The organism is Alkalihalobacillus pseudalcaliphilus (assembly GCF_028610675.1).
GTDB classification, from domain to species: domain Bacteria; phylum Bacillota; class Bacilli; order Bacillales; family Bacillaceae_D; genus Alkalihalobacillus; species Alkalihalobacillus pseudalcaliphilus.
The window spans coordinates 106,164-163,834 of record NZ_JAQQWS010000002.1 but is presented as its reverse complement, the minus strand read 5'-3'; the positions used below and the strand labels follow the sequence as shown (position 1 = coordinate 163,834).

General features: G+C 37.5%; 57 protein-coding genes and 1 riboswitch (2 of these 58 cut by a window edge). Of the genes, 43 read left to right on the top strand and 14 right to left on the bottom strand.

Annotated elements, in window-relative coordinates; translation table 11 throughout:
* On the bottom strand, positions 1-481 hold the 5' portion of the coding sequence (locus PQ479_RS07470) for a Cof-type HAD-IIB family hydrolase (RefSeq protein WP_053070263.1). It extends 374 nt beyond the left edge of the window; 481 of the gene's 855 nt are visible here — the first part of the coding sequence; the start codon lies at positions 479-481; the stop codon falls past the left edge of the window.
* 534 nt (positions 482-1,015) lie between these two features.
* Here PQ479_RS07470 and ytvA point away from each other — a divergent pair.
* From ytvA to PQ479_RS07455, 3 genes are all read left to right on the top strand, one after another.
* Entirely contained in the window at positions 1,016-1,810 is a 795-nt protein-coding gene (gene ytvA, locus PQ479_RS07465; protein ID WP_047986826.1) for a YtvA family blue-light photoreceptor, read from the top strand.
* Positions 1,803-2,690 carry a DMT family transporter gene (locus tag PQ479_RS07460; protein WP_047986827.1) on the top strand — a complete coding sequence of 296 codons (888 nt, stop codon included), beginning with the start codon at positions 1,803-1,805 and terminating at the stop codon, positions 2,688-2,690. The genes ytvA and PQ479_RS07460 overlap by 8 nt, the downstream gene beginning before the upstream one ends.
* Before the next feature lie 276 nt (positions 2,691-2,966).
* Complete coding sequence (locus PQ479_RS07455) at positions 2,967-3,992, top strand: PTS sugar transporter subunit IIC (RefSeq protein WP_047986828.1); 1,026 nt, start codon at positions 2,967-2,969, stop codon at positions 3,990-3,992.
* 334 nt (positions 3,993-4,326) lie between these two features.
* Here PQ479_RS07455 and PQ479_RS07450 read toward each other — a convergent pair whose 3' ends face one another.
* Positions 4,327-5,100, bottom strand: coding sequence for an AraC family transcriptional regulator (locus PQ479_RS07450; RefSeq protein ID WP_047986829.1), 774 nt, complete (start codon positions 5,098-5,100; stop codon positions 4,327-4,329).
* A gap of 166 nt (positions 5,101-5,266) precedes the next feature.
* On the opposite strand from PQ479_RS07450, the gene PQ479_RS07445 reads away from it, so the two are divergent.
* From PQ479_RS07445 to PQ479_RS07420, 6 genes are all read left to right on the top strand, one after another.
* A complete protein-coding gene (locus PQ479_RS07445) occupies positions 5,267-6,013 on the top strand; it encodes a sugar phosphate isomerase/epimerase family protein (RefSeq protein WP_047986830.1) in 747 nt (248 codons plus the stop codon).
* Between the two features lie 11 nt (positions 6,014-6,024).
* Positions 6,025-6,744 carry a ThuA domain-containing protein gene (locus PQ479_RS07440; protein ID WP_047986831.1) on the top strand — a complete coding sequence of 240 codons (720 nt, stop codon included), beginning with the start codon at positions 6,025-6,027 and terminating at the stop codon, positions 6,742-6,744.
* 25 nt (positions 6,745-6,769) lie between these two features.
* The gene (locus PQ479_RS07435) at positions 6,770-7,798 is read left to right on the top strand and encodes a Gfo/Idh/MocA family protein (protein ID WP_047986832.1); all 1,029 of its coding nucleotides are present in this window, start codon (positions 6,770-6,772) and stop codon (positions 7,796-7,798) included.
* Positions 7,799-7,819: 21 nt separating this feature from the next.
* A complete protein-coding gene (locus PQ479_RS07430) occupies positions 7,820-8,857 on the top strand; it encodes a Gfo/Idh/MocA family protein (protein ID WP_047986833.1) in 1,038 nt (345 codons plus the stop codon).
* A 15-nt stretch (positions 8,858-8,872) separates the two neighbouring features.
* The gene (locus tag PQ479_RS07425) at positions 8,873-9,841 is read left to right on the top strand and encodes a sugar phosphate isomerase/epimerase family protein (protein ID WP_047986834.1); all 969 of its coding nucleotides are present in this window, start codon (positions 8,873-8,875) and stop codon (positions 9,839-9,841) included.
* Positions 9,842-10,096: 255 nt separating this feature from the next.
* The gene (locus PQ479_RS07420) at positions 10,097-10,366 is read left to right on the top strand and encodes a hypothetical protein (protein WP_047986835.1); all 270 of its coding nucleotides are present in this window, start codon (positions 10,097-10,099) and stop codon (positions 10,364-10,366) included.
* Positions 10,367-10,661: 295 nt separating this feature from the next.
* Here the strand turns inward: PQ479_RS07420 and PQ479_RS07415 are convergent, their stop codons facing one another.
* Positions 10,662-11,519: a bifunctional 5,10-methylenetetrahydrofolate dehydrogenase/5,10-methenyltetrahydrofolate cyclohydrolase gene (locus tag PQ479_RS07415; protein WP_047986836.1), complete on the bottom strand. Its 858-nt coding sequence runs from the start codon at positions 11,517-11,519 to the stop codon at positions 10,662-10,664.
* 66 nt (positions 11,520-11,585) lie between these two features.
* Positions 11,586-11,672: riboswitch (ZMP/ZTP riboswitch) on the bottom strand.
* Positions 11,673-11,844: 172 nt separating this feature from the next.
* Between PQ479_RS07415 and PQ479_RS07410 the strand changes: the two genes are divergently transcribed.
* Together PQ479_RS07410 and PQ479_RS07405 are read left to right on the top strand one after the other, a co-directional pair.
* Positions 11,845-12,126 carry a hypothetical protein gene (locus PQ479_RS07410; protein ID WP_273716893.1) on the top strand — a complete coding sequence of 94 codons (282 nt, stop codon included), beginning with the start codon at positions 11,845-11,847 and terminating at the stop codon, positions 12,124-12,126.
* A 534-nt stretch (positions 12,127-12,660) separates the two neighbouring features.
* Positions 12,661-13,308: a spermidine synthase gene (locus PQ479_RS07405; protein WP_047986838.1), complete on the top strand. Its 648-nt coding sequence runs from the start codon at positions 12,661-12,663 to the stop codon at positions 13,306-13,308.
* Positions 13,309-13,356: 48 nt separating this feature from the next.
* Here the strand turns inward: PQ479_RS07405 and PQ479_RS07400 are convergent, their stop codons facing one another.
* From PQ479_RS07400 to PQ479_RS07390, 3 genes are all read right to left on the bottom strand, one after another.
* Entirely contained in the window at positions 13,357-13,695 is a 339-nt protein-coding gene (locus PQ479_RS07400; RefSeq protein WP_047986839.1) for a zinc ribbon domain-containing protein YjdM, read from the bottom strand.
* 354 nt (positions 13,696-14,049) lie between these two features.
* Complete coding sequence (locus tag PQ479_RS07395) at positions 14,050-15,573, bottom strand: solute symporter family protein (protein WP_047987049.1); 1,524 nt, start codon at positions 15,571-15,573, stop codon at positions 14,050-14,052.
* A 30-nt stretch (positions 15,574-15,603) separates the two neighbouring features.
* Entirely contained in the window at positions 15,604-15,933 is a 330-nt protein-coding gene (locus PQ479_RS07390; protein ID WP_083991125.1) for a DUF485 domain-containing protein, read from the bottom strand.
* A gap of 707 nt (positions 15,934-16,640) precedes the next feature.
* Here PQ479_RS07390 and PQ479_RS07385 point away from each other — a divergent pair.
* The gene (locus PQ479_RS07385) at positions 16,641-18,371 is read left to right on the top strand and encodes a BCCT family transporter (RefSeq protein ID WP_420535542.1); all 1,731 of its coding nucleotides are present in this window, start codon (positions 16,641-16,643) and stop codon (positions 18,369-18,371) included.
* A gap of 283 nt (positions 18,372-18,654) precedes the next feature.
* On the opposite strand, the gene PQ479_RS07380 is transcribed toward PQ479_RS07385, so the two are convergent.
* Positions 18,655-18,912 carry a hypothetical protein gene (locus PQ479_RS07380; RefSeq protein ID WP_273716891.1) on the bottom strand — a complete coding sequence of 86 codons (258 nt, stop codon included), beginning with the start codon at positions 18,910-18,912 and terminating at the stop codon, positions 18,655-18,657.
* 420 nt (positions 18,913-19,332) lie between these two features.
* Between PQ479_RS07380 and PQ479_RS07375 the strand changes: the two genes are divergently transcribed.
* The 16 genes from PQ479_RS07375 to PQ479_RS07300 all read left to right on the top strand — a co-directional run bounded on the left by PQ479_RS07375 (position 19,333) and on the right by PQ479_RS07300 (position 34,866).
* Positions 19,333-19,677, top strand: coding sequence for a glyoxalase superfamily protein (locus PQ479_RS07375; protein ID WP_047986840.1), 345 nt, complete (start codon positions 19,333-19,335; stop codon positions 19,675-19,677).
* A gap of 151 nt (positions 19,678-19,828) precedes the next feature.
* Complete coding sequence (locus PQ479_RS07370; RefSeq protein WP_273716889.1) at positions 19,829-20,215, top strand: GntR family transcriptional regulator; 387 nt, start codon at positions 19,829-19,831, stop codon at positions 20,213-20,215.
* Complete coding sequence (locus PQ479_RS07365) at positions 20,196-21,083, top strand: ATP-binding cassette domain-containing protein (RefSeq protein ID WP_083991127.1); 888 nt, start codon at positions 20,196-20,198, stop codon at positions 21,081-21,083. Before PQ479_RS07370 ends, PQ479_RS07365 begins: the two co-directional genes overlap by 20 nt.
* Positions 21,080-21,766 (top strand): hypothetical protein, encoded by a 687-nt coding sequence (locus PQ479_RS07360; RefSeq protein ID WP_047986841.1) that lies wholly within the window; start codon positions 21,080-21,082, stop codon positions 21,764-21,766. Before PQ479_RS07365 ends, PQ479_RS07360 begins: the two co-directional genes overlap by 4 nt.
* Positions 21,767-22,063: 297 nt before the next feature.
* Positions 22,064-23,008 carry a metal ABC transporter solute-binding protein, Zn/Mn family gene (locus PQ479_RS07355; protein WP_047986842.1) on the top strand — a complete coding sequence of 315 codons (945 nt, stop codon included), beginning with the start codon at positions 22,064-22,066 and terminating at the stop codon, positions 23,006-23,008.
* A 1-nt stretch (position 23,009) separates the two neighbouring features.
* Entirely contained in the window at positions 23,010-23,768 is a 759-nt protein-coding gene (locus PQ479_RS07350; RefSeq protein WP_047986843.1) for a metal ABC transporter ATP-binding protein, read from the top strand.
* Entirely contained in the window at positions 23,746-24,636 is an 891-nt protein-coding gene (locus PQ479_RS07345) for a metal ABC transporter permease (RefSeq protein WP_047986844.1), read from the top strand. The genes PQ479_RS07350 and PQ479_RS07345 overlap by 23 nt, the downstream gene beginning before the upstream one ends.
* A 21-nt stretch (positions 24,637-24,657) precedes the next feature.
* Positions 24,658-25,536: a metal ABC transporter permease gene (locus PQ479_RS07340; RefSeq protein ID WP_047986845.1), complete on the top strand. Its 879-nt coding sequence runs from the start codon at positions 24,658-24,660 to the stop codon at positions 25,534-25,536.
* Between the two features lie 101 nt (positions 25,537-25,637).
* A complete protein-coding gene (locus tag PQ479_RS07335; protein ID WP_273716887.1) occupies positions 25,638-26,117 on the top strand; it encodes a hypothetical protein in 480 nt (159 codons plus the stop codon).
* A gap of 256 nt (positions 26,118-26,373) precedes the next feature.
* Complete coding sequence (locus tag PQ479_RS07330; RefSeq protein WP_273716886.1) at positions 26,374-26,946, top strand: sigma-70 family RNA polymerase sigma factor; 573 nt, start codon at positions 26,374-26,376, stop codon at positions 26,944-26,946.
* Entirely contained in the window at positions 26,943-27,344 is a 402-nt protein-coding gene (locus PQ479_RS07325; protein ID WP_047986847.1) for a PadR family transcriptional regulator, read from the top strand. Before PQ479_RS07330 ends, PQ479_RS07325 begins: the two co-directional genes overlap by 4 nt.
* A complete protein-coding gene (locus PQ479_RS07320) occupies positions 27,341-28,642 on the top strand; it encodes a permease prefix domain 1-containing protein (RefSeq protein ID WP_047986848.1) in 1,302 nt (433 codons plus the stop codon). Before PQ479_RS07325 ends, PQ479_RS07320 begins: the two co-directional genes overlap by 4 nt.
* Before the next feature lie 606 nt (positions 28,643-29,248).
* On the top strand, positions 29,249-29,956 hold the full coding sequence (locus PQ479_RS07315; RefSeq protein ID WP_047986849.1) for a response regulator transcription factor: 708 nt from the start codon (positions 29,249-29,251) through the stop codon (positions 29,954-29,956).
* Positions 29,946-30,947, top strand: coding sequence for a sensor histidine kinase (locus PQ479_RS07310; protein WP_047986850.1), 1,002 nt, complete (start codon positions 29,946-29,948; stop codon positions 30,945-30,947). Before PQ479_RS07315 ends, PQ479_RS07310 begins: the two co-directional genes overlap by 11 nt.
* 623 nt (positions 30,948-31,570) lie before the next feature.
* On the top strand, positions 31,571-32,254 hold the full coding sequence (locus PQ479_RS07305; protein ID WP_047986851.1) for an ABC transporter ATP-binding protein: 684 nt from the start codon (positions 31,571-31,573) through the stop codon (positions 32,252-32,254).
* Positions 32,251-34,866 carry an ABC transporter permease gene (locus PQ479_RS07300; protein ID WP_047986852.1) on the top strand — a complete coding sequence of 872 codons (2,616 nt, stop codon included), beginning with the start codon at positions 32,251-32,253 and terminating at the stop codon, positions 34,864-34,866. The genes PQ479_RS07305 and PQ479_RS07300 overlap by 4 nt, the downstream gene beginning before the upstream one ends.
* A gap of 58 nt (positions 34,867-34,924) precedes the next feature.
* Here PQ479_RS07300 and PQ479_RS07295 read toward each other — a convergent pair whose 3' ends face one another.
* On the bottom strand, positions 34,925-36,406 hold the full coding sequence (locus tag PQ479_RS07295) for an ankyrin repeat domain-containing protein (RefSeq protein ID WP_047986853.1): 1,482 nt from the start codon (positions 36,404-36,406) through the stop codon (positions 34,925-34,927).
* A gap of 86 nt (positions 36,407-36,492) precedes the next feature.
* Positions 36,493-37,413: a D-alanyl-D-alanine carboxypeptidase family protein gene (locus PQ479_RS07290; RefSeq protein WP_053070264.1), complete on the bottom strand. Its 921-nt coding sequence runs from the start codon at positions 37,411-37,413 to the stop codon at positions 36,493-36,495.
* A 182-nt stretch (positions 37,414-37,595) separates the two neighbouring features.
* On the opposite strand from PQ479_RS07290, the gene PQ479_RS07285 reads away from it, so the two are divergent.
* From PQ479_RS07285 to PQ479_RS07275, 3 genes are all read left to right on the top strand, one after another.
* The gene (locus PQ479_RS07285; protein ID WP_047986854.1) at positions 37,596-38,075 is read left to right on the top strand and encodes an ArsR/SmtB family transcription factor; all 480 of its coding nucleotides are present in this window, start codon (positions 37,596-37,598) and stop codon (positions 38,073-38,075) included.
* Positions 38,072-39,343, top strand: a complete 1,272-nt coding sequence (locus PQ479_RS07280) for an MFS transporter (protein ID WP_047986855.1) — start codon at positions 38,072-38,074, stop codon at positions 39,341-39,343. Before PQ479_RS07285 ends, PQ479_RS07280 begins: the two co-directional genes overlap by 4 nt.
* A gap of 68 nt (positions 39,344-39,411) precedes the next feature.
* Positions 39,412-40,134, top strand: a complete 723-nt coding sequence (locus tag PQ479_RS07275) for a nucleotidyltransferase domain-containing protein (RefSeq protein WP_273716885.1) — start codon at positions 39,412-39,414, stop codon at positions 40,132-40,134.
* Positions 40,135-40,873: 739 nt separating this feature from the next.
* Here PQ479_RS07275 and PQ479_RS07270 read toward each other — a convergent pair.
* Positions 40,874-41,533: a cupin domain-containing protein gene (locus PQ479_RS07270; protein WP_047986856.1), complete on the bottom strand. Its 660-nt coding sequence runs from the start codon at positions 41,531-41,533 to the stop codon at positions 40,874-40,876.
* A 92-nt stretch (positions 41,534-41,625) separates the two neighbouring features.
* Between PQ479_RS07270 and PQ479_RS07265 the strand changes: the two genes are divergently transcribed.
* Positions 41,626-41,856 carry a hypothetical protein gene (locus tag PQ479_RS07265; RefSeq protein WP_047986857.1) on the top strand — a complete coding sequence of 77 codons (231 nt, stop codon included), beginning with the start codon at positions 41,626-41,628 and terminating at the stop codon, positions 41,854-41,856.
* A 254-nt stretch (positions 41,857-42,110) separates the two neighbouring features.
* Here the strand turns inward: PQ479_RS07265 and PQ479_RS07260 are convergent, their stop codons facing one another.
* Positions 42,111-42,320, bottom strand: a complete 210-nt coding sequence (locus PQ479_RS07260) for a hypothetical protein (protein ID WP_047986858.1) — start codon at positions 42,318-42,320, stop codon at positions 42,111-42,113.
* A 326-nt stretch (positions 42,321-42,646) separates the two neighbouring features.
* Entirely contained in the window at positions 42,647-43,195 is a 549-nt protein-coding gene (locus tag PQ479_RS07255) for a hypothetical protein (RefSeq protein ID WP_047986859.1), read from the bottom strand.
* Between the two features lie 256 nt (positions 43,196-43,451).
* Between PQ479_RS07255 and PQ479_RS07250 the strand changes: the two genes are divergently transcribed.
* The 4 genes from PQ479_RS07250 to PQ479_RS07235 all read left to right on the top strand — a co-directional run bounded on the left by PQ479_RS07250 (position 43,452) and on the right by PQ479_RS07235 (position 47,533).
* Positions 43,452-44,657 (top strand): hypothetical protein, encoded by a 1,206-nt coding sequence (locus PQ479_RS07250; protein WP_047986860.1) that lies wholly within the window; start codon positions 43,452-43,454, stop codon positions 44,655-44,657.
* 117 nt (positions 44,658-44,774) lie between these two features.
* Complete coding sequence (locus PQ479_RS07245; RefSeq protein WP_047986861.1) at positions 44,775-45,932, top strand: hypothetical protein; 1,158 nt, start codon at positions 44,775-44,777, stop codon at positions 45,930-45,932.
* A 19-nt stretch (positions 45,933-45,951) separates the two neighbouring features.
* A complete protein-coding gene (locus PQ479_RS07240; RefSeq protein ID WP_047986862.1) occupies positions 45,952-46,851 on the top strand; it encodes an ABC transporter ATP-binding protein in 900 nt (299 codons plus the stop codon).
* Positions 46,844-47,533: a hypothetical protein gene (locus PQ479_RS07235; protein WP_047986863.1), complete on the top strand. Its 690-nt coding sequence runs from the start codon at positions 46,844-46,846 to the stop codon at positions 47,531-47,533. The genes PQ479_RS07240 and PQ479_RS07235 overlap by 8 nt, the downstream gene beginning before the upstream one ends.
* A 63-nt stretch (positions 47,534-47,596) precedes the next feature.
* Here PQ479_RS07235 and pepT read toward each other — a convergent pair whose 3' ends face one another.
* Positions 47,597-48,829, bottom strand: a complete 1,233-nt coding sequence (gene pepT / locus PQ479_RS07230; protein WP_047987058.1) for a peptidase T — start codon at positions 48,827-48,829, stop codon at positions 47,597-47,599.
* A 225-nt stretch (positions 48,830-49,054) separates the two neighbouring features.
* Between pepT and PQ479_RS07225 the strand changes: the two genes are divergently transcribed.
* Positions 49,055-49,459, top strand: a complete 405-nt coding sequence (locus tag PQ479_RS07225; protein WP_047986864.1) for a hypothetical protein — start codon at positions 49,055-49,057, stop codon at positions 49,457-49,459.
* Between the two features lie 132 nt (positions 49,460-49,591).
* Positions 49,592-50,104, top strand: coding sequence for a FixH family protein (locus tag PQ479_RS07220; RefSeq protein WP_047986865.1), 513 nt, complete (start codon positions 49,592-49,594; stop codon positions 50,102-50,104).
* Positions 50,105-50,681: 577 nt separating this feature from the next.
* On the opposite strand, the gene PQ479_RS07215 is transcribed toward PQ479_RS07220, so the two are convergent.
* On the bottom strand, positions 50,682-50,810 hold the full coding sequence (locus tag PQ479_RS07215) for a hypothetical protein (RefSeq protein WP_273716883.1): 129 nt from the start codon (positions 50,808-50,810) through the stop codon (positions 50,682-50,684).
* A 444-nt stretch (positions 50,811-51,254) separates the two neighbouring features.
* Between PQ479_RS07215 and PQ479_RS07210 the strand changes: the two genes are divergently transcribed.
* The 5 genes from PQ479_RS07210 to PQ479_RS07190 form a co-directional block, all read left to right on the top strand.
* Entirely contained in the window at positions 51,255-51,701 is a 447-nt protein-coding gene (locus PQ479_RS07210; RefSeq protein WP_047986867.1) for a MarR family winged helix-turn-helix transcriptional regulator, read from the top strand.
* Between the two features lie 181 nt (positions 51,702-51,882).
* Entirely contained in the window at positions 51,883-52,491 is a 609-nt protein-coding gene (locus PQ479_RS07205; RefSeq protein WP_047986868.1) for a flavin reductase family protein, read from the top strand.
* Positions 52,492-52,666: 175 nt separating this feature from the next.
* Positions 52,667-53,614 carry a ComEC/Rec2 family competence protein gene (locus PQ479_RS07200; protein ID WP_047986869.1) on the top strand — a complete coding sequence of 316 codons (948 nt, stop codon included), beginning with the start codon at positions 52,667-52,669 and terminating at the stop codon, positions 53,612-53,614.
* Between the two features lie 714 nt (positions 53,615-54,328).
* The gene (gene isdC, locus PQ479_RS07195; RefSeq protein ID WP_053070265.1) at positions 54,329-54,976 is read left to right on the top strand and encodes a heme uptake protein IsdC; all 648 of its coding nucleotides are present in this window, start codon (positions 54,329-54,331) and stop codon (positions 54,974-54,976) included.
* Positions 54,977-54,988: 12 nt separating this feature from the next.
* Positions 54,989-57,671 carry the 5' portion of an NEAT domain-containing protein gene (locus PQ479_RS07190; RefSeq protein ID WP_047986871.1) on the top strand. It continues 29 nt past the right edge of the window, so the window shows 2,683 of its 2,712 coding nt (coding positions 1-2,683); its start codon is at positions 54,989-54,991; its stop codon lies off the right edge, out of view.

Below are 57,671 nucleotides of genomic sequence, written 5' to 3'. Positions count from 1 at the left end.
GCCGATGTAATTGTTCAACAGGAACAAAACTAGTAATTTGCATAAGCTGATAAATCGGATGTTCTTTTTCGTCGGTAAACTCGTTATTTTGAATATCTTCCTTTATAATGGATAGATAATGTTGCTTTAAGGATTCAGTTCCATACATACCATCATTGGACTCAAGCATAAATTCAATATCTCTTGATGTGAAATAATCAACCAGTTCTTTGATTTCCACGGCGGTTAAAGTCTTTCTAAAAAGGAGTTCGTTATTAACTTCTGCAAAGACCCCAGCACCTCCGATGATGCCATCAAAACCAATATCCAGAATATTGGCATACAAAGCAGCTTTTGAACGACCTGTACATAAGAAGACGAGGTGCCCATTTTTTCTTGCTTGTTGACATGCTTGTACTGTAGATGGAGGAACGGTTCCATTTTCTAATAAAATTGTTCCGTCAACATCTAAGAAAACGATTTTTGTATTAATACAAAACACTCCTTTTATGTAATAAATCCAAATTTATTATACAATAAATGAGGATTGATTAATAAGAAGAAGGCTTATAACCAATAATAAAAGGCATCACAGTCCAGTTACCAAAGCGGACAAGCCACCCGAAAACGACAACAAGATGTAGCCACAGAACTAAGGTCTGTTAACTACAAGGCACAACCTATCGTCCACAAACAACTTTCATATAAAACCCACCTGGCGAAGCGGATTCACTTCGCCACCAACAAAGAGTAAAGTTGGGTTTAGCTTTATCTGGTGACTTTTCATTCACTTTGTTCTTTTTCTTATTCTTTTTAATATTTGTTGTAAGAATGTTTTTTGGACTTGAGAATGAGCAGTAACCCAGCGGACAAAAATGCGGAGATTCCCGTGGGACGTAGTGGCGGGCTGAAATCCACTGGCGAAGCCAGTTAGTTTAGTGCCACCCCACAGGAAGGGCAGCATGATTTTTGGTAACGGCGAGTAACGCTCTATGTTCGCACTTTCATACAAACCAGAACTAATGAGGAGGTACCTATGATTCATTTAGATGATGCTGATTTACTTAAGAAAATTATAGATTATGCGAAAACAGCTATTGTTATTACCGATCCTGCTAAAGCAGATAACCCAATTGTTTATATGAGTAAAGGTTTTTCGCTCATGACAGGTTATCAACGTCAAGAAGTAATAGGTAGAAATTGTCGATTCATGCAAGGTCCTGATACAGATCTTCAAACTGTGAAGAAAATCAAAGATGCTATTACTAATCAGACCTCTTTTTCTGCTGAAATCTTAAACTATAAAAAAGACGGCACCCCATTTTGGAACCAATTAACGATAGATCCCGTTTATTTTGAAAAAGAAAAGCGATTTTTCTTTATTGGAATGCAAAAAGATATAACGGAACAAAAGAAAACGGAACAAAAATATATGGACTCCGTTCAGTTAATAGAATCAATTTCCAACCCTATCGTCCCGTTATTTAGAGATATTGCCGTATTACCATTAGTGGGGGAAACGAACCAAGAGCGATTTAATAAATTGATGGCAACGATCACAGAGTCAGTCATACATCTTCAAATAGAAACACTAATTATCGATTTATCTGGCTTAGATTTCTATAATGAACTAGTATTGGAAGAATTAATTCGACTTAAAGAAGTACTTAATCTAGTAGGAACAGAAATGGTCATCTGTGGGATGAGTCCTAAGCTGGCACTAAGCTCAGCAGGTATGACAAAAGGCTCTTTTAACACGATTAAAAGGGAAAAATCGGTGAAAAGCTATCTAAGCAAATATCTCGAGCAACTAGAAAAAATAGATGGATAAACGATTAGCTTATTTATCGATCGCAGTAGGAGCGGCGCTGTGGGGACTAATCGGTGTATTTGTCCACCATTTATATGATGCAGGCTTTACACCCGTCCAGGTCGTAGCTATTCGAACCGGGACGGCTATGTTTTTTATGCTTATCTACTTATCCCTTTTTTCGAAGCACCGTCCAGCATTGCGTATCAAAATGCGAGATAGTCATTATTTTATTGGTACGGGTGTTATTAGTATTGTTCTGTTTAACCTTTGCTTATTTTATGCGATGCAAGTGACATCGATCTCCATCGCAACGATTTTATTATATACGGCACCGGCCTTTGTGACGCTCTTTTCAAGAGTTCTTTTCAAAGAAAAACTAACAACGCGAAAACTACTAGCCTTATTTATGACCTTACTAGGTTGCTCCCTTGTTATCGGTATATTTCCTAGTAGCGGAGCAGCGGTATCATTTTATGGCATATTACTAGGCATAGGGTCTGGATTCTTTTATGCCATGTATAGTATTTTCGGTAAATTTGCTCTAGCCAAATACTCACCTTTAACAGTTACCTTCTATACCTTTGTTTTTGCGGCTATGGCTATTATTCCTTTTAGTGGGATATGGGAAATGACAGATGAATTTCGGCAAGGCTATGTTTGGTTACTTGTATTAGGAATCGGTTTTTTCTCGACGATGCTTGCTTTTATTCTTTATACGAAGGGACTACAATATGTAGAATCTAGTAAAGCATCCATTATTGCAACTGTTGAACCTGTGGTAGCGGCTTTTATGAGTTTTCTATTATTCTCAGAGCGTTTAAATCTGTGGCAATATACGGGCATGATTTTGGTGATTATTGCGGTGATAGTTGTACAGGGTAAAAAACGAGATTGCTAGAAAGTCAGTATCCAGTATACAAAGTATAGTTAACTGGCTCTCTTTTGTTTTAAATTGATAGAAATATTGACTTTTTCTGAATATAATTATATTATAATAGGAATTTAATAAGAGTTTGCGAGATTAAAAGGGCGATAAGCCTTTTTTCTACATGTAAACACTTTATTCATTTACAGCGTTTTAGTGATGTGTGATAAAAAGGCTTGGATAGAGTAGTTAAACAACGTTACGCTCTTCCTTATTAAACAGCAAGTACTGACAGAAAAGGTGGAAGAGATGAAACAAAGTACAAAGCAATATTTAATCGATCGAATGTATAAGGCATCGGCAGGTCTGGCTAATGCCGTATTAGTGACACTAGGAATAGGTTTGCTTATTGAATCAATTGGTATCTTTACAAGTATTGAAGCACTTGTAACAATTGGTAAAACAGCACAGCTAATGTTAGCTCCAGCATTTGGGGCAGGAATTGCTTATCAATTAGGAGGCAATACGCTCGTCATTTTTAGTGCGATGGCGGCAAGTACGGTTGGAGGAAATGCTTTACAGTTTACAGATGTGGGAGCTGTTCTAGTTACCGGGCAACCATTAAGTGCTGTTCTAGCTGCTCTTATAGCTATCTGGGTTGGGAAGAGAGTTCAAGGGAAAACAAAGCTTGATATGTTAGCCATTCCATTTTGTGCGATCAGTATCGGTGGTGTTACTGGTTATTTGTTAGCGTTAGTCACGACGCCGTTATTGGAAATGATTAGTGCTTATATTGCTTCTTCGGTAGAGGGCTCACCATTAATCGGACCGGTTGTTATTGCACTCGTTTGGAGTATTTTCTTAATGTCGCCTGCATCATCCGCTGCTATTGCATTAGCCTTACAGCTCGACCCCATCTCAAGTGCAGCGGCATTAATTGGGTGTACGGTTCAGTTTGTTGGTTTTACCGTCATGTCATTTAAGCAAAATGATTGGGGAGCAAATATTGCTCAGGGCCTCTTAACCCCGAAAGTGCAGTTTCCAAACGTGGTGAAAAATCCAAGAGTATTAATACCGCCTTTTATATCGGCAATGATATGTGCACCGATAGCTACACTCCTTTTTCATTTAGAAGCACCATATGAAATTGCTGGTCTTGGACTAAATTCACTTATAGCACCCTTAAATCTGTTAGCTAATCAAGGGTACTACCCATTTTTAGTTTATATAGGTGTAGGCATCCTTTTACCAGCTTGTATAACTATACTAATATACAGATTCTTACGTCAGATCAACTGGATAAAGAAAGAGGATCTAATCTTAAAAGTACAATAACTTTATTTAAAGTAACGAAAACACAAAAGGGAAGAAGAAAGAAGCCCGAGCAAACGCCGAACCACGGGGTTGCTGGTCGGAAAAAGAGGTAGAAAGTCCGAGCAAAAGCGTAATCGCGGGGTTGCTGGTCGGAAAAAGAGGTAGAAAGTCCGAGAACAGCAATCATTTTATATAAAGCCTTCATGGCGGGCTGAGATCCACTGGCTGTGCCAATTAGCTCAGCGCCACCCCGCAGGACGCGGAGCATAATTTCCGGTAGCGACGAGCAACGCACCATGTTCGCACCAACTTTCATAAAAAAGAGACCAAGCAACCCTTAGGCTGCTTGGTCTCTTTAGTGTTCGCGGTATTCACCGGGTGCGATGCCATACTTCCGTTTAAAAACACGATGAAAATAAGGGTAGGAGCTGAAGCCGCACTTTTCAGCAATGCTTTCCAAAGTCATCGACGTGTATTTCATTTGATCAACAGCAGCTGATAATCGAATCTCTTGTGCGTATTCAATCATCGTTTTTCCGGTCGTTTCTTTAAAAAGGTGAACAGCACGAGAAACACTTAATCCTGTCTCCGTAGCTACCTCTTCGACTTTGAACCCAATTGTTGCATGTTCTTCGATAAATCTAAGCATCCTTGTTACCGAAAAAGGTCGGTTTAAGCTCGCTTCATTTTCATTAACAGCGCGCTCCAAAGTGAGGCATAATGCTTTCACTAGGTGGATCGAAAGCTCTTTATTCTCTTCAGTTAATGGCCGTCTTTTTTCTAAAGTAAGATGCCGCCATAATGCTAAAATTCGTTCGTCTAAATATATATTTGATACAGTAGGTTTGAATGAACCTTGCCACCAATTCTCGATCCAATCACCATCAACAGATAAATGATAATCACCGCTATCTTGATTTTCCTCAATTTTTAGCTCATATGTATCACCTGGTTGTGCTAGTAACAAATCGCCTTTTTTGAATAAGAGAACTTCTCCATTTAATGTTATTTTACTCGTGCCTTCCGTTTGAAGTCGAAATAAATAACGTGTGAGAGGAGCGGTGTCTTGAGAATGATAGCCTTTTGTATGATAGGAAAAGCCGCAAAAACGAATATGTGTATCTTCCATTACTTTTACACCTCTATGAATTAATAGCAAAATAGTGCATGTTTCCATTATATTATCTATTTTTAAAATTAGCTAGATCACGTAGGATAAAAACAGTAGTGAAAAAAGGATTTAAAATGAATGTAAGCGATTAAATGAAAAGCTTAATGATAAGGAGGTATGGAAAATGAATATCCCGATATCAATACAATTGTATACATTACGTAATCAATTGGAGAATGATTTTAAGGGTGTTTTGGAAGAAGTAGCTCGTTTAGGATTTGATGGGGTGGAGCTTGCTGGATATAGTGGGTTAACCGTAGAGGAAGTGAAATCGATTTTAGATGAGTTAAATTTGCAAGTTTCCTCAAGCCATATACCGTTAGAGCGTTTCAAAAATGAACTTGAACAAGTTATTGCTGAGCATAAATTACTTGGATGCACACATCTTATTGTCCCTTTCCTGATGCCTGAAGAACGTAGTGAAGAAGGCTATCAGCAGCTTATTTTGTTATTAAAAGAAGTGAAGCAAGTTTGTGAAAGAGAAGGCATGACGCTTTGTTATCATAATCATGACTTTGAGTTTGAAAAAATCGCTGATGGCCGTTATGCCTTACAGGCTATTTTAGAAGAAACAGGTGTGGAGGCGGAATTTGATATATACTGGATAACAAAAGCAGGTGAACGTCCTGTTGATTGGTTGCAACGTTATCAAGATAGAGTTTCTCTCGTTCACTTAAAAGATATGACCGTAGACGAAGAACAATTTTTTGCAGAGCTTGGGACAGGTGGAGTTGATATTAAATCTGTCTTACAAGTTGGTGAGGAGATTGGTGTGAAATGGTGGGTTGTTGAGCAAGATGAGAGTAAAATAGACCCGTTAGAAAGCATCAAAATTAGTATGGATTATTTGAAAAAAATAGGAGTTAAATAGGAGAGATAAAAATGGTAAACGTAACAATTTGGAATGAATTTAGACATGAAAAACAACATGATGCGGTAAAGGAAGTTTATCCTGATGGGATACACCACACGATTGCTAGCTTCTTACAAGATGATTTTGAAGTGAAAACGGCAACATTAGATGAGCCAGAGCATGGCTTAACAGACGAAGTATTAGAGTCAACGGATGTTCTAATTTGGTGGGGACATATGGCACATGAAGAAGTGAAAGATGAGGTTGTCGAGAAAGTGAAAAAGCGTGTGCTTGAGGGAATGGGCTTAATCGTTCTTCATTCAGGACATTTCTCAAAAATATTTAAAACCTTAATGGGGACTTCGTGTGATTTAAAATGGCGTGAAGCAGATGAAAAAGAGCGCATCTGGGTTGTTAACCCAAGCCATCCAATTGTAGAAGGAATTGGAGAATATATCGAGCTAGAGAAAGAGGAAATGTATGGAGAACACTTTGATATTCCTACTCCTGATGAACTTGTTCTTGTGAGCTGGTTTGAAGGTGGAGAAGTATTTAGAAGTGGTTGTACGTATAGCCGAGGTAACGGTAAGATTTTTTACTTCCGCCCTGGACATGAGACATATCCGACTTATTATAATGAAAGCATTCAGCGTGTCATTAAAAATGGCGTGAAGTGGGCAGCACCAACAAAGCGTGAGTACCCTGTTTATGGTAATGCCAAGCCACTAGAAGAAATTAAATCTAAGTAATTGTAGATCTGAGGAGGAGAACATTTTGACTCAATTAAAAGTAGCTGTTATTGGATGTGGAAGTATTGCTAAACATCGTCATATACCTGAATATCTGGCTCATCCTGAAATAGAGCTGGTCGCTGTATGTGATATTAATGAAACAAGAGCAAAGGAAATGGCACAAGAGCACGGTATTCCGACATACTACACCGATTATCAAGATTTATTGCAGGACCTTGAAGTGGAAGCAGTGAGCGTTTGTACACCAAACTATTTACATGCACCTATGTCTATTGATGCTTTAAAAGCAGGCAAGCATGTTTTATGTGAAAAGCCAATGGCTACGTCTAAAGAAGAGGCAGAAGCGATGGTTCAAGCAGCAAAAGAGTCAGGTAAGAAGCTGATGATTGCTCACAATCAACGTTTCGTACCCTCTCACCAAAAAGCACGTCAGCTTATCGCTAGTGGTGAACTAGGCAAGATTTATAGCTTCCGAAGTGCGTTTGGTCATGGTGGACCAGAAGGCTGGAGTGTTGATGGCCGTGAAAGCTGGTTCTTTAAAAAAGAAGAAGCATTTATTGGAGCGATGGGTGATTTAGGTGTTCATAAAACAGATTTACTCCGATTTATTTTGGGAGAGGAATTTGTAGAAGTAGGTGCATTTGTAGAGACGAATGCTAAAGAAGGTGCAACTGTGGATGATACAGCTGTTTGTGTTCTGAAAACAGAAAGTGGCATCATTGGTACATTAGCAGCTAGCTGGTCTTATGTTTCAAAGGAAGATAATTCAACGATTATCTACGCCGAGAATGCGATTGTACGTTTAGAGGATGATCCTGTAAGCTCTGTTATTGTCCAGTACAAAACAGGTGAAGTCGTGAAGTATGAATTAGGTGGAATTCAAACAAATGATGCGGGTGGTCAATCAAGCTCGGGTGTTGTTCACCACTTTGCGGATGCCATTATCAATGATAAAGACCCAGTCATTTCTGGTGAAGAAGGAATGAAATCCTTACAAGTAGTATTATCAGCTTTAGCTTCTAGCGATACTAAGCAAATTACGAAAATCTAAAGAAATTTACGGTGAACAATCATGAAAAAATTAAAAATGGGTATTATCGGTGCGGGTGGTATCGCTCGCGACCGACACATCCCTGCTTATTTAAACATTCCTCATTCTGTAAGTGTTGAAGCGATTTGTGATATCAACCAAAATGCAGCAGAAGATACGGCTAAGCTTTTTAATATTGAACATGTTTATACCGATTATCAAGAGCTATTAAAAGTTGTGGACGCTGTAACGATTTGTACTCCGAATCGCTTTCATGCTGAGATGGCAATTAAGGCACTTGAGGCAGGCAAACATGTCTTATGTGAAAAACCAATGGCGATGAATGCCGAAGAGTGTCAAGCGATGATAGATGCTGCTAAGAAAAGTGGTGCCTTGCTTTCGGTTGGCTATCACTTCAGGTTTACTAAGGATGCAGCGGCAGCTAAAAAGGTAATCTTAGAAAATGAAATTGGGAAGCCTGTCGTTGCTAGAGTACATGCCTTAAGAAGAAGAAAAGTACCAGGCTGGGGAGTATTCACTAATAAAGAGCTACAAGGTGGCGGTAGTTTAATTGATTGGGGCTGTCATTTTCTCGATTTGTCTTTATGGCTGCTTGGGAACCCGAAACCTGTTCAAGTAATTGGCCAAACGTATAATGCCTTAAGTAAAACTCCTGAACAAGTTAATGAATGGGGAACATTCAATCATGAAACATTTGACGTCGATGATCATGTAACAGCTTATATTAAGTTTGATAATGGTGCGACTATGCTTTTTGAAACTTCTTGGTCAGCCAATATTAAAGAAGATTCTGAGGGTGTAAGTATTTCTGGTGAAACGGGTGGAATTGACTTATTCCCATTTGAACTCAATCAAAGCAAGCATGGTATGTTATTCAACAGTCAGGCGAATTGGTTGCCGGGTGTCGACGATCCAGGTTTAAATCAAGTAACTAATTTTGTCGAGGCTTGTCTTGGTCAAAGTGAGTTAATAGTAAAACCAGAGGAAGCCATGCAAGTATCTAGTATTATGGATGCGATTTACGAAAGTAGTGAAACGAATAAAGTCGTTCAATTATAAAAGGAGGGTTTTGTCATGAAATTAGGCGTATTTACCGTATTATTCTCTCAAAAGAATTTCGATGAAATGCTTGATTATGTTCGTGATGCTGGTCTAAAAGCGGTTGAAATAGGAACAGGTGGATATCCTGGAAATGCTCATTGTGATATGGATGCCTTATTAGAGGACGAAGCGTTAAGGCAAGAATACTTGGACAAGGTTCATCAGCGTGGCCTAGAAATTAGCGCTTTCAGCTGTCACGGTAATCCAATTTCGCCTGATAAAAACTTTGCCGATAAGTCCCATGAAGCATTAATCAAATCGATTCAGTTAGCAAGCTTAATGAATGTACCTGTAGTAAATTGTTTTTCTGGAACACCGGGTGATCATGAAGAAGCTAAATATCCAAACTGGCCTGTCACTCCGTGGCCTAATGAATATGGTGATGTTCTTAAATGGCAGTGGGAACAAAAGTTAATTCCTTATTGGAAAAAATGGGGTCAATATGCGAAGGATCACAATGTGAAAATTGGCCTAGAGCTTCATGGTGGATTTTTGGTTCATACACCTCACACAATGCTGAAGCTACGGGAAGAGACATGTGATGCAATAGGTGCAAACCTTGACCCAAGTCATATGTGGTGGCAAGGAATTGATCCTGTTGCTGCTATTAAAATCTTAGGTAAGGCGGGAGCGATTCATCATTTCCATGCAAAGGATACGTATATTGATCAAGATAATGTCAATATGTACGGTCTTGTGGACATGCAGCCTTATGGCGAGGTTCAAACTCGTGCGTGGACATTCCGTTCAGTCGGTTGTGGTCATAGTATTCAAGAATGGTCTGACATGATTAGTACCTTACGTACTTATGGTTATGATTATGTAGTAAGCATTGAACATGAAGACCCACTGATGTCGATTGAAGAGGGATTTGCTCGAGCAGTTAAAAACTTGCAATCGATTTTAATTACAGAAAAACCATCTGATATGTGGTGGGCATAGGTAATACCGAGGAGTCATGGGAGTGAATAAGCTTCCCATGGCTTTTTGTATGGAAATTGATGCTGAGCTAACTTCAAGGCGCAACCCATCGCCCCAAGGTAACTTTCATACAAAACCTACGCTCTTTACTTAGTTAGTTGTGGCTGATGTTGTTGGGGTTTATGATTATTTCACATGGATATTTATAATTATTAGAATTTTATGTTATTATAGAATGAATATTTAAAAAATCAAAAGATACGGAAGGTGAGCGAGTTGGAGCGTTTTGATCGAATCGGTGGCATTTTTCTAATAGCGGGCTCTTTACTGTTTGGTCTCATTCACCTTGCGATTGCGATGTATATTCCAAATGTTGAGGCAACCATTTCCTTTCAACATCTATGGGCGACTTTGTGGGCAATTCACGGCTTTGTTCCTTACATACTAAGTTTCATTTTTATGTTGCTAGGTATCTATTTTATCTTTTTTAAAGAAGGAAAAGAGTTAAATGAGCAAAAGGCCTCCATAGATAAAATCAGTCTGTAGAGAGAGGAAATACTCACCACCTATTGAACTTTCATACAAAACTCACATGACGAAGCCCCATTCACTTCGCCATCAACAAAAATCAAAGTAGTGGCGACTAATTAAACAGTTGGCCCGTTTACAACTCCATCACCATTAGGAGTCCGCACGATTAAAAAGGGAGCATTATCCTGTTAAGGTCGTCTATAGCAAGATGGATGACCAACTAACTTCAAGGCACAACCTATCGCCACTAAGTACACTTTCATACAAAAAACAAGCCGTTGACATTTAAACATGACAACGGCTTTTATAATTAGGCAATTTGATTCATAGTATTTAGTTTTTCCTCAGCAGCAATCACGGTTTGTTTAAGCAACATCGTAATCGTAACAGGACCAACGCCACCAGGAACAGGTGTAATTGCACTTGCTTTTTGGTAGCATGAATCAAAATCTACATCTCCTACATTACCTTTGTTATATCCGGCATCAAGGACAATAACGCCTTCTTTTAACCATTCTCCCTTAATGAAGTTTGGTTTGCCCACGGCCGCAATAACGATATCTGCTTGCTTTAAAATACTAGGTAAATTTTCTGTGTACGAATGGCAAGTAGTCACCGTTGCATCCTCGTTCAACAGCATTGCTGAAACAGGCTTTCCTAATATCGGACTTCTTCCAACAACGACCGCAAATTTCCCTGATACTTTGATTTGATAGTGGTGAATCATTTCCATGATAGCGGCAGGTGTACAAGAAGGAAATTTCCCAAAACCTAATGCGGTTTGCCCGTATCCAGCACTCGTTACGCCATCTACATCTTTTTCTAGAGAAATGGTCTCGAAAGCTAACCTTTCGTCAATATGTTCAGGTACAGGATGCTGTAATAATATGCCGTGTACATTTGTATCATCATTTAAACGTTGAATTTGTTCCAAAAGCTCTTCTGTTGTCGTTTGTTCAGGGAGGTGTATACGAATTGATTTCATTCCAATTTTTTCACAAGCATTACCTTTCATCTTTACGTATGTCTCAGATGAAGAGTTATCCCCAACTAATATTGTTGCCAAGCAAGGTGTAATGCCTTGTTCCTTTAATTTGAATACGCGATTCTTTAAGTCATCACGAATTTCCTTTGAAACGACATGCCCGTCTAATAGTTGCTTTTCCACAGTCAATTCCTCCTTTGGAATAAAAAAAGAGATAAGAAAAATAGCTAACAACATGTAGCTCATTCTTACCCCTGCCCAGACGACCCGACTATAGTATGAGAACGCAGCTCCCTTGTGGTTATTTCCACTTTGTCGTCAGTTACTGTGTCCATCCGATCCTTTTCTCATGAAAAGAATAGCATATTTAGTGAAAAAGTCAATATATAACTTGAAAATAAAGAAAATTATCAAATTATTGACCAATTCACGAACGATGTTAGGGGACATATGATGAATAATAAGTATTTTTGATGGGTGTTTGTCATTAGAAAAGGAGGGACTGTCAATGTTTGTGAGGTTTCGTTCCTTTATATTATCACTTAGTTTAATTATCGTTGTTGTCATCTTAAATATGCCTACTACAGGAGAGGCGATTGGAGAAAGGCTCGTATCTTCCTTTTTATTAACATCGTCCCCATGGGTTCTGCCAGTGTTTTCGACGCTCTTATTACTATCTGCACTCCTATTATTAGTAGCTTCGCTTAAAAAATACCATGGAAGAGTTGTCATTATCACGTTGATTTTTTTAGCCTTTGTACCACCTCTTATCAGCTATCTATTCTACTAGGCAAAGTAAGCTCAATGTCATCCGTGGCATTGGGCTATTTGCATGCTAATAAAAGGCTGCTGAATAATCGAGGGCTTTGTAAGAGGTCTATAGCCCTAACATATCATGAATCAATATACCAGTCATATAATTTCAAATGATTCTGAAATTTTGGTATGATCAATGTATCTTTTATGTAGGAAGAGAAGGACATGGCTGCAAAAGTTAGAATCGGCACATCTGAGTTATATGTAAATCGAATCGGTATAAGGACCAATGCCGTCTGAGGCCATAATATTTATCCGGTCCGTCACATTGCTGAAGAAAAGGGTGTCGAAGTAGCTCATGTTTTTTTGGCTTGGTATTTTTAAAGCAGGAACCCATTGATGTCGTTATACCAGGGGCAAAGCAGGTTGAACAAGTTGTTGATCATTTGAAAGCTGTAGAAGTTCAATTAACAAAAGATGAAATAACAAGATTGATCAGGTGTTCCAATTGAGATGACTTGTTCTGAATCATTGTTAATCTTGCACATTCGAAAAGGGGGAATTACACATGTATCAGCCACCAAAAGTGATTGAGAGATGTACAAGTTCGCGTGGTGAATTGCAACTGCAACAAAGAGATGAACACTTTGAAATTATTTATAATGGTACATTTTTAATGGCGACCTATAACGGTGAATCTGAGCGAGTTTTAGTACAAGCCATTACAGAAAAATTAATGAAGCCGTCGAAGTTACTTATTGGTGGTTTAGGGGTTGGGTTTTCATTAGAGGAAGCTTTAAAAAGTGACCAAGTAATACGTGTTGATGTATTAGAAATTGAAAAAGCGATTATTGATTGGAACGAACGATATTTAAAGAAGATGAATAAAGCGGCTCTACAAGACCCGCGCACGAATATCATTCATGCCGATCTAATTGAACATATAATTAAGACGGATGAAAAATACGATGGGGTTTGTCTCGATATCGATAATGGACCTGATTGGACGGTAGTGGAAATGAATGATGGGTTGTACTCAACTAAAGGAATTTTGGCCCTGAAACGAATCATAGCAAAGGGTGGTTATTTAAGTTTTTGGAGTGCAACAAAGTCCTCTCATTTTGTCGACAAATTAAAAGGGCACTTTAAACATGTGGAAGTCTATGCAATCGAACAACCAAAAGGTGAACCAGATTTTGTTTATGTATGTTATTGAAAAGAACGGAAGAGTAGAGGTCGTTTCTATTCTTCCGTTTTTCAATACCTATACCTTTTTTACAAATTGGGATTTTAATTTCATTGCACCAAAACCATCAATTTTGCAGTCGATATCATGGTCGCCGTCAACGAGACGAATATTTTTAACCTTCGTGCCAATTTTAACAACTGAAGAAGTACCTTTGACTTTTAGATCCTTGATGACGGAGACAGTATCTCCATCTTGAAGGAGATTTCCGTTACTATCTTTGATGATTTTTTCGGCTACATCATCAGATTCTTCCTCCTGTGACCATTCATTTCCACACTCAGGGCATACATACATAACGCCATCTTCATATGTATATTCAGAATGGCATTTAGGACAATTAGGTAAATCATTCATAACAATTCCCACCTTAATTTCTTCAAGATACGTTTAACTATACTAAAAGAAGTAAAGAAAACAAAGGGATCACAGCTAGAACAAACAAGAAAGTTGAATATTGTTATGAACTTGGTAGCTCTTCATTCACTTTGTTTTGTTGTTAAAAATGGATGTTATTAGTACTTGAGAATGAGAAGTCCCCAGGGCGAGTCATGTGGAGACTAATGTGGGACGTAGTGGCGAAAGCTTGAGAGCGGCTGGCTGCACCGAAAGGTTAACTTATCTCGAGAAATGTGCACCACCCATGTAACTTTCATACAAAAGACCGCCCAATAAAACTGGGCAGTCTTATAGTTTCCGCTAATTATTTACTTATTTTACACCTGTGTTAGCTCTTACTAAAACTTCTGCATATTTCTTCGGCTCACGTTTATTTGAAATACGAGCACCAATGTAAGCACCAAGGAAACCTGCAGGAATAGATATAATAGCAGGGTTTGTTAATGGGAAGATAGCTTCACCAACAAACATCGCTGAACCGTCAGGAGCAATGACGTTTGGACTTAAAATTACTAAGACTAAAGCCGTAAGTAAACCAGCTAACATCCCAGTTACAGCACCAGCTGTATTAAAGTCTTTCCAATAAATCGTGTAAATAATGACGGGTAAGTTTGCACTTGCCGCCACACAGAATGCAAGCGATACAAGGAAAGCCACATTCATATTTTGAGCAAAAAGAGCTATAACAATAGACAAACCAGATACTGCGATAGAAGCGTAACGAGCAGCAAGCATTTGTTGTTTTTCACTTGCTTGCCCTTTTTTGATAATTTGACCGTATACATCATGGGCAAAAGCAGAGGCTCCAGATAATACTAGACCAGCAACAACTGCCAAAATGGTAGCGAAGGCTACGGCAGCTACAAAGGACATTAATAAGTCGCCACCAAGTGCATCGGCAAGTAACGGTGCGGCCATATTACCTGCAGGGTTCGCTGCGATAATCGTTTCAGAACCAACAAAAGCGGCAGCTCCGAATCCTAAGAAAATCGTTAAAACATAAAAGATACCAACAACCCAAGTTGCAACAACAACAGAGCTACGAGCTGTTTTTGCATCTCGAACAGTAAAGAAACGCATGAGAATATGTGGAAGACCTGCCGTACCAAGAACAAGAGCGGCCATCATTGAAATCGTATCAATGCCATTTGTATAACGAACACCGGCATTAAGGAATCCTTCACCCGCTGATGAAACCGTTTTCATTTCATCGAACATAGTTAAAATATTGAAGTTAAATTGCAATAAAACAAGAAAGGAAATAACCACAGTACCAAGCATCAGTAGAACTGCTTTGATAATTTGTACCCAACTAGTTGCGGTCATGCCACCGAAAAGGACGTAAATGGTCATCATAACCCCTACTAAAAGTACAGCTACCCAATAATCAATACCTAATAATAATTGGATTAGAGCTCCTGCACCAACAAGCTGTGCAATCATATAAAAAATAACAATCGTAATCGTACTTAGTGCAGCAACACCACGAACTTTCTTTTGATTAAAACGAGCTGTAATCATATCGGCAATCGTGTATTTACCTAAGTTCCTTAATGGTTCGGCAACGATGTAAAGAACAACAAGATAAGCGACTAAATATCCAATTGAAAAGAAGAATCCGTCAAAGCCAAACAAGGCAATGGCTCCAGCGATACCTAGAAACGAGGCGGCTGATAAATAATCCCCAGCGATAGCTAAGCCGTTTTGCCAACCAGTTAACCCACCACCAGCTGTATAAAATTCACTTGCCGTATTCGTTCGTTTTGCTGCGTAGTATGTAATGACGAGAGTACCAGCAACGATTGCAACAAAAAGGGTTAGACCAATCATACTCATATTTTCTAAGTCCATAGTATCTGAGTCTCCTTATTTATCATGATTTTCAATTATGTCATCTGCCATCTCATCAAACTTTGTTGCTTTACGCACATACATCATACATAAAGTCCACGTCATAATGAATTGTGCGAACGCATACACCCAAGTCCAAGTAATAGAACCGATAGCAGGTGTTTCTAAAATCGTTGTAAATGATGTTAAGATTGGTAAGCTAAAATAGAATACTAAGAAGAAAATAACAGTGGGAACAAGAAATCTTTTTTTCGCATTCATTAACCCTTTGAAATCTTCACGCTTCGTAATTTTCTCATAATTATACGTCTTCCGTTTTTGCGAAGCTTTTGCTAAATTATCCACTAAAACACCACCTTCATTAAAATTATAATTAAATTCTAATAAATCAGAAAACAATAATCAATAAAAATGTGACATTTTAGTTAAAATTACTTTTCGACACTCTTTGACAACGCTTTCATGATTGACATTTTAATATAATTATGTGTAAGGCAGTAAATATAAAGATATGAGTAATAAAGCTTATATGAAGGAATCCGGATTTTTATCTTAGTATAATTTTCTATTAAAGAATTTGGATGATGGAATAATGGGAAATGTTGAAAATATAAAAAGACATTAAGCGATCTAGCTCGTTAATTGGTGCTTTACTGGACACAAACTGTTACCTAATAGTTATAAGGGTTATGTTATATCTATAATCTGGTTCTTTGAAAGGACTAACCAAAATATGAGTGAAAATGTTTATTTTTGATTGAGAAAGGTTATATATCTTTAGATGTTATGTTATAATTGATGCTTTGTTTCTGGGGTGATTTTACAACTGTGTAAGATGATTGATGAGTAGAGAGATTTGCAGTTTGAATACATAAAGAAATAATTGAAAGTAATTTAGAATACCTCGAAAGCACGATTAATTTAGAACCTCTCCTTCCAATTCCCTAATTTTTTTCATGAATTATTTATTTTAAGTAAAAACTATAGCAAATGAAAAAGGAGTATATTCTATGGACAAACATGATCAAGAACCAACTAGTATTGAGGAAGATATGAATAAGGTTGGACCTGTATTTTATTGGACATTAGGAATTTTAAGTATTTTAATATTAACTGGTATTATTAGACCGGACTTTTTAGAGTCAGTCACCTCAACGGCACAGGGATTTATTTCTGATACATTTGGCTGGTATTATCTAATTGTCGTAACGATTTTTTTAATTGTATGTATAATGTTTGTTGTGACGCCTTATGGAAAAATACGTTTAGGGAAGGATGAAGACCGTCCTGAATATTCATTCCCTGTCTGGATTGCTTTCTTATTTAGTGCTGGCTTAGGTGTTGGTTTATTATTCTTTGGGGCGGCAGAGCCGATAGCTCACTTCGCTGTTAGTGCTCCAAATGCTCCTGAAGGCTCGGAACAGGCGGCTATGGATGCTTTATTATATACGTTTTTTCATTGGGGTTTACATGGCTGGGCGATATATGCCATTATTGCGATTTGTTTAGCCTATTTTAACTTTAGAAAAGATAAGTCAGGACTCATAAGTGCTACATTATCACCTTTATGGAATATGGATGGTAAGTTAGGGAAAACAATAGATGTCGTGGCGATTGTTGCTACATTGTCTGGTATAGCCACAACTTTAGGTTTTGGTGCTTTACAAATGAATGGAGGAATTTCGCTTTTAACAGGATTACCGAATAGCTTTGCCTTACAGTTAGCTATTATCGTCATTGTTACAGTCATTTTTATTATATCTTCAATGACAGGTATTGATAAAGGGATCAAAATTTTAAGTACAGTCAATATGAGCTTAGTGGGTGTTGTATTCTTATTTTTTATGATTTTTGGAGCAACGATGTTTTCGTTTAATATGTTGACTAATACGATTGGTAGTTACATTCAGAATTTACCACAATTAAGCTTTAATATTGCTCCGATGAGCGACGATAAGCGTGACTGGATTAATGCGTGGACCATTTTCTATTGGGCGTGGTGGATGGCATGGTCTCCATTTGTAGGAACATTTATTGCTAGGGTATCTAGAGGAAGAACGTTGAGAGAGTTTGTTGTCGCCGTCTTATTAGTGCCTTCAATAATGGGCTTTGTATGGTTCTCATTTATTGGTGGAACAGCGATTTCAGTTGAAAGTGCTGGTAATATTGTATCTAATTTACCGGATGAAGAAGTGTTATTTGGTGTTCTAGCGACGATGCCTTTTGGTACGATTATGTCGTATTTGACGATTTTTGTAATAGCTGTTTTCTTTATTACATCGGCAGATTCAGCAACATTTGTTTTAGCTAGTCAATCAACAGCTGGGTCGTTAAACCCTGGTAAGAGAATTAAGTTAGTATGGGGTATCTTAATGTCAGCTACGGCAGCTGTCCTACTATATAGTGGCGGATTGCAAGGGATTCAGAATACGATGATTCTAGTGGCTTTTCCATTCTCAATTATTATGGTCTTAATGGTTATAGCCCTGTTTAAATCATTGGCTCAAGAGCGATTGCGAGAAGAAGCCGCGGAGAGAAAAGAACTACGTGAATGGAAGAAGTGGCGAAAAGACCATGATAAGAAGGATAAGTTACGTAAAAAATTGGAGAAAAAAGAAAAGAGAAATAAAAAATGGAAGTCGCATGACAAAGTAGCAGACGAAAAATGGTCCGAAATTGTTGAACCTCAGCCCGATCCATCTGAAGAATCTTCTTATCAGCAACAAAAGCTGCCAGAGGACATCTTAAAGGACCAGGAGAAAAATCAAGAAAAGGACAAATAATGGTTGTTGGAGGACGATTAACCCCGTCTATCATATAAAGCCGGTGGCATAAGTAGATGTCATCGGCTTTAGTTAAATCAAAAGTCAAAATAGTACAGTACCAAACGGTTTTTTTGTCTTCTACCCCGTTCCATTTGAGGCTTCTTATTCGCGTCTTTTAATGAAGAACGAGCATGGTAACACGTTAGAAAAAGCTCAGAGGGATTTATTTTGGATGACACATTGGCGAACCGTCCGAACGAGTAGTCAGTAAATCTTTCAATCGCTTTTCACCTTGATATTTTTAAACCCTATTATTTAGAGGCAAAGCAATCGCTAAAGAAATTACTGGAAATAAGAAGTTCCAAGCACTTAAAGAAGATAATGAGAAATGCCCATAATAAATGAATCCTAAGGACATTTCAATCAGAGCATTTATTAATAAAGTAACCAGCGGTGCAAGATAAACTTTCTTAAAAAGAAAAGCCACTAAAACCCCAAAACCAATTGTTATAACAGGAATAATGACCAATTGCATTAAAAAAGGGTCAATCTGAGTCAAAATATCATCTACTTATACAACACCTCCCAATATTAATTAAAATATATCATGTTATTCAGAAAAAAAAGGACCGTGAATTTATCGGTTCTTAAAATTTAATTACCACTTATTATCAACCCATGTAAACCCGTTATATTGGATTGTAGCGTTCGTAGAAAATTTGGTTTTGTTCTTTTTTGTTGGCTTTTCATTCATATATTTTTATGAAAGTTGATGCTGATGCTCATGTGCGGAGCGTTACTTGCCGCTACCGAAATGCTCGCTCTGCGTCCTGCGGGTTGGTGCTGAGCTAAGAGGCTACGCTGCTGGATCACAGTCTGCCACTATATCCTGCAGGAGCATATCGCCTTTAGTCAACTTTCATTTTTTTCAGATGTTTATGTTACAATATTTAAAAATCAGTTAGATGAGGAGTCAAAAATGAGTGTTATTCCAGTTTTGAGAATGTTTGATGTAGAAGCAACCAAAGACTTCTATTGTAACTTTGTGGGTATGAACGTGGATTGGCAGCATCAACACGAAGAGAATTTCCCTTTGTATTTACAAGTATCTTTAGGCGATAATGTCATACATGTATCAGAGCACTATGGGGACTGTGCACCAGGTGCAAGAATAAGAATCGGATTAGAGAACTTAGAGGATTGGTATGGAAACTTAAATAAAAATTATCGCTTTGCAAGACCTGGCATGGAAAATGGACCGACTGGAAAAGAAGTAACTATAGGTGATCCTAATTTCAATACCCTTATATTTTATCAAAAATAATAACAAATAAAAAAGTAAAACCTGATTAATTTAAAGGTTTTGCTTTTTTTATTTGACATTATATAATAGTTGGGTATATAGTTAACTACATAAGTAACTAACCAATTGAGCTGTGTGTGCATACTATGTTTGAAGAGAGAGGAGGGAGCGAGTGCGAATTACATTTGATGACCATCGTCCTATATTTTTACAAATAAAAGAAATGATTGAAGATGATATTGTGAATGGAGAATTGAAAGAAGGCGAACAAGTACCATCAACCAACCAATTAGTCGCCCATTATAAGATTAATCCAGCTACTGTCTTAAAAGGATTTAATCAGCTTGTTGATGCGAATATTTTGTATAAAAAAAGAGGTGTGGGTATGTTTGTAGCTGAAGGAGCTTATCAGAAACTGCGTGAAAATAGAAAGCAATCATTTAAAGATGAGTTTGTCGGACGGATGTTAGAAGAAGCACAAAGATTAGGTATATCCGCAGAGGAGGTCAAAAATATGATTGACACAATGGAGGGGGGAAATGGAAATGTATCAAATTAATGGTCGAAACGTTTCACTACAATTTAAGAATAAGAAAGTGTTGAAAGATATCTCATTCCAATTAGATGGTAATAAGATTTATGGTTTGTTAGGAAGAAACGGTGCCGGCAAGACGACATTATTATCTTTATTAGCCACGTTTCATCGATTAAATGATGGAGAAATTACAGCCAATGGCGAGGCGATTTTTGAAAATCGGAAATATGTAGAGAGTGTCGTCTTTATTCGTGACGAGAAATTTGATGATGTGCAAGCTGAACAAAAAGTAAAGCGTTGGTTAAGGGGGCAATCACTTTTTAGACCTAACTTTGATAAAGGCTATGCAGAGAAGCTCATGAAAAGATTTAAAATCCCTATGAATCAAACGGTATCTGAGTTATCACGAGGTAAGCAATCTGCCTTACATGTCGTTTCAGGCTTAGCCAGTCGTGCACCTATTACAATATTTGATGAAGCTTATCTTGGTATGGATGCACCGGCAAGAGAAATATTCTATGAAGAAGTTCTGCAGGATTATATGGAGTATCCAAGAACGATTATATTATCTACACACTTAATCTCAGAAATGGAATCAATGTTTGAAGAAGTGTTAATCATTGATCGCGGAGAATTGCTGGTGCATGAAGAAGTTGATTCATTAAGAAGTAAAGGTACGTCATTAACGGGAGAAAAGCAGCTTGTTGATGATTTTATAAAAGGGAAAGAGATATTAAAAGAACAAGTGTTAGGGCAGACGAAAAGAGCGATGATATTTGGTGAATTATCAAATGAAGAAAGAGAGCTTGCCAAAACCAAAAATATTGAAGTTGGTCCAGTCTCTTTGCAAGAGTTATTCATTCATTTGACAAAGGAGGAAGATGAAGAATGAAATCCAAAGCACTTCAAGTAAGTTTTGACATTTATATGAGAAAAATCGGGGTTTGGTTAATGTGGTACTTAGTATTCTATGTCTTCCTCTATGCAGGTGCCTATTTTGTTCCCCTCATTATTAACATTGAGTGGGGTCTTAGGGAAATTGAATGGACTTTTGTTGAAGGGATTAGGAATTCCGCGAATGTGTTCTTTCTCATTTCGGGAATTCTTTCAATGGGTGGTTTCCTCAAGTATTATATATCTAATGGTATAACGAGAAAAGATTATTATGGGGGAGTCGTTGTCTCTGCCGTGGCATTAAGTATAAGTTTAAGTGTTTTAGTTGCACTCATTTCGGTTGTGGATGCCCTGTTCTTTTCAGAGCTTAGTACGTTATCCATCGTCTACTTTATACAGTTGCCATTAGAACTTCTCCTGTTTTACTTTCTAGGCTGGTTTATTGTCGCTGGTTTTTATAAATTTAATACATGGATAGGGATTATATTCATTATCCTTGCTTTTGGTGTTGTGATGGTTCATGGAGGACTGTGGGGAGAAGAAATCCAACTTCCGCTTTTTAATACCGTCATTTTTGAGCAACAAAATACACCTGTAGCTTTGCTAATTACGATTATTATTACTGTCATTTTAGCTTGGTTAGTGAGAATAATGACAAAGCATGTAAGAGTAAAAGTCTAAAAATAGAGGCTGTTTGAAGGTATGAATATTCCTTCAAGCAGCTTCTTTTTATATAGAGAGAATAGAACCACCTTTATGTACATTGCATAGAAATAAAAAACGATCTCTATTTCTATTTTGGAAGAAGTTTTTATTGACATTACATCTTCATCCGTTTAATATTTGCCTTAGGGAAACTTTTTTAGTTGGACGAACAAATTTTATCTAAGGTGAATAAAGTAAGTTTTATGAAACAATAAACAGAAATATAGAAGATGAAAAAATCGTACATACTAAGAAGAAACGGAGGAGATTTTTATGAAGAAGAGAGATATATGGTTATTATTTTTAGGTGTTATTTGTTTAGCTATGATGGCGGCTTGTAATCAAGGTGAGGTTGGCAGTAGCAAAGGTGAAGATGGAAAAATTCAAGTCGTTACGACGATCGCCCAAATTGCTGAGCCACTATCTATCATTGGGGGAGAGCACATTGAAGTGAAGAGTTTAATGGGTCCGTCTGTTGACCCACACTTATATAATGCTTCACAAAGTGATATTAGCACGTTAGACGGAGCAGATTTAATATTCTATAATGGACTTGATTTAGAAATTAATATGGTTAAGATATTTGATCAAATAGGTCAATCTAAGCCAGTGTTAGCTGTTGGTGATGCCATTGCTGAATCAGACCTTTTAGAAGAAGAAACAGGAGTCGTTGACCCGCACATTTGGTTTGATATTGATTTATGGAAACAAGCTTTAGAGGCTGCGGTCGAAGAGCTTAAAGAATACGCTCCAGAAATTGCAGATGAGTTAGAAGGTAATAAAGAGGCCTATTTTGAAGAGCTGGATACGTTGCAAGAGGATGCTGAACGGATGCTAAGCGAGATTCCAGAAAATCAACGTTATCTCGTTACAGCTCATGATGCATTCGGATACTTCGGGGCGAAATTTAATTTAGAAGTGATTGGCTTACAAGGACTGAGTACAGATGGTGAAGTCGGTATGTCTGATATTCGAGATACAATCAATTTAATTACTGAATATGAAGTTCCGGCCATTTTTGTGGAATCCAGTGTGTCACCAGATGCGATTAACTCTGTGATTGAAGGAGCAGCAAGTGATGGCGTTGAGGTAGAAATTGGCGGTGAGTTATTCTCTGATGCCATGGGTGAAGCTAACTCAGAAGAAGGAACGTATTTAGGTATGTATCGTCATAATGTTACAACCATTTATGAGGCGTTAGTAGAAGGAGCGGAGTAACATGGAACATGCGGTCATTCAAGTCAAAAATTTGGCTGCTTCTTATCAAAAAAATACGGTTTTACATGACGTTGATTTTCTTGTGCAACCAGGAACGCTTACCGGTATTGTTGGTCCAAATGGTGCCGGTAAGTCTACCTTAATTAAAACGATGCTTGAGTTGCACCCAAAGTTAAAGGGAGACGTTCATTTTTTTGGTGAACCCTTTAAAAAAGCAAAGAAAAAAATTGGATATGTTCCACAAAGAGGCTCTGTGGATTGGGATTTCCCAACAGATGCCCTCGATGTGGTAACCATGGGTCTTTACGGTAAAGTTGGTTGGTTTAAATGGCCAACAAAAAAAGACAAGGAAAAAGCGTACGCTGCGTTAGAAAAGATGGGTATGGCGGATTACGCTAAGCGTCAAATTAGCCAGTTATCAGGCGGTCAGCAGCAGCGTGTCTTTTTAGCTAGAGCCCTTGTGCAAGAAGCGGACCTTTATTTTATGGATGAACCACTTGCAGGCGTTGATGCAGCGACAGAAAGAGCTATTATGACGACTTTAAAGGAATTAAAGTCTAAGGGAAAAACGGTTCTCGTCGTTCATCATGATTTACAAACGGTTCCTAATTATTTTGACCACGTATTATTTCTTAACCGTACAGTAATCAAACACGGATTGACGCATGAAATATTCACGCCAGAATTGATTGAGAAAACGTATGGTGGGAATATGCAATGGATGGGAGCGAATCAGCATGTGGTCCATTCTGCTAAGTAGTAATACACAGTGGGTATTAGTTAGCACATTGATGTTAGGCGTTGCAGCGGGCTGTGTCGGCACACTCTCCTATTGGAAAAAACAAAGTTTAATGAGTGATGCGTTAGCCCATGCTGCATTACCAGGTGTAGTAATCGCCTTTATTATATTAGGAGAAAAAAATCTTTTTATTCTCATCTTAGGTGCTGCTGCAAGTGCTTTGTTAGGAGCTTTATTTATTCAATGGATTCAATCCTCAACGAGGGTTAAAGAGGATACGGCGATGGGTATGATTTTATCCGTGTTTTTCGGATTAGGTATCATGTTATTAACGATTGTTAATCGGATGCCTAGCGGGAACCAAAGTGGCTTAGATAGTTTTATATTCGGTCAGGCTGCTGTGATGGTTCGTTCGGATGTTTATACGATGTTAGGATTGGCATTGTTTATCATTATTATGATTGCTTTTATGTTTAAAGAGTGGAAAATTTATTTATTTGATGCGGCATTTGCACAAGGATTAGGACTTTCTTTGAAGGGCATGAATATGCTTTATACGGGGTTGTTAGTGACAACGATAGTGATTGGAATTCAAGCAGTTGGGGTTATATTAATTGCTGCATTATTAATTATTCCATCTGTTAGTGCCCGTTATTGGACGCAATCTTTTAAATGGATGCTTGTCATATCAGCAAGTATTGGGGGGGTTTCTGGTGTTGTTGGTACAGCCATTAGTGCAATCGGCAGAGGTTTACCAACGGGGCCATTTATCGTGATTGTTGCAGCTAGCTTTTTTGTGATATCGCTCATTTTTGGAAAAGAAAAAGGCTTATTAATAAAATTTATTCAATTCAAAGCACAGCAAAAGCGTGTAGGGAATTCAATTTAAGGAGAGGGGCGTTTTGGTGACATGGATTATACAGCATGGATTCTATTAACGGCTGCCTTAGTTGGACTTTCCTGTGGTCTTATCGGTGTATTTTTGATTTTACGTCGGATGGCAATGATGGCAGATGCAATTAGTCATACGGTCTTATTAGGAATCGTTGTCGCCTTTCTAATAACGAATCAATTGAGTGGGCCACATATGCTTGTTGGAGCTGTGATTGCAGGATTAGTGACGGCATTCCTTATACAGTGGTTGCATTCACTTGATATTGAACTGCATGCTTCGATGGGGATTGTTTTTACGACGTTGTTTGCGATTGGAGTTATCTTAATCTCGACATCGGTCGGTAATGCTCACCTAGATGTTAAACATGCGTTAATGGGTGAGATTACGTTTATTCCTTTTGATACGAGTGATTATCCGATTGTTGGCGAAGTTCCAACCGCAACGGCCATGCTTTTTATCGTATTAATCATTGTACTCATCTTTATTATTGCTTTTTATAAAGAGTGGAAGCTGACCTCTTTTGACCCTGCACTTGCAGCGAGTCTAGGAATTCCGGTTCTATTTATGCATTATTTGTTCATGGGGCTTGTATCGATTACAACGGTTGCTTCCTTTGATGCAGTGGGTGCTATTATGGTTGTCGCGATGCTCATTACCCCTGCAGCGGCTGCATACCTTTGGACAGATAAATTGTCTATCATGTTAGTTTTAAGTGGAAGTTTTGGAGTTGTATCGGCAATTATTGGGTACTATATTGCTCTATGGATTGATACGTCTATCTCAGGATCGATGGCTTTTGCGACAGGTATCGTCTTCGTCATTAGTTTTATTCTGTCACCTAAACATGGGCTTGTTTCTAAATGGGTAAGACCGAACGAACAGCTTGATGGATAAGGTTTGTATTTACAAATGAAGGAAAAACAGCTACTTTTAAATAAAGAATCATAGAAGCCACCTATTGAGGTGGTTTTTTGCTGAGGATGGAGGGATTTCAATTGAAACAGATAAGAAAAAGAAGTCAGTTAGCTACTAATGATCAGGTATGGAATGTAATGTTAGAAGTGCTAGCAGAAGGGGATGCTGATCATAGTGGCCTTTTGTTTCGAGAAGCGAAAACGGTCGTTGATTTCTATAATGAAGTGGAAAGTGGGGGGCATGAGGGCTTTCTGAATTGGAAGCAGGAAGAGATTGAGGAAGTTGGCAGCGTACATTACTTTAATGAGCTGGCACAAGTTTTATATAAAATCGGTGCATTAGAATATGCTAAGCTTGAGCTGGAAATGGGTCCTAAGATATGGAGCCTTTTTGTTCAGCTAGAAAAAACGTATACAGAAGAAAAAGAAGAAGTGTTTTATCAAGCGATCACCATGGCAGATAACCAATATGAACAGTTACATGATAAGATAAGTGAATATTTAGAAGCTTATTTCCTCGACATTCATACTCAGATTATTGATGTAGTAGAAGATGAATAAGGTAGTAGTAAATGCACGGTTATACACAACAGTAAAGTAGAGAAGTTATGGAAATGTGATTGATAAAGAGGTTTATACATAACTGCAGAGGTGAGGTGTTGACTAGTAAACACCGTATAGATCCGCTGGCTGCGCCGATTAGCTCAGCGCCACGTGATTGTCTCGGAGCATGATTTTCGGTAGCGGTTAGTAGAGTGCCTCATCTGAATACTAACTTTCATTTATAATAAAACCAAACATAAAGGAGGGGCGTCTAATGAAAAAAGGGGGGCGAGACATGTCCTATACGTATGAACAAGTTCAAGCAACAACCGTAGCTGATAACGAGGCAATTTTAATAGATGCCATGCAAAATCATGGCGATGAAATTCTAAGACTCATATATTCCTATGTAAAAAACCGTGAAGTAGCCGAAGACCTAACACAGGACGTTTTTATCAAAGTGTACCAACGGATTGATCAATTTCAACAACGATCAACACTTAGAACGTGGCTTTATCGAATCGCCATTAATCAAAGCAAAGATTATTTAAAGAGTTGGCATTTTCGCAAAGTGCATACAGAGGAAGAACCCTTTTTCCTTCAGCGGCATGATGGTCGAACACCAGAACAGCTAACAATTCAGCAATCAGAGACCGAAGCTATTATAGAGAAGGTATTTTTATTGCCATTAAAATATCGAGAAGTGATTTACCTTTTTTATTACCAGGAATGTTCTGTTAAGGAAGTGGCAGAGCTGCTTCAACTAAAAGAAGCTACTGTGAAAACGAGGCTTTATCAGGCAAGAAAGAAAATGAAGCTCAGTTATCAAAAGGAGGATTTCTCATGAGTGATCCATTAAAAAACTTAAAAAAATCAATGCATGATGCTGGCTTTGAGGAATTGACTTTTTCACAAAGACTCCAAAAACAAGTGCTTGCCCACGTTCATCGTAGACAAATAAATACAGAGCAAGTTAAAAAAGAATTATTGGCTTTATTGAATCGCTATCGATTAACAGGTTTTGAAGTCATGACAAAGCTTGATCAAATAGGAGAGAAAGCTTTCGAAAATGATGAAGGTACGCTTTATAAAATTCTCCATCAACTAGAACAGGATGAATTCATCATAGGGAGCTGGGATGGAGAGGATAAGTACTACGTAACAAGCAAAAAAGGCAAAAAATACTTAAAAGAATTAGAAAAGGTAAGGGAGGAAGCGTTAGACGGTAAGGAGAGCTGGACATGAATCACTTTTTCAATCGTTATCTTGACAAAGTGACAGCTCAGATTCGGTCAAAAGAAGGTCAGAGGCTTGTAAAAAAGGAATTACATTCTCATTTAAGGCAAAGCAAACAAGCGAATATGCGTTCAGGATTAACGGAAGAAGAATCGGAACAAAAAGCGGTCCTCACAATGGGAGACCCGGTCCAACTAGGAAAAGGAATGAATAAATTATATCGGCCTTTAGTGGATTGGTGGATGCTCTTTTTAGTCATGGGTATCTTTGTGTTAAGCTTTGCCCCTTATTTCCTTGTAGAGATTCAAGCGATGCGCTTTGAGGCGCAGTTCATATCTGTTCTACTTTCAATGTTATTTTTGTTTGGTTTTATGTATATTGATTTTCGTAAAATTCTTTTCTACTGGAAATGGTTTATTGGGGCCGCATTTTTGTATATATGGCTTTTTTTAGTCGGGATTACCCTCCATTCATCATATATCTACCATATGCATGTCTTAGCGAAATTCCAGTTTTTTGGCGTGAAGATTCCGCATCAATGGTTCATTATTCTTATATTCATTGGGCTGATCGGATATATGACCCATATGAAGATTACTACCTTTAAGCAGATGATTCCAATTTTTATCTTAATGTGGTTACCGGTTATGGTGATGGCCGATTACTTAAGCCCTTTTTTATCGCTATTATTACTCTTTTTAGTTGTTGTGTTAGTCATTTTTTCACCGATTGTTAAGAAGCTTAAATATCAATTTTTATATATGAATAGCATCTTTATTGGATTAACAGCCCTATGGTTTATGATTACAATGGAACATCGCGTCGCACGTATTGTCGGATGGATTAATCAAACGATTAATAATGCGGATAGCTATATTTATATTCTGCTACAGGATATGGTTCAAGCCTCTTCCTGGTTCGGTCAATCTGAGGTTATCTGGAGTAATTATATGGACGACATGCATACAGTCACGGCATTAGCTCTGATTATTTATTATGGGGGTTGGGTGCTGGCAGGGTTGATTTTGCTCGTATTTGTAGCCATTTTAATTCGATTAGCGAAAATGCTTATGCAAATGAATCATCAACAAGCAAAGCTATTACTTGCTGGGGGCATTGTATTACTCGCGTCGCCTTTTTTGTATAATACACTGATGATTTTTGGGCTTATGCCCTATTCAGCTGTAAACTTTCCAATGATTAGTTATGGTGGCTTTGAACGGATATACTATGCGTCAGTAATAGGGATGATGCTTAGTGTGTATCGACAAAAACTATTCCTTGATCAATCAACCGTTTCGTCCTAAATAAAAGATGGCTCCCGAGCTGTCTTTTTTCATCTTCATTATGCAAAAAAAGAAAAAAATGCTATAAAAGAATCATGAAGAAACTAACTAGAATGATAACATTCGAATAGCAGTAGTGTAGATGTTTCATCCGCCAAATTTGACTATAGTTCTAACTTCTATACAAAACCCGCACGGTGGAGCCAAAACGCTCCACCACCAACAAAGATGAAAGTCAGTTAACGCGAACTTAACAATTCATAAAGGTTTGTGCAGATACAGACGCGAAACCACGGAGTAACTGCACAAAGAGGCAATTAATGTGTAGATGCTGAAGCCAAATCTTGGAGTAAGTGCACGAAAAGGTGCGAAGGGAATAAAGAACCAGCTAACGCCAAGGCACAACCGATCGCCCCTAAGTAACTTTCATACAAAACCGACATTGCGAAGCGGATTCACTTCTCCACCAACAAGAATGAAAGTGGTGTTTGATTCAATTTGGCTTTGTTCTTTTTCATTTTAGATGTTTTTTGAACATTAGTAATAACCCAGTGGAGCATCATTTTCAATAGCGACAATTAACGCTCCATGTTCGCACCAACTTTTATTTAAAAGGAGGCTTACGACATGAATATTTTAGTGGTAGAAGATGATAAAACGATTTCCTTAGGGCTGGAATATTCCTTGCAACAAGAAGGGTACGAAACCTTTGCTAGACATGATGTACAAGCAGCGAAACAACTGATTGACCAAAAGGCAGAATCACTTTCACTTTGCATTTTTGATCTCAACCTGCCAGATGGAACAGGATATGAGTTATGCGAATATATGAAAGCAAAAGCAGATGTCCCCGTGATTTTTCTAACCGTCATGGACGAGGAGGTCAGTGTTGTCATGGGCTTAGATATGGGAGCTGATGACTATATAACCAAGCCATTTCGAATTCGCGAGTTACTCTCAAGAATAAAGACCGTACTCAGGAGATATCAAAAAAATACAAATCATAATGGACTACCCACCTCAACTGTAGAATTCGGAAACGTCAAAATCTTATTAAATGAGGCAAAGGTGTATAAAGGGGAAGAAGAAGTACATGTCACTGCTTTAGAATATCGTTTATTAATGATATTTGTGAATCATCGTGGTCAAATTTTATCGAGAGCCCAGTTGTTAGAACAAATTTGGGATGTAGCGGGTGATTTTGTTAATGATAATACAGTTACGGTTTATATTAAAAGGTTGCGAGAGAAGTTAGAAGACGATCCTCAAAAGCCAACATTAATCGAAACCGTAAGAGGCTTAGGTTATAGGCTGGAGGCAGAGCATGTTTCGTAACCGCGAGTTCAGGCTATTATTTTTGATTCAAATCATTTTGCTCCCGATAGGACTTGCTCTTATAACCCTTTTCCCTGCGTATACAAATATTATCGTGGTTGGTTTAGCTCTTGGTTATATAGGGAGTTATTGGCGATTCACTATTTGGCGTTACCGTCAGATTCAGGAGCTTTCAGGATACTTACGGCAAATTAGTTCAGGGCAATTTTCATTAGATGTACGTGACAACGAAGAAGGCGAGCTTAGTATTTTAAAAAGTGATATTTATAAAGTTACCTTGCAGCTTTCGCAGTATAGTACAGGCTTGGAGGAAGAGAAACAAAAGCTGACTAACGCCATTTCTGATATATCCCATCAGTTAAAAACCCCCTTAACGTCGATGATGGTGATGTCGGATCTGTTAAATAACCCTAAGTTAGAACAAGGCAAAAGATCAGATTTTACCCAGCATATTGCCACCCAGCTTGAACGCATGGATTGGCTTGTCTCATCGTTATTAAAGCTTTCAAAGGTCGATGCGGGCACCATTCAATTTAAGAAAGAAAAGGTAAACATTCATCAATTGCTTCAAGAAGCACTTGAACCAGTACTGATCCCGATTGAAATCAAGGAAATTGAGTTGGAGGAAAAAGGTGACAGAGACTTAACGATTAATCTTGACAAGAACTGGACGAAGGAGGCATTGATTAACTTAATAAAAAATGCCGTAGAGTATACGCCTATTCAAGGTAATATGACGATTACTTATCAGGATAATCCACTCTATACCGAAATTCAGCTTTCTGATGACGGAGTAGGTATTGCCGCTGAGGATGTACCTCATATTTTTAAACGTTTTTTTAAAGGTAGAAATGCATCGGAAGGTAGTGTCGGGATCGGACTAGCTATGGCTTATTCAATTATTACGAGTCAGCGAGGAGATATTGAGGTAAGCAGTAAACCGAACGCGGGGACGACTTTTTATATTAAATTCTACAAACAAATTATATAAGAGAACGATTTTTGGAAAGCTGTCTAAGAGAAGATGGCTTTTTCTTTTAACTGACGGTAATTAGTGCAATTGAACTTCCTCGATGTTTTGTATGAAAGTGTAACTAAATTCGATATGCGCGTCTTCGATGCTCGCTGCGAGAATGGGGGCACGCTTTCCGTAGGCGGGCGCTGAGCTAACTTGCAACGCAAGTGGATCTCAGCCTGCCCTTTCCTCCTGCAGGAGTCGGCCCCCATTCCCTCCGCTCCGGTCGGTGCTAACCTCTTAATTAGTAATCTTCTCATACAAAACCCACATGGCGAAGCTCATTCACTTCGTTTTTTGTTATTACTTTTTAATGGATGTTATTTGTACTTGAGAATCAGCAGTACCTAGCGGACGAAAACATACGGAGACGCCCATGGGACATAGTGGCAGAGCCGAAATCCACTAGCGAAGCTAGTTAGTTCGGCGCCACCCCATAGGACGCGGAGCATGATTTTCGGTAGCGGCGAGTAGAACTCCGCATTCTAGCGTTAGCCAACTTTCATACAAAAGTGACGATATTGTCATTTTCACAGTCACGGTTCTGTCACGATAGCTTCTTATACTAAAGGTATCAACAAATAAAGGGGACAAATGGTATGGACATTTTAAAAATAGAGAATTTATCAAAGGAATATGGAAAAGGGGAAACAGCGGTTAAGGCATTAAATGATGTTTCTTTTAATGTGAAGAAAGGTGAATTTGTAGCTATTATTGGGCCGTCAGGTTCTGGTAAATCAACACTATTGCATCTGTTAGGAGGTGTTGACCGCCCTTCAAGTGGCAAGGTTTGGGTTGGTGGCACAGATATGTATGAGTTAAATGAAACGAAGTTAGCTATTTTTAGACGGAGACAAATCGGACTCATTTATCAGTTCTACAATTTACTCCCTGTGTTATCGGTTGAGGAAAATATGACCTTGCCGATATTGCTTGACCAACATAAAGTAGACCAAAAACATTTTAATGAAATGGTGCAAATCCTTGGTCTTGAAAAGAGGTTAAATCACTTACCTAACCAGTTATCTGGCGGACAGCAGCAACGAGTATCGATTGGACGAGCCCTTATTTCTCGCCCAGCCATTATGTTAGCTGATGAACCAACAGGTAATTTAGATAGTAAGAATAGTAAAGAAATTATCGATTTGTTAAAGATGTTTAATAAAACGTATCAACAAACATTAATTGTGATTACCCATGATGATCGTATCGCCTTACAAGCAGACCGTGTTATTTCGATTGAAGACGGGGTGGTTGCTAAGGATGAGGTGATTCGTCCATGAATATCGTCAACAAAGTCACGATTAGGCATTTAAAGGAAAATAAAAAAAGAACACTTGTGACTCTACTTGGGACGATTATTTCTGTAGCAATGATTGTCGCTGTAGCAACGCTTGGTGCGTCTTTTATGAATATGTTACAAAAAGACTCCATCGCCAATTACGGTGAGTGGCATGTGATGTATGGGGAGCTTGATCAAGAACAAATTAAAACGATAGAGGCTGATGAAAATACGGCTGCACTATCCTTAATCAAAGAAGTTGGTTTTGCTCATTTAGAAGAAAGTCAAAACACAAACCGCCCTTATTTATATATTAATGAATTTAATGAAACAGCTTTTGAGCAAATGCAAGTTCAATTAGTAGAGGGACGACTACCTAAGAATTCAAATGAAATTATTTTAAGTGAAGAAATAGCGAAAACAGCAAGTGTAGCCAATGAAATTGGTGACGTAATTCATGTAGCGACAGGCACAAGGGAATCTCACCATGGTGAGTTTGAAATGCCTCCTAATAGTAATGTGAGCTTACATGTGGTTGAAGGTGAAGTAGCAGAATTTATTGATGAAACAGACGAAGTAAGCTATACCGTTGTTGGTTTTATGAAGTCACCCATTCTTGATTATCCATGGTCAGCTGGCTATTCAGCGATCTCTTATCTAAGTGAAGAGACGATATCAAGCTCAAATGAGATTTTAGGGTATTTGACACTTAATAAAGTGAAGCGTTCCATCTTTGACGAATATAATGATTTTTCGGAGCAAAATGATTTAAGCGGGCTTACATTTAATCACGATTTATTAAGATACCATGGCTTTACGGTAAATGATAGTATGCAAGCGACGATCTTTGGTATGTTAGGCATCATTATTGCGATTATTATGGTCGGATCGATTGCCTTAATTTATAATGCTTTTGCGATTTCTGTTTCAGAACGATCTCGATATTTAGGGATGTTATCGAGTGTTGGTGCTACGAAAAGACAGAAGCGGAATTCGGTTTATTTTGAAGGTCTCATTATTGGATTAATGAGTATTCCTATCGGTATTATATCGGGAATTGCCGGTATTGGTATCACGTTAATGGTTGTTGGTTCGTTACTAGAGGGAATCGGTTTTGATGGCGAGTTGACATTGACTGTCTCATGGTTCTCTATTCTTGTATCCATCGCGATTTCAGTGTTGACAATTTTTATTTCAACGTATATTCCAGCACGACGAGCTTCAAAAATTACGGCCATTGATGCGATCAGACAAACACATGATGTGAAGCTAACAAAAAGGAAAGTTCGCACACTACCATTTATCCGCAAAATATTTGGTGTTGAGGCTGAAATTGCTTTAAAGAATTTAAAACGGAATAAAAAGCGTTATAATATTACCGTTTTATCATTAACTGTTAGTTTAGTTTTGTTTTTAAGTGTTTCTTATTTTACAAATAGTATTGAACGGTCTTACTCGATGTCTAGTAACACAACAAATTATGATATTGTTGTGAACTCAAGCAATTATGAAGGTGAAATGGACGAATTGATGGGCCAAATTAATACGCTCACTGATGTTACGGAATATAGCTTGAATCGTTCTTTTTATGCGAGTTCGTTAATTCCTGCCGAAGCGGCCACTAATGAACTAGTTCAACTAGCGAACGAAACTGAAGGATATAAAGTAGGCAATGAATATTCCTTTTCCTTTACGCTCACAACAGTAGACGAGGCGAGTTTTATCGAATATATAGATGAACAAGAACTGTCGCTACGCGATTTTCAGGATATGACAACGAAACCTGTAATTGTTATTCATAAAGCCACCTATGAGGATGCTGCAGCAGGCCAGTATGTTGAAAATGAATTAATTCATTTAAATGAAGGTGATAGTCTCGACTTAAGTTTTGATTATTGGCCACGGGAAGCTGATAGAGAAGTGATTTCTACCGTAACCGTAGGGGCATTAACGGCGCAACTGCCGATGGGCTATTACCAGAACTGGACTGGATCAACGACAGTGATTGTTTCACCACGTGTATTTGACCAGTTGGTGGAAGAATTCAAGGCAAGCGATCAATCATTCCAAGAACCTGCCTATCAGTTATACTTAACGACTGATGACCCTATGGCAACACAGGAACAGCTAGATGCTCTTGATGCAACCAATACGATGGGTATTCATAATTTATATGAAAGCCGTCAAGCCGATGAGAGTATTCAAAAAATCCTTTCTATATTTATTTACGGGTTTATTACACTGATAACACTCATTTCGATCGCCAATATCTTTAATACCATTTCTACAAGTATTTCATTAAGAAAGCGTGAATTTGCGATGCTGAAGTCGATGGGTATGACCCCGAAAGCCTTTAACAAGATGATTCGTTTTGAAAGTATTTTCTATGGAATGAAGGCGACATTATTTGGATTGCCACTTAGTATTTGGTTGATGTACATCATATATGGTACGAATTCAAACTCATTTAGGTATGCTTTTGAATTACCTTGGTTAAATATTGCCATTGCTATTTTAGCCGTATTTATTATTGTAGCAGCGGCGATGATGTATTCGATGTCGAAGGTGAAGAAAGAGAATATTATCGACGCTTTAAAACAGGAAAATGTATAAGCATTAAAAGAGAAGTACGAGGGAATCAGCCTCGTACTTTTTTTACGTGATGTTGTATTTATCTATCCACATTATTAAAAAAATCACGTAACCCATGTTCATCGGTTTGAAACTTCTCATAGACATTTTGTCCATCCCCATCAGAAATGGTCGGGTCTGCTCCATTCTCATAGAGTAACTTGGCCGCTTGGTAATATTCATGTGCAAGGGCAGCAGATAAAGGAGTTCTGTCAAAGTATAATTGATTAGGATTCGCACCATCTTGTAAGGCGACTTGTAGCATTTCAACTTGGTTGTTTTCTACTAAATAACCTATCGCCATTAATTGGTTATCATCTGTTATGTTGATATCTGCCCCGTGCTCTAATAAAAGTTGGGCGATGTTAGGGTGCTCGTAAACATAAGCTTGAATTAATGGGGCAGTTACGCTAGGTGGGTGAGGACTAGCCCCGGCTTCCAGTAATAAATAAGCGGCATCATAATTCCCATATTCGGCTGCATAATTGAGCGGAGACAAACCATCAAGATCAACAGAGTCTAAATGAATGTCATCTTGAAGATATTGCCTGACGCGATCATTCTCATGTTGTCGAATCGCTTCTATTAAAAGAAAAGGTGTGTCGGCTGTGATTCCATTGCTTAATGCGATATTTGTATCTGGTACATTGCTATTGACCTTTGTGGTAGTAAGTGTATAAAGGAGGCTAATCGACAAGGTCAAGCTAATGATCAATCCATAAAAGGTAAAAAGCAGGGGCTTCCCTTTCAGTAAGGCATGACTCGATGCTTGAAACGTATCCCTTTCGATGGATTGATAATATTGAGTTAATGATGCTAGTCTGTTAGATAAAAGTGGTTGTGGAGAAAAAAATTGATACAATCGGACAGTGGTATAGGTGTTCTCTTTAAATTGATCTTTGTATGTGCTAGTTGTTAACAAAGAAATTAGGTTGGGCCCGAGTGCTAAGTTGTTCAGAACCTTTCTTGCTGTGTGAAAATCCTTTGTATGAAATAATGCCTGCTGATCAACTTTATAAATGACAGCACGTAGATAAGCAAGAGGGAAAATCGGGAACAGAAAAGCCGGAATAACAAAGATATTTTTCCATACTTGTCTTTTTTGAAGGAGAAGAATCTCCCTTGTCATCACAAACGCGAGCTCTTTTGTGTCTACAGTTATGTCATGATGAGAAAGAACGACAACATGTTGATTACATAGTAGGAAAATGACTGTTTGAAGAGCCGATTTGTTTTCGACTATGTATAAGTCAGGCTGTTTTTGTATCTTCATACCTGTAAGTATTTCCTGCCAAATGCGATACAGTTGTGGGTTTTGTTTGTCGGTTACTTGAATACTAGTCGCACGTATTCGACCAATTTGGACAAAATGGAACAAGTACAAAATACCAAAAAAAGTCATCACTATAATAAGGAGGCTTGGTATAAATAATAGTGTTAAATAAAGTAGGACAGTCGTAAATAGTAGACAAAGACTTAAATAAACATACTCTTTATGAAGAGTGATTTCTTTATTGCCCATATGTTATGCTCCTTAACAAATCATTCTATTATATGAATATAAGCAGGGAATTCCTATGAAAGGAAAAGCTATATGATAACGAGTACTTAATACGTTAAATGATCGTAAATATATATGGCATCCATCGTGTGTAGTGGCAAGAGGTGTCGATTGGAGGCGTCCGCTCCAGCTGTAATTAAGATATAATCACGTCCATCAATTGTTGCAAAGCTTGCCAAACATAGACCCGCAGCATCTGTGAATCCAGTTTTACCCCCTCGTATTTCCCCGTCTTTAAAAAGTGACTGTTCGATACGGTCGATCATCATAAACATCGTACTTCGGAAAGAAATACCGTCTTCTCTTAAATTGGTTGAAAGAGTCGCGTGTGTATCGGTTTCAATAATTTTTTTGAAAAGTGGGTTTTCTAATCCTGCCTTTAACAAAAGTGACATGTCAAAAACCGTTGAGTAATGCCCAGCCGCGTCCATCCCCGTTACATTTGTGAACCGGGTCGCGTTCATATTAAGTGCTTGAGCTTTTTCATTCATAAGCTGAACGAAGGCTTCTTCAGAACCAGCGATGTATTGGGCAATTGTTAATGAAGCCTCTGCACCAGAAGGCAGCATCACACCGTAAATGAGATCCATTACATTCACTTCTTCGTTAGGTAAAAATCCAGCAACAGATAAGTTCTCTGATCTTAGAAATTCAAACATATCTTCATCAATTCGAATCATAACTTCTTCATTTTCTAGTTTTTCCGCGGCAACGAGTGTCGTCATCATTTTTGTCAAAGAGGCAATGGATGTTTCTTGATAAGCATTTTTTTCATAAATAACTTGCTCGTCATCTAATCGAAGGAGGTAAACATGCTCGCTATGAATTTGTTCACGAACTTCAATTGCTTGTTCATATAGTTGGTGCATCGCTATCGTTGTCGTATTTGTGTGTATATCTTGGTCATGACTAAGAATGGAAACCATCATTAAACCAATACCGTGAAGTATTTGTGCGTAATCGAACATCCCAATTAATCCTTTCTTTTGTACAGTTGTCTTAAGTACAGTTTACCAAAAAATAGTTAATTGTAGTGAATAACCATTTCAATTAATCGATCTAAAAAAATAGATCATTTTAAAAATAAGTTGCGATCTATAAAATTAGATCATATAATGAATGTAGATAACAAATGATAAGGAGGAATACAATGGAATATCGTCAAATGGAAATTAATTTGAAGCAACAGAAACTTATTTCTAACTCGTTAAGAACAAAGATTATATATTTATTAGCGGAAGAAGCTATGACTTCCAAACAAGTGGCAGAGGCATTAGGTATGTCTGCAGGTAACATTCATTATCACATCCAGCAGCTTTATAAAAATGGTATTCTAGAATTAACCGAAACTCGTGAAAACAAAGGTATTAATGAAAAGTATTATCAGGCGAAGGCGACTCATTTTATTTTAAAGGATGCACAAGCATTAAATGTGGTGGATGAAAGTATCATTGAATCTCTACAAACGAATCTAGATCTAACTGAAGAAGATTTAAAAGAGTTGAAGAAAGATTATAGTGAGATATTACAAAAATATTTAAAACGTTCGGTAGGGAAGAGCGAGCAAGAGAGAAAGAGCTATTTACTCAACATGCAAATTAGAAAACCTAATGAGGGGGATGGAGAATGACTTTATTTAACCGCAATTTTAGCATCTTATTTTCAGGTGCATTCGTGAAAGGGCTTGGTAGCGGTATTTATGCCGTTGCCGCCATGCTATTAGTTTTACATTTAACAGGAAATGTCTTTTATTCAGGACTCACTTTTTTTGTCATTAGTATTCCGAATATTCTTGGTTTTTTAATCGCACCACTCGCTAATTATATCCCGTATAAAGTATCGATGATTGTAGCGGAATTTATGAAATCGGCCTTGCTCGTCTCCATTCCCATTTTATACTTTTTTGAGCTTCTACATGTTTTTTATGTGATCGGTATTATGTTCTTGACAGCACTTATTTCACAATTTACGTACCCAATTGAATCAACATTAATTCCAAGTTTTGTTGGGGGTAAAAATGTTGTGAAAGCAAATTCCCTCATGCAAACATTAAGAGAAGGAATGGATATTGTTTTCTTAGCTATTGCAGGTCTTCTCATTGCTTTTATTGGAAATGCCGAGGCGGTACTTATTACAGCAGCCTGTCACTTCATTACCGGGATCTTGTATATGTTTTTTAGAATGGAATCCAATCTTCATAAACAGGAGGATGCAGAGGTAAAATCAGGAATTCGCTCATATAAAGAAGATTTGAAGGAAGGCTTCACCTATATAAGTGGCTCGAGCTTATTTAAGAAGATGCTAGGTCCGGTCATTGTTATTAACTTTTTCTTTGGTGGTATGTTAGCGGTGCTCCCAGCATTTACATTAGAAATTGGTGGAGGGGACCAACATTACGGCTATTTTTTATCGGCCATTACAGTTGGTAGTTTATTAGGGGCAGTTGTAACCCCTAAGCTCAATCAAATACCATTAGGTAAGTTATATGTGTATGGGTTTATGCTAGCTGGATTATCAGTTATGACGATTTCCTTTGTTCCATTTTGGGTAGGGCTTTTGCTCATCATGATGACCATGATAGCTGTCACAGTTACGAATATTCTACTTTTCTCTATTATTCAACAAAAAGTAAAATTAACTTTAGTAGGGAGAGTTATTACCGTTATTTCGAGTCTAGCAGGAGTGGCGACACCGTTAGGTAATTTATTCGGTGGTGCTGTTGGCAGTATCGACGTCAAATACCCAATCATCTTAGCGGGTATGGCAATCTTTTTGTTTAGCATCTATTTTCTTGTTCAACCCCATCTACGGACAATACCAAGGTCTGATCTCGTTAGCTTTAATCCTAAATATGAGATCACAGCAGATGTATTAGAAAAAAATGCCGTATCGGAATAAAATACTGAACATTTCAACTTTTTAGTGATAAAATAATCAAAATGATGAAGGATGGATGTGTACAAACGGTGGAACAGCAAAGGTTGGCAGCTGAGCTAGCAGCGAAAAAAATAGTTGAGAAGCGATATCCATACTGTGAATTAGCTCTATTAGCAGGAAGTGTCGTGCGTCATGAAAGTACAGAAACGTCAGATCTTGATTTAGTAATCATCATGGATAAGGAGCGATTACAAGAGGCTTATCGAGAATCTTTCTTTCTTTTAGACTGGCCGGTTGAAGCCTTTGTTCATACAGAGGTTTCACTTGCGAAGTTTTTTACTTTGGATGTTGAGAGAGGCAGGCCCTCTTTACCACAAATGGTTCAGGAAGGTCTTTTAATCAAAGGAAGTCAGCAATTATCTAGCCGTTTAAAAAAGGAGGCAAAACAGCTTCTTATTAAAGGGCCAAAACGATGGCCAACGGAAGAGATAAATAGACGTCGATATTTCATCACCGATTTACTTGATGATTTAAAAGGTAGCACAATACGTGCTGAGCAAATTTTTATCGTCAATGAGCTCATCCAGCAAATAACGGAATTCATTTTAGGTACGAATCAAAAATGGCAAGGAAATTCCAAATGGACAATAAGATTATTAGAGAAACATGATAAAAACAAGGCCACCCAGCTTCTTCAGGCAATGGAATCATTTTATCAGGAAAAAGAAAAACACCCTATCATTCAATTTACCATCAACACACTTAAACCATATGGAGGACCCTATTTTGAAGGGTTTTCTATTGGGAAGTAAAGAAAAAGTGATTTTTGGGAGCAGCGGGTAGAAATCGGCACATGAGCATCATCACTAATTTTCAAAAAACCGTTTATGTCGGAGTCAAAACCGCTCCACCACCAACAAAGATGAAAGTCAGCCACTTTGACGATCCATAAGATTTGTGCAGAAACTGAGGCTAAATCTAGGAGTAACAGCACAAAGAGGCCAACGTGATAGATACTCAATGGGAGCGGATGAGTAAAGTTACGAAAAGGTGCGAACGTGTCAGTTACTCGAAGGAAGAAGGTGAGTAACTACACAAAAAGGTCATCATGTCAGTTACTCAAGGAGCATGATGTCACAATGAGCTCTTGAGCTTAATGATTAGTCGTAACCTGTAATACTGGAAGTGAACTTGACGAGATTCAATGTAACAACCATTGAAATTTCATATAAAACCGGCATGGTGGAGGCCCATTCCTCCGCCACCAACAAAAATGAAAGTAGTGGCGAATTTTTTAACAGTGGGCACGTCGTACATTTCACCTTTGTTTTTTCATTTGTAATGAAAGTAAAATGTTTTTTGAAATTTAGCCGTAACCGAGCGGGCGAGTTATGCGGAGACTCCCTCGGTAAAAGCTCCCGCGGGACATAGTGGCAGAGCTAGATCCAGCGGCTGCGCCGATTAGATCAGCCCCACCCCATAGGACGCGGAGCATCATTTTCGGTAGCGACGAGCAATGCTCCATTTCGTACTAGCCTTCATACAAAACAATCAATAAAACCGCCTATATGCATCATAAGAAAAGGCAGGGTAGACTTGAGCATAAGTCGGCTCATAGGACGGACTTTGACTAGGAGCTGGATACCCTCTATTCATAGATCCATCGACAGCCCTTTGAACATGACAATCAGAAGGTGGGCCTATAAATAGATTTGGTTGTACCGCATGAGTCGCAGCTTTCCACTTTTCTTCATCCATACAATAAGTAGTAGCCATAATCTTATCAGGAGTAAAGTGTAAGATATCTGAACCTAAAATAACCTCAGGCTGTGGGGCATTAAAAATCGCTAATAGATGTGTTTGATCTGAAGTAGCAAATTCATAATGCCACCACCCTTGAGGTACATTTGCTACTTGCCCAGGGTTAACGGGAATATTCATTAACGCTTTTGTAAAAGGATTCAAAATCGAGACAACAGCAGAACCAGAAATACAATAAACAAGTTCAGCAGCATTTTGGTGATAATGAGGTTCGATGATATTGGATTTACTGAGATAAATATCCAATAGTGACGTATTATCTAACGTATTAAGCTGCTGTACCCCCATTACATTAATAAAGTTATTTGAATCTTTACTTACTAGCCGACTTTGCTTCATATCATAGAAGAATTGAGCCGATGGATTTGTATAATCCATATATGTTGTCATAAGCATACCTCCACAATCATTATATTCAACTATTGATAAGGTATGTGCCTAGTCAAAATATGTGCAAAATCAAAAAGAGAGAAGGAAGAAAGATGAAATGGATTTCTTGGGTTATACTATTGACAATTGTAGGATTTGGACTAGTGATGATTAACCCTATTTTCTCAGCCCCCATTGCTTTTGGTTTGCTCTTAGGAACGCTACTTTGGGTTGGGCAGAAGGTATCTGATTTACATGCTGCATTTGTTATAAAAAAATCAGTAGCTGAACAAGTCTATGAAAAGTATCTCAACGATAAAAAGCAAGAAGTGAAAGATTCATAGTAAAGAACCTATGGATATGATCCTTAGGTTCTTTTTCTAACGCTCTTGGATAATATCTGTTTCTTTAAAGACTCCATTAAGTTGGTCAATTAATTGTTGAAAAGGAGTTCGCTACTTGATCTAATTGAGCAGTTGAGCTCGCTTGTTCATCAGCCGATTCTGAAATACGAGGTAAATCTGTGTGAATAGCCTTGTTAATACTTTCGATACGTGTAAATAGTCGCCCTGTAACTTGTGCATTGAGGACGAGTTTTTTAGTCAACTGAGTGGATAACGAGCTTTTTATGTTTACTTCGTCTGTCAAAGAGATGATTTGTTGGAATATGAGCAGTTTCATTATTATATGAAATGCCATCAGCTTCTTGAATGGCTTCTTTCATTTCCGTATTCAAATTCTCCGTTGGCAGTTGAAGGTTTGCCATCAATTGTAGGCTTTCTGTAGCAGCAACATTTGATTGCCTCACTTCGTTGAAAAGCTATAACAAAGTTTTGTCATGTGCTCTTACATTCTTTAATAGGAAGAGTAGCTTGATGATTTCTGATAGAGCTATTAACACAAATCCATAACTAAGAGGCAGGTATCTACCAGACATTGTGCTATACAGGAGAAGATGCCTCAAATGTTGTTGGAGTTCGTATGATAAGTTTACAGAACTATATTTGAAAGAGAGCATAAGTGGATTAAGTACATCTAAATAAAGAATAAAAGCATTGTAACTCAAAGAGGATAGTAACCATAGTAAGCCAAAGAAAAAAAGGAATCGAACGACTCTTTTTTCACCTTTATAAATCATGACCGACTTTGATTAGTAAACCAGTCTAAAATCTCGGGGTAATTCTCAAACTTCAATAACTTAGGCTGGAACTCACCTAATTCAACGAGATGTGCTTCCTCATTTATGAGAGCGATGATATACCCTTCAAAAGGAGGCACGATAATCTCCTCTACATCTAAGCCAAGCTGTTCAAAAAAGTGATGAACCTTATATTGCTCTGATGCCTTCAAACGAACGACTTCTTCTTGTTTTTCCTCTTCCTCTTGCTTTTGATAAACGACAGTTGGCGTTTCCTCTAACTTCTTGTGATGGTTATGTAGAACTTGAATAAGTTCTGCAGCAGCAATCATAAAGATTCCAGAGAATCCAAAGGAATTGTATGAATAAAAAACGGTTTGGATGATCATTCTAAACCTTTCATTCTCACTGCCATAATAGTTGTAATGATTAGAATCCGAAAATTCTAAATATACGAACAGCGAAACTGTGCAAAATCCGATTATTGTGATGAACAAGCCAATTATAAATAAAAATTTAGCAACGCCATTACTATATCTCTTCACATCATTCCTCCTATCTCGTTTTAGGTTCATTTAGTGAAATAGTAACATAGGATTCAAAATCATGGGAATAAATATTTCAATATTTCAACCCTTAAAATTGAAAGAATATTTTACTAATTCAATTATCTGTAGTAAAGTAGAGGAGATTGTTCCATAATTCTACATATTTAGATCTTTTATGATGTAAAAAGATTTAAAAAGATGATATTTGGTTAGATGACGATTTTACTATTATAGAATTTGAAGGAGTTTACAAATGAATGGTGCTTTTTATAAACATGAATTTAATATTATGCTGAAAAGTCGTAAAAATTTATTGTTTTTGCTACTGCTAGGAATCGGTTTGGTTATATATTGCTTTATGATCCTGCCAAACTATCAATCTTATAATTACTATGATCGGGAACGAGCTGAATTAATGGTTCAAGAAAAAGAAGCCATGCAGGAGGGGCGCGAAAGAAGAGGTGCTACTGGCATTATTCTTTTTACAGGAATGCCAGTTTATGCAATGGATCAATACGAAATTAATATCAATAAGGCAATGATGGCGGCGTTAGATGATGAAAATTACTACCGTTTCTTTCATTTACATATTTTGAACTTTGGGTGGAATCAAGGGTCGTTTTTACTAGATGATCCTCATTTTGATGATTCGCCGTTTCCTCAAAAAGACCGGAACCATATTTACTACAAGACGATGATAAAAAATGAAAGCCTGATTTCAAGTGACTTTAAGATAACACCTGCTTTAATAAGTGAGCAAACGACCGTACAGGCTTTGACAAACTTATTCTTAGGTTATTTACCTTTTGTTTTATTATTTATCGTTATCTTTTTTTCAAGTGATGTAGTGGTTCGAGACAGATTAAACAAAACGATCATTCAAGGAATACCGTTGTCATGGTATCGGGTTATAAATATTAAATCCTTGGTTGTTTTCTTTTATAGTTTACTCATAATCGTTGCTCTCGCTTTATTGGCCGTAATGTTTATATCGATTCAGTTTGGTTTTGGATATTTATCGCTTCAAATAGGGACTATGCCTTTGCAACAAACTTTTACTTTACTTGATTATGAAACGATGTCGATCGGCTCTTATCTATTATTGACGTTAAGCTTTTTGCCGATATGTGCCTATTTATTTATTCGATTAAGTGTTTTATTTAATCTTATCTTCAAAAATCAGTGGGTTGTTTTAATTACTAGCAGCCTAGTTTTATTTTTGGAAACTTTTTATTTTACTCGTACAACGCGTGAGTTGTTTGGGATAGACGTAAGCTTCTTCCCACAAACGTACTTTGATTTCGGTAAAGTCGTTACTGGTGAAAAGAACTTTCTAATTAATGTGGAGTCAATCACTTATACAAAGGGAATAGTTGTGCTATTAATTAGCATCTTAGTTGTTGAAGTCACCTTGTTCATCATGGCTAAGTGGATAAATAAGCGCAGGTTTTATAAGTAATAGCAAATATAGTTCGCGATAATAAAATTATCAAAAATCTCCATTGGATAGATGGAATTATCTGAATATAAATGTTGGGAATGGTCTGTTCATTTACTGAGGAAAGGATAACTATTTATGTATGGAAAGTATGCAAGATTTGAGTTTAATTTACAAAGGAGAAATAAAAAAAATTTATTTTTAGGGTTATTACTTATTTTATTTTTTGTTGTTTCTTTTCATGTATTTGAAACATCGAAGCCCATAACTATTTTTGATGAAAAGCGTGAAGAACCAGCTATGTACAATTCTATTTTTAACCAAACATTACCTCTAGATGAATTACCGGAGGAAGAGAAGGAGATAGGAGAACTTTTAAGAGAACAGTCGAGTTTAGTTAATTTCCAAATATGGTATCTCAGGCAAAAGGAGTGGGATGCATTTTTAGACAATGCCTTCGAGTTGACAGCAAATCGTTTAAGAGTGCATGAGCTAGATAATTTAGGTATTCCTGTGAATTTAATTATTCCTATACAAGATATATTAAAAGAAGAGGTGTTCTTTCGATACATAGATGAACACAATCTAGAGTTTCAACTAGAATCTGTTACATCGAGTCAGTATCTAGTACACATCATGCGGAATCTAAGTGGGCTTGTATTCCTATTACTAGTTATGTTATTTGCTAGTGAAATACTCTCTTATGAAAGCAGGCATCAAAGTATTATGCAAGGGTTGCCTTTGAAGTTTATGAACAAGATACACGCAAAGGTTATGGTTAGTTTTCTATTAATAGCAATGCTTTTATTGATAGGAGTAGTCTTAGGTGGAGTTTATTCCTCTTATCAATCTAGTATAGGAGATTTTATGGCCCCGGTAGTCATATATTTATCAGGTGAATACATGGCAATTTCTACAACTACCTTCTTAATTTTATTAGTTGGTGGACAGTTAATCGTATTAATATTTCTCCTATATTTAGCTAGTTTATTAAATATGTTATTAAAAAACGCTTTTGCTACCGTTGTATTTGGATTGTCATTGTTTTTTATACCAGATGTGTTCGGCTCACTGAATATTGATGTCCCATGGTTGCACACAATTAAGTTAATTGATATATATTCTGTATTAATGGGAACATCATCTGTTCAAGCAACATTTACACATATTGATTATTTATGGGCGATGATTTATTTAGTCATTGCGACGTTTGTTATTATCCTCATTATTTACACTATTAATAAAAGAGATTATTTGAAGAAATTTAGTATATTGCATAAAGAACGTAAAGCTTAAAAGAAATGGGGCAGTTAGTATGCTAGAAGCAAAAAGTATAACCGTTGCTTTCGGAGACAATAAGGTTTTAAATAATCTATCTTTTACGGCAAAGAAAGGTGAGATTGTTGGATTAGTTGCTCCAAATGGAACAGGTAAAACAACATTATTTAATGTAATGTCCAATTATTTAAGACCTAAATCTGGGGAGATCGTTTTCGATGAAAAATATAAGTATGAATCAGAGAAATCAGAGGTTTATATTCACAAACATCTGATCAGTTTTCCTGAACAAAAAGATCTGTTTGATGACTTATCTGGAATAGAGCATTTATATCTTTATGCGGATATGTGGAAGGGAAATCGTAAGCAAGTTAAAGATGTGGTGGAATATTTAAATATGGGTCATTATGTTAAGAACAAAGTAAGGACTTATTCGTTAGGAATGCGTCAGCGCTTATCCTTTGCGATGATGGTGGCTGCTGATACGCCTGTTATGATTATGGATGAGGTAATGAACGGGCTAGATATTACAAATGTCGCGTTGATTTCTAAAAAACTAGCAGAAATGAAAGAGGAGAATAAGTTAATTTTTGTTGCTTCCCATTTGTTAGAAAACTTAGATTTATATGCAGACCGTGTTTGGTATTTAAAGAATGGCCATTTTGTACATGAACAAATTTATGAAGAGCAACAAGACGCTTTTATAAAAGTAGATATATCTGAAGAACAATATCAATTTTTAAAACAGAAATATGAGTTACCATTGGAACACCATTTTATCGCCAAACATAAACTATGCTTTCCTATAACGGGTCTTGATATGAAAGAACAAACAAAATGGATTGAGCGATTTTTAGAAATATCGAATCATGAGCTAGAGGTAGGTCCATTAGGAACGATGGAATTTTATGAAAGGTATTATCTAGAAGATGAATAAAATAAGTTTAATTGTTATTATGGTAGTATTTATGATGATTCTAATCGGTTGTACTCAACCAAAAGTAGATGAAACTCAAGAGCAAATAGCTTACCTCGAAAACTATGAGATTATAGGCGAGGAAAGGGAAGATAGGATTGGTTATGTTCCTGACCAAATTTTTGTAGAGGTCGACCGCAGTAATGAGGGTGCTACTGAATTTGTGATTTCGCCTTCTAGAGAGCAGGGAGAGTTGTTTTCGCTCCCAGAGGGGCGTTATATAATTTTTCCTGAATACGCCGGAAATTTATTTATTCGTGATGAAACGGGAGAAATTATCTATCAAGAGTTTATCGGTAGTTTCATGGGTGTTGCTCAGGTGACATTTGACATTCATGAAAACTATACGATCGAGGTAGACCAAGGGGTTACCTTTGCTTATTTGAACCCTGTAGAAACAGTTATCTCAAATGAATTAAGTGCAGGTATGTGGCGAGTAGGAAGTGATATAGCCCCTGGACAATACGAATTAGATGAGTATTTTGGTTATGGTTATTTACAAATATTGAAAGAAACAGGCGAGCATCACGTTTTTGAACTCGTTTCATCTATAAATAGTGAAACAACACCGCTCTTTGATTTAGCGGATGGAGATGTCATTATTGTTTCTGGGATTTCGTTGATCCCGTTAAAACCATTATAAGTGTTGCTCTCAAAGGGTATCTTTAAAGAAAAAAGCTCTCCATGATATGGGAGAGCTTTTTGGCTATTCTTTTGCTTCAAATAACTGAACTATTTCCACGATCACTTCAGTGGCTTTAACCATATTATCAGCAGATATAAATTCGAACTTGCCATGATAATTTTCTCCACCTGTAAAAAGGTTTGGAGTAGGTAAGCCCATATAAGAAATTTGTGAGCCATCTGTTCCACCACGAATTGGCTCAATAATTGGCTCAATACCGAGATTTTTCATAGCTTTAGAGGCAATCTCAACAACTTCAAATACAGGTTCAATTTTTTCCTTCATATTATAATATTGATCCGTTATGTCGAGAAAGACCCGGTCGGTTTCGTAAATAGCATTAATGTCTTTCACAATGGATTGCAATTTACTTTTGCGTCTTTCAAATCCTAAGCGATCAAAGTCACGAACAATATAATACATCTGGGTTTCCTCGACGTCTCCTTCAAGAGATAAAAGGTGATAAAAGCCTTCGTAACCGTCTGTAAACTCAGGTGCTTCAGCAGCAGGTAAGCGCCGGTTAATTTCCATAGCAATTTTTGTAGAATTAACCATTTTCCCTTTAGCCGTTCCTGGGTGGATATTGGTACCTTTTATCGTGATTTTAGCACTAGCGGCATTAAAGCTTTCATATTGCAACTCGCCAATAGGGCCACCATCTAATGTATAAGCAATATCTGCTCCAAAAGCTTGAACGTCGAACTTATGTGGACCACGACCGATTTCTTCATCAGGTGTGAAGGCAATGCGAATTTCCCCATGTTTAATATCTGGATTCTGGATGAGGTAGCTCATAGCTGTCATAATCTCAGCAATACCGGCTTTATCATCGGCACCAAGAAGTGTTGTTCCATCTGTAGTGATGAGTGTATGGCCATGGTAATTTTTCATTTGTGGAAAGTCTTTTGTCGAAAGGACGATATTTTTAGTCTCATTTAAGAGGATGGACTCCCCATCATAGCTTTCAATAACTTGTGGATTCACACCTTTTCCGGTGAAGTCCGTGGCTGTATCTAAGTGGGCTAAAAAGCCAATGACGGGTACTTGTTTCGTTGTGTTCGAAGGAAGTGTGGCCATTACGTAACCATTTTCGTCGATTTCTACTTTTTCCATACCAATCTTTTTTAATTCATTTACTAATAAATGGGCTAGCTCTAATTGTCCTGGTGTGGATGGACAGGATGTGGCATTCTCGTTAGATTGCGTATCAATTTTAGCGTATGTAATCAGTCGGTCGATAAGTTCCTGTTTAATCATAACGTGTATCCCTTCTTTACTGTGATGTTAACCATCTTTATGTTTTTGTTTTATCATATCATGTTCGTCAAAAGCTGGCGAATATGGTGTTGGTTTTATTGCTTACGGGCGGTAGTTTGTGCCTTGAAGTTAGCAGGTCATGATACGTTGATTGCTTTGTATAGTTTATCCAATTATTGCAAAGAATACTTCTATGATTATTGATACGATGGAGGAATGGAAATGTATCAGCCAACAGAGCGAATTCAAGAACTTCTAAATGCGTGTGAACAAATTATTAGTCATATGGAAGTAAGTGATTCACATCAGGTGCTTTTTGAGAAAATTAAGCAACAACTTATTAATAGTCGTCAGCAGTTTCAATTTGAAACTCATGATAGTCACACATTTATGCAACTACAACTTACAATGTATGAGCTTAGTAGTCATTTAGAAAAACTGCAGGAGTCAGTTTTAAATGATTATCAAGTGTATACGAATGACAGTATCGATGACTATGAGGCTTTGTCATATAAAGAACAAATTGATGCACCGTCCATTTATCATGCAAAAATTGATTATTATAGTACGACGAAGTTATTAAGTAATTTGGATAAAATTAATTCCGAGTTAAAGCAAATCATATAATATTCATAAATCGTACTATTCTATGAACATCTATGAATTTGTCTGTTATTCTGAGCGGGACTTCACGTATGCTTCACAATTATTGTGTATACTACTTTGTGAGTCATGTGATTGATAAAGGAGTAGATTGAAATGAATAGTAGGATGAAATGGCTTTTTGCAGGATTATTTCTTTTTATACTAACTGCTTGTGGTAATGAGGAGGGCAATGAACAGCCGGACGCATTAGCACCTGTTGAGGTAGAAATGATACTAGATGAACAAATCGATCTGAATGATTCAGTCTCGATCGGAGCTGTTGTTACGCATGGTGAACAACATGTGGAAGATGCTGATGAAGTGATATTTGAAATATGGTCGATTGGCGACAAAGACAACAGTGAAATGATAGAAGCCGAGCATACTGAAAACGGCTTATATGAGATTGAATATACGTTTGAAAGTGAAGGTATTTTTTATGTTCAATCTCATGTAACAGCTCGTGGTTTACATGTCATGCCAACAGAGGAAGTCATTATAGGAACTTTGTCAGATGAAGAAATTGAGGCAATTAAAGAAGAACATGAAAATCATGATGAACATAGTGAACACGAAGACCACCATGACCATCATGAAGATGAAGAAGAGGATCACTCTGGCCACTAAGCTGGAGTGATTTTTTTATAGTGAATAAGATAGTATTCCAGTAGCATATCTAGATTGACTTCAACGAGCATAAATGTCACAAGAAATATGTGGTGTTGGTGGTGTACACCTCACAGAACGACGCGTCATTTTCGGTAGCGGCGAGTAGAACTCCGTATTCCAGCGTTAACCAACTTTCATACAAAACTTCCATGATGACTTGCCTTAGCAACTCATTATCAACAAACATGAAAGTTGGATATTGCTTTTAGCATGTTGGACTCTTCATTCACTTTCATTATAGTCATTGTTATATGAAAGTTATTTGAACTTGAGAATTAACAGTACCCAGCGGACGAAAATATGCGGAGACTCCCGCGGGACGCAGTGGCGGGCTGAGATCCACTGGCGTAGCCAGTTAGCTCAGCGCCAACCCGCAGGACGCGGAGCATAATTTTCGATAGCGACGAGTAGCGCTTTATGTTCGCACCAACTTTCATACAAAACCAAAAGCCACTGATTAATCCTCTAAGAGAACATAATCAGTGGCCTATTCATTAGAGTGGGGAAATACGTAAGTGTAGATCCGCACCTTCTATTAACCTGGAAAATATTCTAGACCTAGAACATGATGGGCAAATAAAAATGCAACGACTAAAAGAATGATGCCAAAAAGTAAGCCAAACATCGCTTCACTAATGTCCAAGTTTTTCTTCGCTTTAGCCACCACTATTCCTCCTTTCATCTACATATTAGGTAGACATAGAGAGGAATTGAGAACTTTGCCATTTGATTGTCATTATTTTAAACAATTCAATAACTTTGGAATCCTCAGGGTCTGACCGATTAGGGAGGAGGTGTTCCAAACTACTCTGACTATTTTTTTGAAAGAGGGCGGGCTTTTTGACCTTCGAATGGTCTGTGAATTCCACAGTAGCTTTTTGACTGAAGACTTCTAAATGTCCCCAGGCAAGTAGTGCATCATGATTAGTTATATCAACACATTCTGTTGTACTAAAAAAAAGAAAAACCAACGATAAAATCGAATTTAACATAAGCTTCTCCTAATTGTATAATAAAGTATGTATATAATTGACAAATGGAAATATTAAACATATAATTATCTTGAATTCAAGACAATAGAAATAGTGCTAAATGAAAGGTGAAGCAAATGGATGGAATAAAAAAAGAAAATCTCTCACTCAAGTTATTTATTGTCTTGCTCCGTGCCAGCCGAGCGATTGCCGATTGTAACGAGAGGAAAATAAAAACATTTGGTGTTAATAAAACTGAATTTGCTGTATTGGAATTATTATACCATAAGGGTGAACAACCAATACAAAAAATTGGAAAAAAAGTTCTGCTATCCAGTGGATCGATTACATATGTCGTAGACAAACTCGAACAAAAAGGTTACTTGCAAAGGAAGTATTCTGCAAAAGATCGCCGTGTTATTTATGCCGTCATTACTGATGTGGGTAAGGCTTTTATTGAAGAGATATTTCCAGAGAACGAAGAGGCCATTGAAGAATTATTATCGGTGCTAACAGAGAAAGAAAAAGAATCACTTATCAAAAAGTTAAAGATAGTAGGTCACCATGCTGAAAAGCAAGCATAAAAATAATTTTTTTTACTTATCATTTTGAATTTAACATCATTTAGTGGAAATTTTTATGATTCATCAAAAAAATGTAAGTTCTCATCATGAGGCTTATTTTGGTAGCTTAGAAAATAACCAACTACGATTAAAGGGTTGAAGTTGGTTGAAGACTATCATTTAAATCCGTGGAGGTGAGGGAGTGCAATCTATTGATCCTAGCACGCTAACAGAAAAAGAAAAATATAAATTTTTAATAGGGAGTGTCATTCCCAGGCCTATTGCTTTTATAACAACATTAGCAGAAGATGGGACACTGAATGCAGCACCTTTCAGTTATTTTAATATTGTCTCAGCTGAGCCTGCCCGATTATCTGTAGCAATTAATCGAAAAAAAGGGCAGACGAAAGATACAGCCGCGCATATTTTATCAAAAAAAGAGTTTGTTATCCATATCGTCGATTCGACTAATGTGGAAAAGGTCAATTTGACTGCTGAAGCATTACCGCGTAATCAGAGTGAGGTAGAGAAGGTAGGTTTAGCCGCCATACCCAGTGTTAAAATTTCAGTACCCGCTTTATTAGAAGCAAAGGTTCGTTTTGAATGTGTTCTTGAGCACCATCTCCCTTTAGAGGGTGAAACAGGCGAGATAGGTACGGATCTCATCATTGGCAAGGTGGTTCATTTCCACATACAAGATGACTTATATGAGAATGGTCGAATTGATCGGGTTAAATTAGACGCAGTCGGTCGTTTAGCAGGTAATGACTATACACATGTAAATAATCAATTTACATTAAAAAGACCATAGAATAAAACGTGACATATGAAACCTCTGAAACCATTTCAGAGGTTTTTTGCATATAAAAACTAAATTAATCAAACAATATATAGATAAAATCGAAACGGTATATAATTCGATAGCCATATAGATGCTTTTGACATGAGCACTAGCTTTAACCTTCATATAAAGGAGAGAAAATAGCATGGAGAATGTCACCAGAACACACCTCATAAAGTTGTTTATCTTTATAGCCATTCTCATAACGGGCTTTTACATTTCAACACAAGATCAATCAAAAGTCTTTGTGTTAGAGGCAGATGCCTCTATGGATCAACCAATTTCCTTCTTCCGATCACAAGAAGACCAAGAAGCTTTAACAATCCGATATTTTAATCTAAATGATAAAGAGAAATCAGGAGATTCTATTTTGATAAAAAGTCCCGAAGGGAAAACATTATTAATTGATGCAGGCAATGTCAAAATGGGCGAGCAACTCAATGAACTATTAGAACAACTCCGTGTAGAAACACTAGACTACGCGATTGCAACGCATCCACATCATGATCATATCGGCGGCTTTTTTTCGGTAATAGGTACCATACCGATCAGCCAATTTCTGATGCCGGATATTCCTGTTGTATCGAAACTAAATCAAGCTTTTCATCAATTGCTAGCCAAAAGGCAAATCCATATTGATTACCTTCAAAAGGGAGACAGCTTTAAGTTAGGCAAGGAGGTAGTCATTGAAGTTTTAAATCCTAGTGAAATCCCAGAAAAACAAAGATGGACAACGAAACAAATTAATCAACTGGCACTGGTTCTAAAAATAACGTATCAAAATACAACGTTTTTACTGGCAAGCGACATTTATAAACAAACCGAGTCTAAACTAATTGAAGAGTTTGGTGAACAATTACATGTAGATCTGTTACATATTCCTCACCATGGTCACAAAACTTCCTCTTCGTCCGCTTTTTTAAATACAGTTAATCCTGAGTATGCGATTATTAGTTCAAATACATCTAAATGGAAGAAAGTATATAAGCGGCTGGTTGATAAAGGAATCAACACATTAGTAACAGAAAAAAACGGCCATATCTATATCCAATCAAACGGTCAGCAAATAAATATCAGTCCAGAAATAAAATAATACTATCATGAAAGATTTTTAAATTTTGACCGTTGACATTTGTCGAAGTTCTACTAACTTTTATAAAAAACCAAATAGCAAAGCCCTAATCTCTCCACCATCAACAAAGGTAAAAGTAGGGTTTTGCCCTTTGACTGGCGGCTTTTCATTCACTTTATTGTTTATATTTTAAGGATGTTATTTTTACTTGAGAATAAGCAGTACCGAGCGGATCATGATTTCGGTAGCGGAAAATAGTGCTCCGCATATGAGCATCAGCACTAACTTTCATACAAAACCCACAAGGCTAAGCCCCATTTACTTCGCCACCAACAAAGATGAAAGTAGTGGCGACTGTTCAAACTGTTGGCACGTTTACAACTCGATCACCATCAGGAGTCGGCCTGAACAAACAGGGAGCACTGTCCTACTAAGGTCATTTATCGCGAGATGGATGACGAGCTAACTTCACGGCACAAACTATCGCACATAAGTAACCTTCATACGAAATGTTTCTTACAATAAATCAATATTCTAATTGACAATGATTATCATTAAAAGTAATATGTAAGAGGAAATGATTTCATATAAGGAGGGAGTAGGGCTGTGACGAGGTCACTTCTTTTTTTAGAGTTCAATTGAGAATGATAATCAACTTCAAAGCTGACTAGCTTTCTTTTTTTAAACCTCAATTGAGAATAATAATCAATATTAATTAAGGGGGAGAGAATACGTATGAAAAGTAAAATGAGTTTCGTAGGACTTTTATGTTTAGTCATCGCTTTTATGGTCTTACCATTACATGTTGGAGCAGCGATAGATTTGGTGGATGGAGAATATACAATCTCTTACACTGTGTTGCACTCGGATAATGACTCAGCTTCCATTGCCAATGATTATTGGGATAAACCAGCAAAGTTATTCGTCTCAAATGGGCAAGGTACTATACAAATGACGATCAACAAAAGTGCTTGGGTGACTGAATTCAAAGTTAATAATCAAGATGTAAAAGTAATCTCACAAAATGAATCAGCAGATAAAAGAACCGTTGAGTTTCCTGTTACCACGATATCTAATCCAATCACTGCTGATATTCATGTGGTGGTAAAAGATATTCAATACGATCATGGTTATAAAGTTAGATTTTCATTTGATCAATCAAGCTTACATCAAGTAAAGGAAACACCATCAAACAACCACCAATCAGGTGAAGAAGAAAGCACTGCGGCAAATAGTTCAAATGGAAGTGAGGCTTCTAGCGGTCGCGAAAGTCAAGTTGCGAATCCGCAAACAGGGGATACAGCACAATTAACGATCCTTGTATTACTCGTAGCAGTTACAGGTTTTGTCTTAATGCGAAATTTTAAACTAAAGATGAGATAGGGGGAAGCGTCCATGTATGTATATAAGAAAAAAGCGATTTTAATGCTCTTTGCATTTCTACTTATTTTCTCACAAACTTTTCCTTTAACCGCTATACAAGTCCAGGCGGAAGAAGGATTAAAGGATGGAGAATACTCGATTAACTTTTCTGTATTAAAAGAAAACACTGACGAATCATCCGTCATGGATGGTTATACAGAAAAACCGGCTACATTATGGGTCGAGGAAGGTGAAAAGACTGTTCATCTTACTTTGAAGAACAGTGATTGGATAAAAAGTTTCCAAACGATGCAAGGGGAACTTTTCATTGATGCCGATGTGATTTCCGTAGATGAAGAAAATGATAAACGAGTAGTCGCATTTCCAATAGAGGATTTTGATACACGTGTAGTTGGCTCGACGCGAGTTACGATCCCTATGTTAAATTACGACAATAGCTATACGGTTCATATAAAATTTGATGCTGAAAGTTTAAAAGCAATAAACGTAGTAGAAGAAGAAGAGCCAGTAGAAGAGGAGGATACTAGTCCTGAAGAAGAAGAGCAGGAGGTACCAGGTTCAGATGAAGAAGGAAACGAATCTAAGCCAGTTCTGCTAGAAACAGGTACATACCAAGTCACGTTTTCTACCTTACATGCTACTGAAGAGCGAGATTCTTCGATGAGTAGCTATTTACTTAGTCCAGCTAAACTGATTGTAGAAGAAGATCGGGCCTATGTACAAATAGAGGTTAAGGATGAGAGGGGCAGCATCAAAGGCATAAGGCTTGCTCATAATGGATCATTAAAAGCAGGTCAATTAATGGAGATTCCAAGTAACGGAAATCCAGTGCAGCAATTTAGCGTTAATTTAGTGGAAGAACCGATGGCAGCCGAAGTCGATATGGAAGTTGGAACCTACAAAAACACACAAAAATTTAGAGTGCAATTTGATTTTAATCACGCTCATAAAATAAATGATGAAGAAACACCAGAAGAAAATGAAGATGATACAGAACCAGAACAACCAGAACAACCAGAACAACCAGAACAACCAACACCAGAAGAACCAGAGGTACCAGGTGAAAATCTATTTTCAGACATTGAAAATGGTACGTATCAATTGAATTTTAACGCTTTACATGCAACCGATGACAATCGTGAATCTTCAATGGCTGGCTATCTAGGCAATCCTGCACGTTTAGAAATAACCGATGAGGGTGTACAGCTATTTCTAACAGTCCAAGAGCGACCTGGTCAACAACTGACAGATATAAGAGTTGATTATTTGGGAGAATTTGTGAGTGGAAACGTTGAAAGTGAAGATAGTGAACAATTATCGCGAGTTCTATCATTTGATTGGCCGACATCTCAAACAGTAGTAAACGCAGAAGTAGATATGGTCGTTCCAGCTGCTAATTATCAAAACACACAAAAATTCAGATTGGCACTTGATATGGATACATTAGTAGATATTCAAGATTCGAAAGAGCCAGGTGAAGGTGATACGGATCCAGCAGAGCCAGAACAACCAAACCCAGAGCAACCGGCTCCAGAAGAACCAGAGCAACCGACACCGAATCCAGAAGATGGTGCGGGTGATGTCGAACTAGAAGATGGCATGTATCAAATTGGTTTCCAAGTATTAAAAAATGGGACAGATGAGATTTCTGTTATGGATAGTTATACGGTGAAACCAGCAAAGCTTACTGTAGAGAACAGCAAGAAGTATATTGAAATGACTCTTACAAATAGCGAGTGGATTACGGTTTTCCAAACAGAGCAAAACGGGTCATTACTTGATAGTGAAGTTGTTCATACGGATGAAGCAAAAAATGAACGTACGGTCCGTTTCCCGATTAATCAATTACAGGAGCGTTTACAGGCTTATACATCTGTTTTTGTACCAGCTATTCAATATAGCAGTAGCTATGAAGTACAGATTCTATTTGATATGACGAGTTTAGTAGATGCTGAAGGTAATCCGGTAGTTCCACCTGAACCAGCACCGAATCCAGGTGGTGGGCAGCAGCCAAGTCCAAACCCAGGACCGACTCCACAACCAACTCCAAATCCTGAGAATAATGATGAGGATGAGCTAGGTGAAGGGGAACTTGCGAACGGGGTCTACCATATTAATTTCAATATTTTTAAAGAAGGTAGCGAAGAAATCTCTGTAATGGATGAGTATACGGTAAAACCTGCTAAACTTCTAGTTGATAATGAACAGATGAATATTCAATTAACAGTCAAAAATAGTAACTGGATTCGTGTTTTTCAAACAGAACAAAATGGTCAGCTAGTCGATGCAGAAGTTATATCTGAAAATGAGCAAGCTCTTACGAGAGTTGTTCAATTCCAGGTTGAGGACTTAAACGAAAGCTTAGCGGCATATACAGAAGTCTTTTTTGAAGAACCATTCTTATATGACGGTAAGTACAATGTACAGATTGCTTTTGATGCTAATAGTGTTGACCTAATAGAGGGACCAGGTGGTACTCCTCCTGGTAATTCGGGTGGGAATCAACAAGAAAACAATGAAGATGATGAGAATGAAGAAGGCTTACAGTATGAGCGTGATGATGAAGACTTAGAAAAAACGCCTACTCAAACAGGTAGCGGGGATCAAACTGAAAACGCTAAAACAAATGATACGACAAGCATTTTAATGATTGGATTATTTATTAGTGCTCTAATAGCTTCTGCTTTCATGTTAA

Excerpts from the sequence above, each read along its gene's own strand:
- PQ479_RS07455 (WP_047986828.1), top strand. The coding sequence starts at position 2,967 with ATGAAACAAAGTACAAAGCAATATTTAATCGATCGAATGTATAAGGCA.
- PQ479_RS07360 (WP_047986841.1), top strand. The coding sequence starts at position 21,080 with ATGAAATCCAAAGCACTTCAAGTAAGTTTTGACATTTATATGAGAAAA.
- PQ479_RS07220 (WP_047986865.1), top strand. The coding sequence starts at position 49,592 with ATGAATAGTAGGATGAAATGGCTTTTTGCAGGATTATTTCTTTTTATA.
- PQ479_RS07430 (WP_047986833.1), top strand. The coding sequence starts at position 7,820 with ATGAAAAAATTAAAAATGGGTATTATCGGTGCGGGTGGTATCGCTCGC.
- PQ479_RS07310 (WP_047986850.1), top strand. The coding sequence starts at position 29,946 with ATGTTTCGTAACCGCGAGTTCAGGCTATTATTTTTGATTCAAATCATT.
- PQ479_RS07345 (WP_047986844.1), top strand. The coding sequence starts at position 23,746 with ATGTGGTCCATTCTGCTAAGTAGTAATACACAGTGGGTATTAGTTAGC.
- PQ479_RS07240 (WP_047986862.1), top strand. The coding sequence starts at position 45,952 with ATGCTAGAAGCAAAAAGTATAACCGTTGCTTTCGGAGACAATAAGGTT.
- PQ479_RS07270 (WP_047986856.1), bottom strand. The coding sequence starts at position 41,533 with ATGACAACATATATGGATTATACAAATCCATCGGCTCAATTCTTCTAT.
- PQ479_RS07285 (WP_047986854.1), top strand. The coding sequence starts at position 37,596 with ATGGAATATCGTCAAATGGAAATTAATTTGAAGCAACAGAAACTTATT.
- PQ479_RS07300 (WP_047986852.1), top strand. The coding sequence starts at position 32,251 with ATGAATATCGTCAACAAAGTCACGATTAGGCATTTAAAGGAAAATAAA.
- PQ479_RS07225 (WP_047986864.1), top strand. The coding sequence starts at position 49,055 with ATGTATCAGCCAACAGAGCGAATTCAAGAACTTCTAAATGCGTGTGAA.
- PQ479_RS07330 (WP_273716886.1), top strand. The coding sequence starts at position 26,374 with ATGAAAAAAGGGGGGCGAGACATGTCCTATACGTATGAACAAGTTCAA.
- PQ479_RS07355 (WP_047986842.1), top strand. The coding sequence starts at position 22,064 with ATGAAGAAGAGAGATATATGGTTATTATTTTTAGGTGTTATTTGTTTA.
- PQ479_RS07210 (WP_047986867.1), top strand. The coding sequence starts at position 51,255 with ATGGATGGAATAAAAAAAGAAAATCTCTCACTCAAGTTATTTATTGTC.
- PQ479_RS07450 (WP_047986829.1), bottom strand. The coding sequence starts at position 5,100 with ATGGAAGATACACATATTCGTTTTTGCGGCTTTTCCTATCATACAAAA.
- PQ479_RS07250 (WP_047986860.1), top strand. The coding sequence starts at position 43,452 with ATGAATGGTGCTTTTTATAAACATGAATTTAATATTATGCTGAAAAGT.
- PQ479_RS07445 (WP_047986830.1), top strand. The coding sequence starts at position 5,267 with ATGAATATCCCGATATCAATACAATTGTATACATTACGTAATCAATTG.
- PQ479_RS07280 (WP_047986855.1), top strand. The coding sequence starts at position 38,072 with ATGACTTTATTTAACCGCAATTTTAGCATCTTATTTTCAGGTGCATTC.
- ytvA (WP_047986826.1), top strand. The coding sequence starts at position 1,016 with ATGATTCATTTAGATGATGCTGATTTACTTAAGAAAATTATAGATTAT.
- PQ479_RS07350 (WP_047986843.1), top strand. The coding sequence starts at position 23,010 with ATGGAACATGCGGTCATTCAAGTCAAAAATTTGGCTGCTTCTTATCAA.
- PQ479_RS07245 (WP_047986861.1), top strand. The coding sequence starts at position 44,775 with ATGTATGGAAAGTATGCAAGATTTGAGTTTAATTTACAAAGGAGAAAT.
- PQ479_RS07265 (WP_047986857.1), top strand. The coding sequence starts at position 41,626 with ATGAAATGGATTTCTTGGGTTATACTATTGACAATTGTAGGATTTGGA.
- PQ479_RS07405 (WP_047986838.1), top strand. The coding sequence starts at position 12,661 with ATGTATCAGCCACCAAAAGTGATTGAGAGATGTACAAGTTCGCGTGGT.
- PQ479_RS07295 (WP_047986853.1), bottom strand. The coding sequence starts at position 36,406 with ATGGGCAATAAAGAAATCACTCTTCATAAAGAGTATGTTTATTTAAGT.
- PQ479_RS07200 (WP_047986869.1), top strand. The coding sequence starts at position 52,667 with ATGGAGAATGTCACCAGAACACACCTCATAAAGTTGTTTATCTTTATA.
- PQ479_RS07410 (WP_273716893.1), top strand. The coding sequence starts at position 11,845 with ATGTTTGTGAGGTTTCGTTCCTTTATATTATCACTTAGTTTAATTATC.
- PQ479_RS07425 (WP_047986834.1), top strand. The coding sequence starts at position 8,873 with ATGAAATTAGGCGTATTTACCGTATTATTCTCTCAAAAGAATTTCGAT.
- PQ479_RS07340 (WP_047986845.1), top strand. The coding sequence starts at position 24,658 with ATGGATTATACAGCATGGATTCTATTAACGGCTGCCTTAGTTGGACTT.
- PQ479_RS07440 (WP_047986831.1), top strand. The coding sequence starts at position 6,025 with ATGGTAAACGTAACAATTTGGAATGAATTTAGACATGAAAAACAACAT.
- PQ479_RS07365 (WP_083991127.1), top strand. The coding sequence starts at position 20,196 with ATGGAAATGTATCAAATTAATGGTCGAAACGTTTCACTACAATTTAAG.
- isdC (WP_053070265.1), top strand. The coding sequence starts at position 54,329 with ATGAAAAGTAAAATGAGTTTCGTAGGACTTTTATGTTTAGTCATCGCT.
- PQ479_RS07395 (WP_047987049.1), bottom strand. The coding sequence starts at position 15,573 with ATGAGTATGATTGGTCTAACCCTTTTTGTTGCAATCGTTGCTGGTACT.
- PQ479_RS07325 (WP_047986847.1), top strand. The coding sequence starts at position 26,943 with ATGAGTGATCCATTAAAAAACTTAAAAAAATCAATGCATGATGCTGGC.
- PQ479_RS07315 (WP_047986849.1), top strand. The coding sequence starts at position 29,249 with ATGAATATTTTAGTGGTAGAAGATGATAAAACGATTTCCTTAGGGCTG.
- PQ479_RS07375 (WP_047986840.1), top strand. The coding sequence starts at position 19,333 with ATGAGTGTTATTCCAGTTTTGAGAATGTTTGATGTAGAAGCAACCAAA.
- PQ479_RS07290 (WP_053070264.1), bottom strand. The coding sequence starts at position 37,413 with ATGTTCGATTACGCACAAATACTTCACGGTATTGGTTTAATGATGGTT.
- PQ479_RS07400 (WP_047986839.1), bottom strand. The coding sequence starts at position 13,695 with ATGAATGATTTACCTAATTGTCCTAAATGCCATTCTGAATATACATAT.
- PQ479_RS07320 (WP_047986848.1), top strand. The coding sequence starts at position 27,341 with ATGAATCACTTTTTCAATCGTTATCTTGACAAAGTGACAGCTCAGATT.
- PQ479_RS07305 (WP_047986851.1), top strand. The coding sequence starts at position 31,571 with ATGGACATTTTAAAAATAGAGAATTTATCAAAGGAATATGGAAAAGGG.
- PQ479_RS07385 (WP_420535542.1), top strand. The coding sequence starts at position 16,641 with ATGAATAAGGTTGGACCTGTATTTTATTGGACATTAGGAATTTTAAGT.
- PQ479_RS07235 (WP_047986863.1), top strand. The coding sequence starts at position 46,844 with ATGAATAAAATAAGTTTAATTGTTATTATGGTAGTATTTATGATGATT.
- PQ479_RS07460 (WP_047986827.1), top strand. The coding sequence starts at position 1,803 with ATGGATAAACGATTAGCTTATTTATCGATCGCAGTAGGAGCGGCGCTG.